General features: G+C 71.6%; 37 protein-coding genes and 1 pseudogene. 21 read left to right on the top strand and 17 right to left on the bottom strand.

Features of this window, described 5'->3' with window-relative positions; genetic code table 11:
* A partial coding sequence (locus CCL05_RS28275; RefSeq protein WP_244204442.1) for an ATP-dependent helicase occupies positions 1 to 4381 on the bottom strand: 4381 nt, incomplete at its 3' end.
* 92 nt (positions 4382 to 4473) lie between these two features.
* Here CCL05_RS28275 and CCL05_RS28270 point away from each other — a divergent pair.
* The 3 genes and pseudogenes from CCL05_RS28270 to CCL05_RS28260 all read left to right on the top strand — a co-directional run.
* Positions 4474 to 5442: pseudogene (locus CCL05_RS28270) on the top strand (AraC family transcriptional regulator); the annotation flags it as partial.
* Positions 5328 to 6050: an AzlC family ABC transporter permease gene (locus CCL05_RS28265; protein WP_086563399.1), complete on the top strand. Its 723-nt coding sequence runs from the start codon at positions 5328 to 5330 to the stop codon at positions 6048 to 6050. The pseudogene CCL05_RS28270 and the gene CCL05_RS28265, both read left to right, overlap by 115 nt.
* Positions 6047 to 6355, top strand: coding sequence for an AzlD domain-containing protein (locus CCL05_RS28260; RefSeq protein ID WP_086563391.1), 309 nt, complete (start codon positions 6047 to 6049; stop codon positions 6353 to 6355). The genes CCL05_RS28265 and CCL05_RS28260 overlap by 4 nt, the downstream gene beginning before the upstream one ends.
* On the opposite strand, the gene CCL05_RS28255 is transcribed toward CCL05_RS28260, so the two are convergent.
* Entirely contained in the window at positions 6356 to 7300 is a 945-nt protein-coding gene (locus CCL05_RS28255; RefSeq protein WP_086563390.1) for a hypothetical protein, read from the bottom strand.
* An 80-nt stretch (positions 7301 to 7380) separates the two neighbouring features.
* Here CCL05_RS28255 and CCL05_RS28250 point away from each other — a divergent pair, with 80 nt between their 5' ends.
* The 4 genes from CCL05_RS28250 to recX all read left to right on the top strand — a co-directional run bounded on the left by CCL05_RS28250 (position 7381) and on the right by recX (position 11218).
* The gene (locus tag CCL05_RS28250; protein WP_086563389.1) at positions 7381 to 7575 is read left to right on the top strand and encodes a DUF3046 domain-containing protein; all 195 of its coding nucleotides are present in this window, start codon (positions 7381 to 7383) and stop codon (positions 7573 to 7575) included.
* Positions 7576 to 7659: 84 nt separating this feature from the next.
* Complete coding sequence (locus tag CCL05_RS28245; RefSeq protein ID WP_086563387.1) at positions 7660 to 9006, top strand: AI-2E family transporter; 1347 nt, start codon at positions 7660 to 7662, stop codon at positions 9004 to 9006.
* 229 nt (positions 9007 to 9235) lie between these two features.
* Positions 9236 to 10360 (top strand): recombinase RecA, encoded by a 1125-nt coding sequence (gene recA / locus CCL05_RS28240; RefSeq protein ID WP_086563385.1) that lies wholly within the window; start codon positions 9236 to 9238, stop codon positions 10358 to 10360.
* 3 nt (positions 10361 to 10363) lie between these two features.
* Entirely contained in the window at positions 10364 to 11218 is an 855-nt protein-coding gene (gene recX / locus CCL05_RS28235) for a recombination regulator RecX (protein WP_086563383.1), read from the top strand.
* Between the two features lie 44 nt (positions 11219 to 11262).
* On the opposite strand, the gene CCL05_RS28230 is transcribed toward recX, so the two are convergent.
* From CCL05_RS28230 to CCL05_RS28200, 8 genes are all read right to left on the bottom strand, one after another.
* Complete coding sequence (locus CCL05_RS28230) at positions 11263 to 11631, bottom strand: rhodanese-like domain-containing protein (RefSeq protein ID WP_244204443.1); 369 nt, start codon at positions 11629 to 11631, stop codon at positions 11263 to 11265.
* Positions 11632 to 11723: 92 nt separating this feature from the next.
* Positions 11724 to 12311, bottom strand: coding sequence for a cupin domain-containing protein (locus CCL05_RS28225; RefSeq protein WP_086563381.1), 588 nt, complete (start codon positions 12309 to 12311; stop codon positions 11724 to 11726).
* A 100-nt stretch (positions 12312 to 12411) separates the two neighbouring features.
* Entirely contained in the window at positions 12412 to 12483 is a 72-nt protein-coding gene (locus CCL05_RS47310; RefSeq protein ID WP_309544753.1) for a putative leader peptide, read from the bottom strand.
* 109 nt (positions 12484 to 12592) lie between these two features.
* Complete coding sequence (locus CCL05_RS28220) at positions 12593 to 14200, bottom strand: FAD-dependent monooxygenase (protein ID WP_086563379.1); 1608 nt, start codon at positions 14198 to 14200, stop codon at positions 12593 to 12595.
* 176 nt (positions 14201 to 14376) lie between these two features.
* Positions 14377 to 15270 (bottom strand): amino acid ABC transporter permease, encoded by an 894-nt coding sequence (locus CCL05_RS28215; protein WP_086563377.1) that lies wholly within the window; start codon positions 15268 to 15270, stop codon positions 14377 to 14379.
* Complete coding sequence (locus CCL05_RS28210; protein WP_086563375.1) at positions 15267 to 15932, bottom strand: amino acid ABC transporter permease; 666 nt, start codon at positions 15930 to 15932, stop codon at positions 15267 to 15269. The genes CCL05_RS28215 and CCL05_RS28210 overlap by 4 nt, the downstream gene beginning before the upstream one ends.
* An 83-nt stretch (positions 15933 to 16015) precedes the next feature.
* On the bottom strand, positions 16016 to 16855 hold the full coding sequence (locus CCL05_RS28205; protein WP_086563373.1) for a glutamate ABC transporter substrate-binding protein: 840 nt from the start codon (positions 16853 to 16855) through the stop codon (positions 16016 to 16018).
* Between the two features lie 80 nt (positions 16856 to 16935).
* Positions 16936 to 17712, bottom strand: coding sequence for an amino acid ABC transporter ATP-binding protein (locus CCL05_RS28200; RefSeq protein ID WP_010034788.1), 777 nt, complete (start codon positions 17710 to 17712; stop codon positions 16936 to 16938).
* A gap of 291 nt (positions 17713 to 18003) precedes the next feature.
* Between CCL05_RS28200 and CCL05_RS28195 the strand changes: the two genes are divergently transcribed.
* Both CCL05_RS28195 and CCL05_RS28190 read left to right on the top strand, forming a co-directional pair.
* The gene (locus CCL05_RS28195) at positions 18004 to 18690 is read left to right on the top strand and encodes a response regulator transcription factor (RefSeq protein ID WP_086563371.1); all 687 of its coding nucleotides are present in this window, start codon (positions 18004 to 18006) and stop codon (positions 18688 to 18690) included.
* A 9-nt stretch (positions 18691 to 18699) separates the two neighbouring features.
* Entirely contained in the window at positions 18700 to 20103 is a 1404-nt protein-coding gene (locus CCL05_RS28190) for a sensor histidine kinase (RefSeq protein ID WP_086563369.1), read from the top strand.
* 33 nt (positions 20104 to 20136) lie between these two features.
* Here CCL05_RS28190 and CCL05_RS28185 read toward each other — a convergent pair whose 3' ends face one another.
* Positions 20137 to 21138 carry a TAXI family TRAP transporter solute-binding subunit gene (locus CCL05_RS28185; RefSeq protein WP_086563366.1) on the bottom strand — a complete coding sequence of 334 codons (1002 nt, stop codon included), beginning with the start codon at positions 21136 to 21138 and terminating at the stop codon, positions 20137 to 20139.
* Between the two features lie 99 nt (positions 21139 to 21237).
* Between CCL05_RS28185 and CCL05_RS28180 the strand changes: the two genes are divergently transcribed.
* Complete coding sequence (locus CCL05_RS28180) at positions 21238 to 21645, top strand: pyrophosphohydrolase domain-containing protein (protein ID WP_086563364.1); 408 nt, start codon at positions 21238 to 21240, stop codon at positions 21643 to 21645.
* 50 nt (positions 21646 to 21695) lie between these two features.
* Here the strand turns inward: CCL05_RS28180 and CCL05_RS28175 are convergent, their stop codons facing one another.
* Positions 21696 to 22919: a cation:proton antiporter gene (locus tag CCL05_RS28175; protein WP_086563363.1), complete on the bottom strand. Its 1224-nt coding sequence runs from the start codon at positions 22917 to 22919 to the stop codon at positions 21696 to 21698.
* 4 nt (positions 22920 to 22923) lie between these two features.
* Complete coding sequence (locus CCL05_RS28170) at positions 22924 to 23409, bottom strand: cation:proton antiporter regulatory subunit (protein WP_086563361.1); 486 nt, start codon at positions 23407 to 23409, stop codon at positions 22924 to 22926.
* A 101-nt stretch (positions 23410 to 23510) separates the two neighbouring features.
* Between CCL05_RS28170 and CCL05_RS28165 the strand changes: the two genes are divergently transcribed.
* The 4 genes from CCL05_RS28165 to CCL05_RS28150 all read left to right on the top strand — a co-directional run bounded on the left by CCL05_RS28165 (position 23511) and on the right by CCL05_RS28150 (position 27716).
* A complete protein-coding gene (locus CCL05_RS28165) occupies positions 23511 to 24626 on the top strand; it encodes a sensor histidine kinase (protein WP_425275950.1) in 1116 nt (371 codons plus the stop codon).
* Positions 24626 to 25279 carry a response regulator gene (locus CCL05_RS28160; RefSeq protein WP_086563357.1) on the top strand — a complete coding sequence of 218 codons (654 nt, stop codon included), beginning with the start codon at positions 24626 to 24628 and terminating at the stop codon, positions 25277 to 25279. The genes CCL05_RS28165 and CCL05_RS28160 overlap by 1 nt, the downstream gene beginning before the upstream one ends.
* A 64-nt stretch (positions 25280 to 25343) precedes the next feature.
* Positions 25344 to 26867 carry a tRNA (N6-isopentenyl adenosine(37)-C2)-methylthiotransferase MiaB gene (gene miaB / locus CCL05_RS28155; protein WP_086563356.1) on the top strand — a complete coding sequence of 508 codons (1524 nt, stop codon included), beginning with the start codon at positions 25344 to 25346 and terminating at the stop codon, positions 26865 to 26867.
* 135 nt (positions 26868 to 27002) lie between these two features.
* Complete coding sequence (locus CCL05_RS28150; RefSeq protein WP_086563396.1) at positions 27003 to 27716, top strand: class III extradiol dioxygenase subunit B-like domain-containing protein; 714 nt, start codon at positions 27003 to 27005, stop codon at positions 27714 to 27716.
* 156 nt (positions 27717 to 27872) lie between these two features.
* On the opposite strand, the gene CCL05_RS28145 is transcribed toward CCL05_RS28150, so the two are convergent.
* Together CCL05_RS28145 and CCL05_RS28140 are read right to left on the bottom strand one after the other, a co-directional pair.
* Positions 27873 to 28220, bottom strand: coding sequence for an antitoxin (locus tag CCL05_RS28145; RefSeq protein WP_086563354.1), 348 nt, complete (start codon positions 28218 to 28220; stop codon positions 27873 to 27875).
* Between the two features lie 26 nt (positions 28221 to 28246).
* The gene (locus CCL05_RS28140) at positions 28247 to 28522 is read right to left on the bottom strand and encodes a hypothetical protein (protein ID WP_086563353.1); all 276 of its coding nucleotides are present in this window, start codon (positions 28520 to 28522) and stop codon (positions 28247 to 28249) included.
* A 182-nt stretch (positions 28523 to 28704) separates the two neighbouring features.
* On the opposite strand from CCL05_RS28140, the gene miaA reads away from it, so the two are divergent.
* The 6 genes from miaA to hflX all read left to right on the top strand — a co-directional run bounded on the left by miaA (position 28705) and on the right by hflX (position 37300).
* Positions 28705 to 29643 (top strand): tRNA (adenosine(37)-N6)-dimethylallyltransferase MiaA, encoded by a 939-nt coding sequence (miaA, locus tag CCL05_RS28135; protein ID WP_086563352.1) that lies wholly within the window; start codon positions 28705 to 28707, stop codon positions 29641 to 29643.
* Positions 29644 to 29751: 108 nt separating this feature from the next.
* Positions 29752 to 30282, top strand: a complete 531-nt coding sequence (locus CCL05_RS28130; protein ID WP_086563351.1) for a hypothetical protein — start codon at positions 29752 to 29754, stop codon at positions 30280 to 30282.
* 81 nt (positions 30283 to 30363) lie between these two features.
* On the top strand, positions 30364 to 31236 hold the full coding sequence (dapF, locus tag CCL05_RS28125) for a diaminopimelate epimerase (RefSeq protein WP_086563348.1): 873 nt from the start codon (positions 30364 to 30366) through the stop codon (positions 31234 to 31236).
* Positions 31237 to 31536: 300 nt separating this feature from the next.
* The gene (locus CCL05_RS28120) at positions 31537 to 33732 is read left to right on the top strand and encodes a RelA/SpoT family protein (RefSeq protein WP_086563347.1); all 2196 of its coding nucleotides are present in this window, start codon (positions 31537 to 31539) and stop codon (positions 33730 to 33732) included.
* A 421-nt stretch (positions 33733 to 34153) separates the two neighbouring features.
* A complete protein-coding gene (locus CCL05_RS28115; protein WP_086563345.1) occupies positions 34154 to 35650 on the top strand; it encodes a M1 family metallopeptidase in 1497 nt (498 codons plus the stop codon).
* A gap of 156 nt (positions 35651 to 35806) precedes the next feature.
* Positions 35807 to 37300, top strand: a complete 1494-nt coding sequence (hflX, locus tag CCL05_RS28110; RefSeq protein WP_086563344.1) for a GTPase HflX — start codon at positions 35807 to 35809, stop codon at positions 37298 to 37300.
* A 75-nt stretch (positions 37301 to 37375) separates the two neighbouring features.
* On the opposite strand, the gene CCL05_RS28105 is transcribed toward hflX, so the two are convergent.
* Positions 37376 to 38578: a trypsin-like serine peptidase gene (locus CCL05_RS28105; protein ID WP_086563343.1), complete on the bottom strand. Its 1203-nt coding sequence runs from the start codon at positions 38576 to 38578 to the stop codon at positions 37376 to 37378.
* 223 nt (positions 38579 to 38801) lie between these two features.
* The gene (locus tag CCL05_RS28100; RefSeq protein WP_107400523.1) at positions 38802 to 40025 is read right to left on the bottom strand and encodes a trypsin-like serine peptidase; all 1224 of its coding nucleotides are present in this window, start codon (positions 40023 to 40025) and stop codon (positions 38802 to 38804) included.
* Between the two features lie 340 nt (positions 40026 to 40365).
* On the opposite strand from CCL05_RS28100, the gene CCL05_RS28095 reads away from it, so the two are divergent.
* A partial coding sequence (locus CCL05_RS28095; RefSeq protein ID WP_086563341.1) for a diaminobutyrate--2-oxoglutarate transaminase family protein occupies positions 40366 to 41696 on the top strand: 1331 nt, incomplete at its 3' end.

Here is a 41696-nt window from a genome sequence, read left to right as displayed (position 1 = left end):
GGTCGCCCGGGTGGTCGTCGGGCGGGAACGAGTCGTCCTGTCCGGCGAAGTCATGTCCGGCGAAGTCATGGGCGGGGAAGTCATGCGCGGGGAACGGATCGAGGCCGGGGCCGGGAGGCGGGCCGGGCAGGTCCTCGCCGCGGTCGCGGGCGTTGGCCACCGCGCGCAGGCGGTCCACGGCTCCGTCCATCGCGAACTGCGCGGCGCCGAGGCCCTCCACGACGTAGCCGCGGCGGGCCTGGCCGCTCTCCTCGAAGGCGGACAGGACGCGGTACGTCGCAGAGAAGCCGCCCTCGACGCCCTCCGCCGAGACCGCGCCCCTGGTCACCACGCCGTGCCGGTCGAGGAGCGTGCGGGCGAGGGCGTGCGCCCGCACCGTCGGGTCCGGCTCATGGGCCGGGAGCAGGGACCAGCGGCCGGCGACGGTCGGCGGGCCGGACCGGGAAGCTGGGCGGGCGGCGGCCGTCAGGGAGCCGTAGCGGCCGCGCGGGACCGCACGCTTGGCGCGGTGGGCCGTGGAGCCGGCGGTGCGGCCCGAGCCGAGCAGGGAGCGCATGGGGGCGAGCGTGTCGTTGGTCAGGCGTCCGGACCAGGCCAGATCCCAGAGCGCGTCGGCCAGCTGAGGATCGGTGGCGTCGGGGTGGGTGGTGGCCCGGACCTGGTCGGCGATCTGGCGGAAGAACAGGCCGTAGCCGCCGGAGAGGGTGTCCAGGACGGACTGGTGCAGGGCAGTCAGCTCCAGGGGGTGCGGGGGCGGCAGGAGCAGGGGCGCCGCGTCCGCCAGGTAGAGGGAGACCCAGCCGTCCTTGCCGGGGAGGGAACCCGCCCCGGCCCAGAGGACCTCTCCGGCGGCGGTGAGCTCGTCCAGCATGGCCGGGTTGTAGTTCACGACCCTGGAAGGCAGCACCAGCTTCTCCAGGGCGGAGGCGGGCACGGACGCGCCCTGCACCTGCTCGATGGCGCGCACCAGGCCGTCGATGCCGCGCAGGGAGTGCCCCTTGCCGATGTGCTGCCACTGGGGGAGGAACTGGGCGAGCGCGGCCGGCGGCACCGGCTCCAGCTCATGGCGCAGGGCCGCCAGGGAGCGGCGGCGCAGCCGGCGCAGCACGGCCGCGTCGCACCACTCCTGGCCGATCCCGGCCGGGTGGAACTCGCCCTGGACGACCCGGCCCGCCGCGGCCAGCCGCTGGAGGGCGCCCTCGGTGACGGCCACGCCCAGGCCGAAGCGGGCCGCCGCCGTGGTCGAGGTGAACGGGCCGTGGGTGCGGGCGTAACGCGCGAGGAGGTCGCCGAGCGGGTCCTTGACGGGCTCCGTGAAGGCCTCCGGGACACCGACCGGCAGGGCGGTGCCCAGTGCGTCGCGCAGTCGGCCGGCGTCCTCGATCGCCGCCCAGTGGTCACTGCCCGCGATCCGGACCCGGATGGCGCGCCGGGCGCCGGCCAGGTCCTGAGCCCACTGCGGTTCGGCGCCCCGCTCGGCCAGTTCCGCGTCCGTGAGCGGGCCGAGGAGGCGGAGGAGGTCCGCGACGCCCTCGGCGTCCTTGACGCGGCGGTCCTCGGTGAGCCATTGAAGCTCCCGCTCCAGCTCCGTCAGCACCTCCGCGTCGAGCAGCTCGCGCAGCTCCGCCTGGCCCAGCAGCTCGGCCAGCAGCCGTGAGTCCAGCGACAGGGCCGCGGCGCGGCGCTCGGCGAGCGGGGAATCGCCCTCGTACAGGAACTGGGCGACGTAGCCGAAGAGGAGGGAGCGGGCGAAGGGGGACGGCTCGGGGGTGGTGACCTCGACGAGCCGCACCTTGCGGGACTCCAGGTCGCCCATCAGTTCCACGAGCCCGGGGACGTCGAAGACGTCCTGCAGGCACTCGCGGACCGCCTCCAGGACGATCGGGAACGAGCCGAACTCGCTCGCCACCTGGAGCAGCTGGGAGGCGCGCTGGCGTTGCTGCCACAGCGGCGTGCGCTTGCCCGGGTTGCGGCGCGGGAGCAGCAGCGCGCGGGCGGCGCACTCGCGGAAACGGGCCGCGAACAGCGCCGAGCTTCCCACCTGGTCGGTGACGACCTGGTCGACCTCGCCCTTGTCGAAGACGACGTCGGCGGCGCCCACGGGGGCCTGCTCGGCGTCGTACTCCCGGCCCATCTTCACCGGTTCCTGGTCCAGCAGGTCCAGGCCCATCAGATCGGCGTCCGGCAGACGCAGCACGATGCCGTCGTCGGCGTGCATGACCTGCGCGTCCATGCCGTAGCGCTCGGAGAGCTTCGCGCCGAGCGCGAGCGCCCAGGGGGCGTGCACCTGGGCGCCGAAGGGCGAGTGCACGACCACACGCCAGTCCCCGAGCTCGTCGCGGAAGCGCTCCACGACGATCGTCCGGTCGTCCGGGACGTGGCCGCAGGCCTCGCGCTGCTCGTCCAGGTAGGACAGCACGTTGTCCGCCGCCCAGGCGTCCAGGCCGGCGGCGAGGAGGCGCAGCCGGGCGTCGTCCTTGGACAGCGAGCCGACCTCACGCAGGAACGCGCCCAGCGCCCGGCCCAGTTCGAGCGGGCGGCCCAGCTGGTCGCCCTTCCAGAAGGGCAGCCGGCCCGGCACGCCGGGGGCGGGGGAGACCAGGACGCGGTCGCGGGTGATGTCCTCGATGCGCCAGGAGCTCGTGCCGAGCGTGAAGACGTCGCCGACGCGGGACTCGTAGACCATCTCCTCGTCGAGCTCGCCGACCCGGCCGCCGCCCTTCTTGGGGTCGGCGCCGGCGAGGAAGACGCCGAAGAGACCGCGGTCGGGGATCGTGCCCCCGGACGTGACGGCGAGGCGCTGCGCGCCGGGACGGCCCGTGATCTCCCCGGTGACGCGGTCCCACACCACGCGCGGGCGCAGCTCGGCGAACGCGTCGGACGGGTAGCGGCCGGCCAGCATGTCGAGGACCGCCGTGAAGGCCGACTCCGGGAGCGAGGCGAAGGGGGCTGCCCGTCGCACGGCGGCGAGGAGGTCGTCGAACTGCCAGGTGTCCATGGCCGTCATGGCGACGATCTGCTGGGCCAGGACGTCCAGCGGGTTGGCGGGGACCCTGAGGGACTCGATGGCGCCGGTCCGCATGCGCTCGGTGACCACCGCCGCCTGGACCAGGTCGCCGCGGTACTTCGGGAAGACCACGCCGGTGGAGACCGCGCCCACCTGGTGGCCCGCCCGGCCGACGCGTTGCAGGCCGGAGGCCACCGAGGGGGGTGATTCGACCTGGACCACCAGGTCGACCGCGCCCATGTCGATGCCCAGTTCGAGACTGGACGTGGCCACGACCGCCGGGAGGCGGCCCGCCTTGAGGTCCTCCTCGACCAGGGCACGCTGCTCCTTGGACACCGAGCCGTGGTGGGCGCGGGCGATGACCTGGGGCGCGCCCTGGGCGGCTCCCGAACCGCCCATGAGCTCGGCGGGGGAGTGGTGCTCGTCGAGGGTCTCGCCCGTGGCCCGTTCGTACGCGATCTCGTTCAGGCGGTTGCACAGGCGCTCCGCGAGGCGGCGGGAGTTCGCGAAGACGATCGTGGAGCGGTGGGACTGGACGAGGTCGGTGATCCGCTCCTCCACGTGCGGCCAGATCGACGGGCGCTCGGCGCCCTCCGAGCCGTCCGCCACCGGGGAGCCGCCCAGCTCGCCCAGGTCCTCGACCGGGACGACCACGGAGAGGTCGAACTCCTTGCCCGACTCCGGCTGGACGATCTCCACCTTGCGGCGGGGCGAGAGGAAACGGGCCACCTCGTCGACCGGCCGGACCGTCGCGGAGAGGCCGATGCGGCGGGCGGGCTTGGGGAGGAGCTCGTCCAGCCGCTCCAGGGAGAGGGCGAGGTGGGCGCCGCGCTTGGTGCCCGCGACCGCGTGCACCTCGTCGAGGATCACCGTCTCCACGCCGGTCAGCGCGTCGCGCGTGGCCGACGTCAGCATCAGGAACAGCGACTCGGGGGTGGTGATCAGGATGTCCGGCGGGCGGGTGGACAGGGCGCGCCGCTCGGCGGCGGGGGTGTCGCCCGAGCGGATGCCCACCTTCACCTCGGGCTCGGGCAGGCCCATCCGTACGGATTCCTGGCGGATGCCGGTCAGGGGACTGCGGAGGTTGCGCTCGACGTCCACGGCCAGGGCCTTCAGCGGCGAGATGTACAGGACCCGGCAGCGCTTCCTCGGGTCGGCGGGAGGAGGAGTCGAAGCGAGCTGGTCCAGGGCGGCGAGGAAGGCGGCCAGGGTCTTGCCGGAGCCCGTGGGGGCGACGACGAGCACGTCCGAACCCTCGTGGATGGCCTGCCACGCACCGGACTGGGCCGTGGTGGGCGCCGAGAAGGCGCCCGAGAACCAGGCGCGGGTCGCGGGGGAGAAGCCGTCCAGGGGTCCGGGTGCTGTGCTGGGCATGCGTCCATCGTGCACCCCACCACTGACAACGGGAGCCCGCCGCGGTCCGGCCTGCCGTTTCGGGGTGGGCCGGGGGGTCGGACAATGGCCGTATGAGCGAGCGCGCGCGGCACTGGCAGTACGCCGAGCTGCCCGGGGTGGACCTGCTGCGGGCCCGGTACGTGCGGAAGACGTTCGTGCGGCACACGCACGAGAACTTCGTGATCGCCGCCATCGCCGACGGGGTGGAGGTGTTTCACCACGGCGGGGGCGATCAGTACGCGGGGGCCGGGGCTCTCGCGCTGGTGAATCCGGATACTCCGCACACCGGGCGGGCCGGTGTGCCGGAGGGGTGGCGGTACGGGGCCGTGTATCCGCCCGTCGATGTCGTGGCGGAGATCGCGGCCGAGACCACGGCGCTGCGGGGGACACCGGGGTTCGTCAGCCCCGTGGTGGACGACCCGTACGCCGTCGGGCTGGTGCATCAGGTGCTGCGGGCCGCCGACGAGGGCAACGCGCTGGCCGCGGACACGCTGCTGCGGGTCGCCGTGACCAGGTTGCTGCGGCTGAACGGCGGGCCCATGCCACGGCGGGAGGTGCGGACGGCGGGGGCCCGGATCGCGGCACGCGCGCGTGCGGTGCTGGAGGAGCGGATGGCGCGGCCGCCGAGCCTGGAGCGGTTGGCGGCCGACCTCGGGACCAGTCCCTTCGCCTTGCTGCGGGCCTTCCGGGACGCCTACGGGATGCCGCCGCACGCGTGGCTCACGGACGCGCGGATACGGCGGGCGCGGCGGCTGCTGGACCTCGGGACGGCGCCCTCGGAGGTCGCCGTGGCCGTGGGCTTCACCGATCAGCCGCACCTCAACCGGCACTTCAGCCGGATGGTCGGTGTGCCGCCGGGGGCCTATCAGCGGGAGCGCAAGAACGTACAAGACCTGCGGTAGCGGCTCCTCGTAGCGTGCGGGGCGTGGCAGATCGCACAGCTCTCGAAGAGACAGAGACCAGTGGGAAGGCGGACCGTGCCGTCGTGCGGGACGCCCTGGGCGTCGGAGTGGCCGTCGGGCTCTCCGGGTTCGCCTTCGGGGTGACATCGGCCGGCAGTGGACTCACGCTGATGCAGACGTGCGCGCTCAGTCTGCTGGTGTTCACCGGCGCGTCCCAGTTCGCCCTGGTGGGCGCCCTCGCGGCCGGTGGCGGCCCGTTCACGGCGGCGGCCGGGGCCTTTTTCCTGGGCGTACGGAACGCCTTCTACGGCCTGCGTCTGTCACAGATGCTGGCCCTCCCGCGCGCGGTGCGGCCGTTCGCCGCCCAGTGGGTGATCGACGAGACGGCCGCCGTCGCGCTCGCACAGCCCACGCGGCGCGCTGCGCGGATCGGTTTCCTGGTGACGGGGCTGAGCCTGTACGTCCTGTGGAACCTCACCACGCTGCTCGGCGCCCTGGGCGCCGAGGCCATCGGGGACACCGACGCGTGGGGGCTGGACGCGGCAGGACCCGCGGTGTTCCTGGCGCTGCTCGCCCCGATGCTGAAGACCGGCACCGAGCGGGCCGCCGCCGGGCTCGCCGTGCTGCTGGGGCTCGGGCTGCTGCCCGTGCTGCCCGCCGGTGTGCCGGTTCTGCTGGCCGCGCTGGCGGCGCCGGTCGTGCTCTGGGCGGACGGCCGGCGCAGGGGACAGGGGGAGCAGGGGTGAACGTCTGGATCGCGATCGGTGTGACCGTCCTCGGGTGCTACGCCGTCAAGCTGGCCGGGCTGCTGGTGCCCGCGGGGGCGCTCGAGCGGCCCGTCGTGAAGCGGCTCGCCGCGCTGCTGCCCGTCGCCTTGCTGGCGGCCCTCACGGCCCAGCAGACCTTCGCCGACGGACAGGCGCTGGTCCTGGACGCGCGGGCCGCCGGAGTCGGAGCCGCCGCTGTGGCGCTGATGCTGCGGGCGCCGTTCCTGCTCGTCGTCGCAGCGGCTGTGGTGGTGACCGCGGGAGTGCGGGCCATGGGGGCCTGATCAGCCGATGCCGCGGCCGTAGGCGCTGAGGGTGCGCAGGGCCTCGATCGTCACCACCGGGCGGGCCTCCAGGGCGGGGGCCGAGGCCCAGCGGCGCCACCGGACGGGCCAGCCACCGTCCTCCTGTTGCTGGGCCGCGAGGTGGTCCAGCGAGCGGGCCATCTCCTCGTCGGTGAACCACGCGCGCGCGAGGGAGCACGGTGTCCTCGCGTAGTCGTACGGAAAGTGGTGCTCGCCCTGGGCGTAACCAGGAGGTACCGGGTACACGTCCAGATTCTCGGGGTCCAGAGCCGCCAGACGGTGTTCGCGGACCAGGCGGCCCAGACGATCGGCGGCCGCCTCCGCGCGCGTGCGGTCCGGGGCGGAGTCGAGGAAGGCCACGGCGGCCTCGATCTCGTAGGGGTGGGACTTCTCCAGCGACTCGACCGCCTGCCAGCAGAAGTCCGTGGCCCGGAACAGCCAGGCGTGCCACACCTCGTTGCGGTGCAGCAGCCCCACCACCGGCCCGGTGGCCAGGAGGTCGCTGGGCGGGTCCTCCACGACCGGTACGAAGGGCGCCGTCGGGTAGCCGCGCTGGCTGGGGTGGATCGCCGGGAGGGCGCCGTCCGCCGTGGAGACGGAGGTCAGATAGCGGCACATGCGTTCCACTCGCTGGCCGGCGCAGCGTCCCACGGCGTCCAGGACGCGCAGGGCGTGGGCGGTGTGCAGCGGCTGGCTGACCGGGCCGCGCAGGTCGGGCTCCAGCGCGTGGCCGTACCCGCCGTCCTCGTTGCGGTAGGCATCCAGGGCGGTCTCCACCGGGTCGGCGGCGCCGCCCCGGAAGTGGTGGGCGAAGAGGCGCTGCTCGAGCACGCGCGCGGTGAGCCAGACGAAGCGTTCCGCACGCGCCACGGGGGTGTGCGGCGCGGGCGACTGGGGGAGTGAGGGAGCTCCTGTTTCGGCCATGGGTCAGACCGTAGGGCGCAATACGGTGCCGGCAGGCGGTCCCGGCCCAGGCCCACCCGCAGGGGCGGGATACTGGAGTCATGCGGTTGACGGTCTTCTGGCAGCGGATGGCGGAGCACTTCGGTCCGGGATACGCCGACACCTTCGCGCGCGACCATGTGATGGCGGAGCTCGGCGGGCGCACCGTCCACGGGGCGCTCGACGCCGGCTGGGACGCCAAGGAGGTCTGGCAGGTGGTGTGTGCGGTGATGGACGTCCCGAGGGAGAAGCGTTGACCCGTCGTGGAGACCGCTGACTGACGGCCCACGAAGATCGCACGCGGGCAGACGGCTGTCGGTGGCGTGGGCGAGACTTGGTGCGTGGCACCCACTGACGAGACCGGGCAGGCAGCTCAGCAGTCCTCCCCGTTCGGCACGACACCGCCCGCGTCGCCCCCGCCCCCGGCCGGGGACACCGGGCCGAACGGCCGCATGCCGCGCTGGCTGCCGCGCGCCCTGGTGCTCGCACTCGCCCTCGTCGCCGTGTTCCAGCTGGGCAGCTGGGCCTTCCACCAGCTCACCGGGCTGCTGGTCAACATCCTCATCGCGTTCTTCCTGGCGCTCGCCATCGAGCCGGCGGTGAGCTGGATGGCCTCGCGCGGTATGCGCAGGGGACTGGCCACGTTCATCGTCTTCATCGGCGTGATGATCGGGGTGGCGGGCTTCGTCACGCTGCTCGGCTCCATCCTCGCGGACCAGATCATCAAGATGATCGAGGGCTTCCCGGGCTACCTCGACTCCGTCATCCACTGGGTCAACACGCACTTCAAAACCGATCTGAAGCGCGTGGACATCCAGGAGGGCCTGCTGCGCTCCGACTGGCTGCGCACCTACGTGCAGAACAGCGCCACGGGTGTCCTGGACGTGTCCGCCCAGGTCATCGGAGGTCTCTTCCAGCTGCTGACGATCGCGCTGTTCTCGTTCTACTTCGCCGCGGACGGCCCGCGACTGCGCCGCACGATCTGCTCCCTCCTGCCGCCCGCCCGGCAGGCCGAGGTGCTGCGCGCCTGGGAGATCGCCGTGAACAAGACCGGCGGCTACATCTACTCGCGCGGCCTGATGGCACTGATCTCCGGCATAGCGCACTTCGTCCTCCTGCAGGCCCTGGACGTGCCCTACGCGCCCGTGCTCGCCGTGTGGGTGGGCCTGGTGTCGCAGTTCATCCCCACCATCGGCACGTATCTCGCGGGCGCGCTGCCCATGCTGATCGCGTTCACGGTCAACCCCTGGTACGCGCTGTGGGTGCTGATCTTCGTGGTGATCTACCAGCAGTTCGAGAACTACGTGCTCCAGCCGAAGCTGACGTCCAAGACCGTCGACATCCACCCCGCGGTCGCCTTCGGCTCGGTCATCGCGGGCACCGCGCTCCTGGGCGCCGTCGGCGCGCTGATCGCCATCCCCGCCATCGCCACGCTCCAGGCCTTCCTGGGGGCCTACGTGAAGCGGTACGCCGTCACGGACGACCCCCGGGTGCATGGCCATCACCGCCGCGGGGAGGGGCCGGGCCTCGTCACGCGCGCGAGGCAGCTGTGGGCACGGCGGGCCGGGGCGGAGCGGCCCGACGCCGGGCAGTCCGACGCCGGGCAGTCCGAGGGCGGACGGTCCGATGGCGGGGGATCCGGGGACGGGCGGTCCGGGGACGAGGGCTCCGGGGAGAGCCCGGCCTGAGTCGCCGCGCCCTGTCACGGAGGTGCCGCATGGTGCGCTTGACACGAAAATCGAACATCCATTCTTATGGAGTCTCCGGCGAAGCTCAACGACGGGCAGTTCGACGTACTTTGGGTGGAGAAGTGCCCGAGTTATCCACAGGCCGGACGTGCGTCGGGGCGCATTGTCAGTGGCAGGCGTTAGCGTCTTTGACGTGAAGCGATCGACTCAAGCAAATCGGGTGGAACCCATGGCAGGAACCGACCGCGAGAAGGCCCTGGATGCCGCTCTCGCACAGATTGAACGGCAATTCGGCAAGGGCGCGGTCATGCGCATGGGCGACCGGACCAAGGAGCCCATCGAGGTCATCCCGACCGGATCCACCGCCCTCGACGTGGCCCTCGGCGTGGGCGGCCTGCCCCGCGGCCGTGTCGTGGAGATCTACGGACCGGAGTCCTCCGGTAAGACCACCCTGACCCTGCACGCGGTGGCGAACGCGCAGAAGGCCGGCGGCCAGGTCGCCTTCGTCGACGCGGAGCACGCACTCGACCCCGAGTACGCGAAGAAGCTCGGTGTCGACATCGACAACCTCATCCTCTCCCAGCCGGACAACGGCGAGCAGGCCCTGGAGATCGTGGACATGCTGGTCCGCTCCGGCGCCCTCGACCTCATCGTCATCGACTCCGTCGCGGCGCTCGTCCCGCGCGCGGAGATCGAGGGCGAGATGGGCGACAGCCACGTGGGTCTGCAGGCCCGCCTGATGAGCCAGGCCCTGCGGAAGATCACCAGCGCGCTCAACCAGTCCAAGACCACCGCGATCTTCATCAACCAGCTCCGCGAGAAGATCGGCGTGATGTTCGGCTCCCCGGAGACCACGACCGGTGGCCGGGCGCTGAAGTTCTACGCCTCGGTGCGCATCGACATCCGCCGCATCGAAACCCTGAAGGACGGCACGGACGCGGTCGGCAACCGCACCCGCTGCAAGGTCGTCAAGAACAAGGTCGCGCCGCCCTTCAAGCAGGCCGAGTTCGACATCCTCTACGGTCACGGCATCAGCCGCGAGGGCGGTCTGATCGACATGGGCGTGGAGCACGGCTTCGTCCGCAAGGCCGGCGCCTGGTACACGTACGAGGGCGACCAGCTCGGCCAGGGCAAGGAGAACGCGCGCAACTTCCTGAAGGACAATCCCGACCTGGCCAACGAGATCGAGAAGAAGATCAAGGAGAAGCTGGGCGTCGGTGTGCGTCCCGAGGAGCCGGCCGCCGAGCCGGGCACGGACGCGGCGGTCTCCCCGGCACCGGCCGACGCGCCTGCGGTCCCCGCCCCGGCAGCGGCCAAGACCGCCAAGTCCAAGGCCGCCGCAGCCAAGAGCTGACCCGTGACACGACGAACCGACTGGGCGGAGTACGAGTACGCCGCCTCCGGTGCCCCACGGGGGAGGGGCACCGGAGGGGAGACGGGCTCGGCCGTGGACGGGGAGGACGGGCACGGGGACGACCGGCTGTACGGGGATGACGGGCCGTACGGGGAGGCCTCTCCGTACGGCGGCTCATCCGGCAGAGACTCATCGACCGGAGGCGCACGCGAAGGCGGCTCCTCCAGAGACGGCTCGCGCGGCGGTGGATCGCCCGGTGGGCGTGGACGTGGGCGTCGCCGGCGCCGCTCCGACGCGGCGGATGCCGAGGACGGAGGTTCCCCTTCCTCGTCGAGGGCCGAGCAGGGGGAGCCTCCGGGGGACCCGGTCGAGCAGGCTCGGGCGATCTGCCTGCGCCTGCTCACCGGGACCCCGCGAACCCGCAAGCAACTCGCCGACGCCCTGCGCAAGCGGCAGATCCCGGACGATGCCGCCGAGGAGGTGCTGTCGCGGTTCGAAGAGGTCGGCCTCATCAACGACGGCGCATTCGCCGACGCCTGGGTGGAGTCCCGGCACCACGGCCGAGGGCTGGCCCGGCGGGCGCTCGCCCGGGAGCTGCGGACCAAGGGCGTCGACTCCACGCTGATCGACGAGGCCGTCTCCCAGCTCGACTCGGAGCAGGAGGAGGCGACCGCGCGGGAACTCGTCGCGCGCAAGCTCCGCTCCACCCGGGGGCTCGACCGGGACAAGCGTCTGCGCCGCCTCGCCGGCATGCTCGCCCGCAAGGGCTACTCCGAGGGCATGGCCCTGCGTGTGGTCCGGCAGGCACTGGAGGAGGAGGGCGAGGACACGGAGTTTCTCGGGGACGAGGGGGTCTGAGGCAAGGGCGAGACCCCATGGGGTCCGCGCCCAACGCCCCGGGATCACACCACGGGAAGCCCCGCCGCCCGCCAAGCCTGGAACCCGCCGACCAGATCGGTGGCCCGGTGCAGCCCCAGCTGATGCAGGGACTGGACCGCCAGGCTGGAGGCGTACCCCTCGTTGCAGATCACCACGACGCGCAGGGCGTGGCTCGTGGCCTCGGGGAGACGGTGGCTGCCCTGCGGGTCGAGGCGCCACTCCAGCTCGTTGCGCTCGACGACGAGGGCGCCGGAGACCAGGCCGTCCCGTTCGCGCAGGGCCGCGTAGCGGATGTCCACCAGCAGCGCGTCACCGGCCAGCGCGGCCTCGTACGCCTCCTGCGGTTCGATCCGCTCGTAGCCCGCCCGTACGCGCTCCAGCAACTCGTCGATGCCGACGGGACGCTGGACGCCCCCACTGCCACCTGTGTCCCCACTGCCGCCGCTGCTGCCGCGCCCGTCGCTCACCTGCTCGTGCGTCGCGCTCACTGCCAGTCCTCCGGTCGTTCCACCTGCTCGAGCCGCAGGATCGACCCGCTGCGGCTGAAGCGGCGGATCTGCGGCAGGGGCGGGTAGTAGGCGTGGACGGAGATCGCGTGCCGGTCGGGAGACTCGTTGAGCACCTCGTGGACGTGGTGGCGGCCGAAGGCGCGGCCCTGTCCGGACGGCAGCCGGCGTTCGCGGTCGACATCGTCGGCGAGTTCCAGGGTCTTCCAGCCGTCGGTGGGCAGCCGCGCGGCGAGCGAGTTCTCCTTGAGCTCGCCCGACGCGGTCAGGAAGGCGCCGACGGAGTCGGCATGGTCGTGCCAGCCGGTGCCCGTGCCGGGCGGCCAGCCGATCAGCCAGGCCTCGCTGCCGCCGGGCCCGTCCAGCCGCACCCAGGTGCGGCCTTCCGGGTCGAGCGGCAGGGAGGCGATCAGCTCGGTGTCGGCGGCCGTACGCCGCACGAAGTCGAAGAGGTCGGCCTGAGTGGGCGCCGAAACGGCGGAGGAGACAGACGAGGATCCGGGAGCGGATCCGGGGGCCGATCCAGGAGAGGAGACAGCGGGGGATGCGGAAGGAGATACAGACACGGGTGCCGTCCTGAAGGTCCTGATGAGGGTTCGCGAATCAGGCGCGTCGGCCGCGGCAGAACAGAGCGCGGCGTGCGCCCGGAGGAAGGGGGAGGCGAAGTCAGCAGGACGGGCGACACACGCAGCCCGCATAGCGGACGAGGTCCATATGGACCCTCCGCCACAGGCGCACACAAGTGTCAGTCACGCACCGGAGTACACCATGACGGCCCGGACCGGTCAACTCGCTGTCACCATGCGGACGCACCGTGACAGCGAACACATCACCCTCGGTGTCGACGTCAGCGAGAACCGACCGACGCGCTGGCCTCGGCCTGCGCCTTCGCCGGTCCGCCCACCGCGGCCTCCGCCGCCGCGTACAGGTCGTCCGGGCGCACTCCGCTCAGTGCGGTGACGAGATGGCCGTCGGGGCGCACCAGGAGCACCGTGTGCGCGGCAGCACCCGGATAGCTCTCGGCGACGAGCAGTTCGGCGGGGTGCGGCAGTGCCGTGACCGCGGCCGCGAGGCGGGGCATGATGCCGGCGCTGACCCAGTGCTTGCGCTCCCACACGCCCGTGCCCGGCGCGATGAGCACCACGAGCAGTGCACCGCGGCCGAGCCGGTCCCGCAGCGGTACGAAGGTGCCGTCCTCCGCGGTGACCCGCACGTCGGTGACCGGCGCTCCGAGCGGCGTGTCGACGGGAGTCTCGCCCTCGAGGCGTGGGGGCGCGAGGGGCGAGTCGGCGTACGTCCCCGGCGCGCCGAGCTGGCCGTGCCCCAAGTGACCCTCCGTGAGGAGCGCGTCGTGGCCCCGGGACGAGCCGGGGACGTAGGAGCGCAGGCCTCCGCCGCCGCGCAGCAGTGGCAGTGCCTGGTCGGCGGCGCGCAGGCGGGCGGCGACGACCGCTCGGCGCTCGGTCTGGTAGCTGTCGAGGAGCGCGTCGTGCGGCCCGTGGTGCCAGGCCACGGCCAGCTTCCAGGCGAGGTTGTCGGCGTCCCTGAGGCCCTCGTCGAGCCCGTGCGTGCCCAGCGCGCCGAGCAGGTGGGCCGCGTCCCCGGCGAGGAAGACGCGGTCGGCGCGCCAGCGTCGGGCCAGGCGGTGATGGACCGTGTGGACACCGGTGTCCAGCAGTTCGTACGGCGGGGCCGTGCCGCCCGCCCAGCCGGCCAGGGTCTCCCGGATGCGGGTCAGCAGCAGTTCGGGGGTGACCAGGTCCTTGCCGGGCGGCAGGAGCCAGTCCAGACGCCAGACGCCGTCCGGCAGCGGGCGCGCGGTGACCTCGCCGGCCGAGGGGCCCGACATGCGCCACGGCGGCATGCGGTGCAGCAACGCCTCGTCGTGCCAGGGCAGTTCCGTACGCAGCGCGGCAACGGCGTGACGCTCCACCGCCGTACGGCCCGGGAAGCGGATGTCCTGGAGTTTGCGCACGGTCGAGCGGGGCCCGTCGCAGCCGACCAGGTAACTGCCGCGCCACCAGGTGCCTTTGGGGCCGCGGGTGTGGGCCGTGACGCCCGAGGACTCCTGTTCGATGCCGTCGAGCCGGCTCTCCACCGCGATCTTGACGAGCCGTTCGCCGGACAGGGCCGCGCGCAGGGCGCCGGTCAGCACGTGCTGGGCGATGTGCAGGGGGACGGGATCAGCGCCGTCGAAAACGATCTCGCGCATCACCTGCTTGCGCCGCATCGACCGCCATCCGGCCCAGTGGGCGCCGGCCCGGGACAGGGGCACACCGGTCAGCCGTTCCACGAGGGCGACGGTGTCCTCGCGCAGGACGACGGTGCGCGCCGCACGGGGTTCGTCCTTGCCCGGCCCCTCGTCGAGGACGACGCACGGCACCTCCTGACGCGCCAGCGCCAGGGCGAGCGTGAGCCCGACGGGCCCCGCTCCGACGATGATCACCGGGTCCACGGCGCGGCGCCCCCTGCCCGTGGTGTTGTCCTGAGAGACACAGGTGAACAGGAAGTTGGAGCAGGGTGCACGATCACAGAACGTATGCAACCCATTGCCGGTGCTTGCGTCAAGTGACCAGGGGCAGTGGCGATCATGCCACTGCCCCTGAGTGTGTCACGTGAGGTGAATGCGTGTCAGACGGTGCCTCCGGGGCCGGTGCCGGTCGTACCGGCGACCTCCGCGTCGTTCACGCCCACGACCGCGCCCGTGGACTTCTTGGCCCTGCGCAGCCGGCGCTCCAGCCAGCCGGCGAACGAGGTGAGGGCGAAGTTGAGCGCGATGAAGATGAGGGCCACGACGGTGAAGCTGGCGATGATGTTCGCGCCGTAGTACCCGCTCATGGTGTTCGCCGAGGAGAGCAGTTCGGAGTAGGTGAGGACGGCGCCGCCGAGCGCGGTGTCCTTCACGATGACGACGAGCTGGCTCACGATGGCCGGCAGCATCGCGGTGACGGCCTGGGGCAGCAGGATCAGGCGCATCAGCTGGCCCTTGCGCAGGCCGATCGCCATCGCCGCTTCCGACTGGCCCTTGGGCAGGGACAGGATGCCCGCCCGGACGATCTCCGCGAGGACGGAGGCGTTGTAGAGCACCAGGCCGGTGACGACCGCGTAGAGCGGACGGTCGTCGGAGCTGACGTTGGTGTACTCGGCGAACAGAGCGAGGCCGAAGATCATCAGCACCAGCACGGGGATGGAGCGGAAGAACTCCACCACGATCGCGGCGGGCGCCCTGACCCATGCGTGGTCCGACAGACGGGCGATGCCGAGGACCGCGCCCAGCGGCATCGCGATGATCACCGCCAGGGCGGCGGCTTTCAGGGTGTTCTGCAGACCCGGCCAGATGTACGTGGACCAGGCCTCGGTGTGGAAGAACGGCTCCCACAGAGCCCACTCCAGCTGGCCCTTGTCCTTGAGGGTCCCGAACACCCACCACAGCAGAGCGGCGAGTGCGACCAGGAAGACCACCGTGAGGATGACGTTGCGCCGCTTGGCGCGAGGCCCCTGGGCGTCGTACAGAACGGAGCTCATCGCTTCACCGCCACCTTCTTGCCCACCCAGCCGAGGAACAGGCCGGTCGGCAGTGTCAGGACCACGAAACCGAACGCGATGATCGCGGAGATCAGCAGCAGCTGAGCCTCGTTCTCGATCATCTCCTTCATCAGTACTGCCGCTTCGGCGACACCGATGGCGGCGGCCACCGTCGTGTTCTTGATGAGGGCGATCAGTACGTTGGCCAGCGGTACCACGGATGAACGGAACGCCTGGGGCAACACGATCAGACCCAGCACCTGGTTGAAACTGAGACCGATCGCGCGAGCCGCCTCCGCCTGCCCGACCGGCACCGTGTTGATGCCGGAGCGCAGCGCCTCGCATACGAAGGACGAGGTGTAGAGGATCAGGCCCAGGACGGCGAGCCGGAAGTTGATCGTCTCGACGTCGTTCGCGCCGAGGGAGACTCCCAACGTCTGGTTCAGACCCAGCGACGTGAACAGGATGATCACGGTCAGCGGGATGTTCCGCACGATGTTCACGTAGGCGGTCCCGAAACCGCGCATCAGCGGCACCGGGCCGACGCGCATGGCGGCCAGCAGGGTGCCCCAGATCAGGGAGCCGACGGCGGAGAGCACAGCGAGCTGCACTGTCGTCCAGAAGGCTCCCAGCAGGTCGTAATCCTCAAGAAAGTCGAACACGATCTCCCGTGCTTCCGCGTGTAGGGATGCCCACGCCGGTGCGCCACCCCTTCCGGTGGGCGGCGCACCGGCCAGGCGCTGCCTCAGCTCTTGATGTCGCCGATCTTCGGCGCGGGCTCGTTCTTGTAGTTGGCCGGGCCGAGGTTCTTGTCCACGGCCTTCTGCCACGAACCGTCGGCGACCATCTCCTCAAGAGCCTTGTTGATCTTGTTCTTGAGGTCGCTGCCCTTCTTGACGCCGATGCCGTAGTTCTCGTTGGTCAGCTTGAAGCCGCCGAGCTTGAACTTGCCCTTGAACTGCGACTGAGCGGCGTAACCGGCGAGGATCGAGTCGTCCGTGGTCAGCGCGTCGACGGCACCGTTCTGCAGCCCGGGCAGGCAGGCGGAGTACGTCGGGTACGGCTGCAGCTGCGCCTTGGGAGCCAGCTTCTCCTTGACGTTCTGCGCCGAGGTCGAGCCGGTGACCGAGCACAGCTTGGCGTTGTTGAGGTCCTTCGGCGACTTGATCTTGTTGTCGTCCGCACGAACCAGAACATCCTGGTGCGCCAGCAGGTACGGCCCGGCGAAGTCGACCTTCTGCTGACGCTCCGGGGTGATCGAGTAGGTCGCGGCGATGAAGTCGACGTCACCGCGCTGGAGCAGGGTCTCGCGGTCGGCGCTCTTCGCTTCCTTCCACTCGATCTGGTCCGCCTTGTAACCGAGCTTCTTCGCGACGTAGGTGGCGACATCGACGTCGAAGCCGGCGTAGCCCTGCGGCGTCTTCTGGCCGAGGCCCGGCTGGTCGAACTTGATGCCGACGGTGATCGTCTTGCCGCCACCGGAGCTGGAGCCGCCGCCCGTGCTGTTGTCGCCGCCGCACGCGGTGGCGGTCAGGGCGAGGGCGAAGACGGTGGCCGAGGCGGCGGTGACCTTGCGGAGCTTCATGGTGAACATCCTTTGACTTGAGAAGAGATGCGGGCCGTCAAGGGCGGTGACGCGGGTCGCGTCGAGCGGGACGCGCGCTGTCAGTGGTGCAGGATCTTCGACAGGAAGTCCTTGGCACGGTCACTGCGCGGGTTGCTGAAGAACTGGTCGGGCGCAGCCTCCTCGACGATTCGGCCGTCCGCCATGAACACCACGCGGTTTGCGGCCGATCGTGCGAAACCCATCTCGTGGGTGACGACGATCATGGTCATGCCGTCCCGGGCGAGCTGCTGCATGACCTCCAGCACCTCGTTGATCATCTCGGGGTCGAGCGCGGAGGTCGGCTCGTCGAAGAGCATGACCTTCGGCTCCATGGCCAGCGCCCGCGCGATCGCGACGCGCTGCTGCTGGCCGCCGGAGAGCTGTGCCGGGTACTTCTCGGCCTGCGCGGCGACGCCGACCCGGTCGAGCAGGGCGCGGGCCCGCTCCTCGGCCGCGCTCTTGTCCTTCTTGCGGACCTTGATCTGGCCGAGCATCACGTTCTCGAGCACGGTCTTGTGCGCGAAGAGGTTGAAGGACTGGAAGACCATCCCGACGTCGGCCCGCAGCCGTGCCAGCTCCCTGCCCTCGGCGGGCAGCGGCTTGCCGTCGATCGTGATCGAGCCGGAGTCGATCGTCTCCAGGCGGTTGATGGTGCGGCACAGGGTGGACTTGCCGGACCCGGAGGGCCCGATGACCACGACGACTTCACCGCGGGCGATCGTCAGGTCGATGTCCTGGAGTACGTGCAACGCGCCGAAGTGCTTGTTGACGCTCTTCAGGACGACCAGTTCTCCGGTCGCGGCCACATCTTCCTTGGCCACCGATACTTCGGTCATCGCTCTCAGGCTCCGTCCTCCTCGGTTTCGGAGGACAGTAGTAACCCTCTACGACCTGCGTCATTACATCTGAGGGGAATCTGAGCATCACGATCCGATAGCAATCGGACACGTGTCGTAGCACTTGTGAGCAGCGCTCATATCGGCCGGGTAACGGAAGCTCTCCGCAACCGGAACCCTCTTGACGCCGTCCTCATCCATCAGCGTGACTGCACAAGGTGCACGCGCGCGCGTGCACGCGCTTTTTGTACACAGACAGATCGTACGGCCAGTGAACCGAAGGGGGCGCGGGTGAGACTGCTGCTCGTCGAGGACGACAACCACGTCGCCGCCGCCCTGTCGGCGGTCCTGGCGCGGCACGGGTTCGACGTCACGCACGCGCGCAGCGGCGAGGAAGCCCTTCAGGCGCTGGTCCCCGAGGTCGACGGATTTGGTGTCGTGCTGCTCGACCTCGGCCTGCCCGACCAGGACGGATACGAGGTCTGCGGCAAGATCCGCAAGCGCACCAGCACACCGGTGATCATGGTCACCGCGCGCTCCGACGTGCGCTCCCGCATCCACGGCCTCAACCTCGGCGCCGACGACTACGTGGTGAAGCCGTACGACACCGGGGAACTGCTCGCCCGCATCCACGCGGTCAGCCGGCGCACCTCGCACGAGGACACCTCCAGCGGTGTCGAGACGGAACTGCGCCTCGGGCCGGTGCACATCGAGCTGCCCACCCGCCGGGTCAGCGTGGAGGGAGCCGTGATCCAGCTGACCCGCAAGGAGTTCGACCTCCTGGCCCTGCTCGCGCAGCGGCCCGGGGTGGTCTTCCGCCGGGAGCAGATCATCAGCGAGGTGTGGCAGACCAGCTGGGAGGGGACCGGACGCACCCTGGAGGTGCATGTGGCGTCCCTGCGCGCCAAGCTGCGGATGCCGGCGCTCATCGAGACCGTACGCGGAGTCGGCTACCGGCTCGTCGCGCCTGCCGGTTAGCGGGGCCGGGTGCGCACTCGTCTGCTCCCGCTGCTGATCGTCCTGATGGCGGCCGTGCTGCTCGCGCTCGGCGTCCCGCTCGCCGTCAGCCTGGCCGGCGCCCAGCAGCAGAAGGTCGTCGTCGACCGCATCGACGACACGGCACGCTTCGCGGCTCTCGCCCAGTTCGTCACGGACTCGCCCACCGGAACCGTCGGCGCGTTCGAGAACGAGCGCCTGGCCACGCTCAGCCGCGAACTCGACAGCTACTACAAGGTCTACGGCATCCGGGCCGGTGTCTTCTACCGCAGCGGCAGTGCCATGGCCCACGCGCCCGCCGGGTGGTCCCTGCCCAAGGAGGGTGAGGTACGCGACGCGTTCGACGAGGCGCTGCTCAGCCGCCGTAGCCACGACCCGCGGCAGGTGTGGCCCTGGCAGCGCCGCAACCTGGTGGTCGCCTCGCCGGTCATCCGGGACGGCGACGTCGTCGCGGTCGTCGTCACCGACTCGCCCACCGGGCAGCTGCGCTCGCGCACCCTGCACGGCTGGCTGGTCATCGGCGCGGGCGAGTTCGCCGCGATGCTGCTGGCCGTCGGTGCCGCCCTGCGGCTGACCGGCTGGGTGCTCAGGCCCGTGCGGGTGCTGGACGCCACCACCCACGACATCGCCACGGGGCGGCTGAAGTCCCGGGTCGCCGCCGCCGGAGGTCCGCCGGAACTCAGGCGCCTGGCCCGGTCGTTCAACGAGATGGCGGACAACGTGGAGGACGTGCTGGAGCAGCAGCGCGCCTTCGTCGCCGATGCCTCGCACCAGCTGCGCAACCCCCTCGCGGCGCTGCTGCTGCGTATCGAGCTGCTCTCCTTCGAGCTGCCCGAGGGCAACCAGGAGATCGCCTCGGTCCAGTCCGAGGGCAAGCGCCTCGCGCAGGTCCTGGACGATCTGCTCGACCTGGCGCTGGCCGAGCACACCGACGCCGATCTGAAGATCACCGACATCGGCGAGCTCGCCGCCGAACGGGTCGCGGCCTGGTCCCCGACCGCCGAGGCCAAGGGCGTACACCTGGTGAGCGACTGCCCGCCGACGACCGCGTGGGCCGATCCGGTGGCGCTGTCCAGCGCGCTGGACGGGATCATCGACAACGCGCTGAAGTTCACGCCCGAGGGCCGGACGGTCGAGGTGACCGTCGCGCGTGAGGGAGACACCTCCACGGTGGTCGTCACCGACGAGGGGCCGGGCCTCACGGATGAGGAACTGGCTCGCGTCGGCGACCGCTTCTGGCGCAGCAGCCGCCACCAGAACATCAAGGGCTCGGGCCTTGGACTGTCCATCTCGCGGGCGCTGCTCGCGGCGGGCGGCGGTTCGATCGCGTACGACCATCACGAGCCGCACGGGCTGAAGGTGACGGTGACGGTGCCGAGGGTCGGACCGGCGTAGCGGAGCCGGAGCCCGAGGCGAGGCCGAAGAGGGCTATGGCTTGACGGACCGGTAGTAGCGCCGGGCCCCGTCGTGCAGCTTGAGAGGGTCGGTGTAGATCGCCGTGCGGACGTCGACCAGCTGGGCGGAGTGGACCGTCGCTCCGATGCCGTCCCTGCTGTCGATCACCGTACGGGTCAGCCACTCGGTGAGCCGGGGGTCCATGTCGTTGCGCGTGACCAGCAGGTTGGACACCGCCAGGGTGGGGACCGGGTCGCCGCGCTGGATGGTGGGGTAGGCCGATTCCGGCATCTTGGTGGCGCGGTAGTAGCGCGTGGCACCGCCCTGGTCGTGCAGCTTGGCCACGAGGCCGGCGTCGATCGGCACGAAGCGGAAGGCCGACGCCGACTTCTTGGCCAGCCGGCTGAGCCCGTCGGTGGGCAGGCCGCCCGACCAGAAGAACGCGTCGAGGCCGTGTCCCAGCCGTTTGGGTCCGGTGTCGATGCCGTCCGACGACGGCTTGATGTCCTTCTCCGGGTCGATCCCGGCCGCTTTGAGCACGCCGTTCGCGATCAGCCGCACGCCGGAGTCCGGCAGCCCTATGGCCACGCGCTTGCCCCGTAGATCCGCGACGGAGCGGATGTCCGAGTCCGGCGGTACGACGAGCTGGGCGTAGTCGTCGTACAGGCGCGCGACCCCGCGCAGGCGGTCGGCGCCCGTGCCGTGGTCGAGCTTGTACGTGGCGACCGCGTCGGCCGCGGCGATCGCGAAGTCCGCCTGGCCCGTCGCCACGTCCGCGACGTTCTCCTGCGAACCGGCGCTGGTCAGCAACCGCACCTTCAGATCGGGCATGTCCTTGTCGATCGCTTTGCGCAGGAGATCGCCGTACTCGTAGTACACCCCCGCGCGCGTACCCGTGCTGAACCGGATCGTCCCGCCCGGAGGCTCCTCGGCCCAGGGGCGCAGCCACCACAGCAGCAGCCCGAGGACCACGAGGGCGGCGGCGCCGCCCTGAAGGGCCCGGCGCCTGCCGAGAGGGGGGAACGTCGTGGGCATGCGCGAGATCCTGCCAGCCGTGGTGCCCCGCTGACCAGGGGCGGGCTCACACGATGGGGGCGAGGGGGAGTGTCAGTGGCGGCCACTACAGTCGGCCCCATGAGCTCCTCGCCCGCTGACCTGGTCCGTGAATTCCACCTCGCCTTCGGCCTGGACGCCCGCAGTACCCCGACGGAGGTGCCCCCGGAACTCGCCGCCCACCGCGGTGAACTCCTCGCGGAGGAGGCCGCGGAGGTCGCCGAGGTGTCGGTGACGGGCCCGCTCGACCGGCTCGCCCACGAACTCGCCGACGTCGTCTACGTGGCGTACGGCACCGCCCTCGTCCACGGCATCGACCTCGACGCGGTACTGGCCGAGATCCACCGTTCCAACATGACCAAGATCGGCCCCGACGGCTCCGTCTCCCGCCGCGAGGACGGCAAGGTGCTCAAGGGGGAGCACTACGAGGCACCGGATGTGCCGGGGGTGCTGCGCAGGCAGGGATGGGAACCGGCCGCGGGGGCCTGAGCCGCCGCCCGGGCCTGCGGCGGCTCCGCTGTCCCCTGCGGCGCCGCCCCTCAGTCGGCCACCTGCGCGTCCGCCTCCTTGGTCCGCTTCGTCGTCTCCGCCGCATCCCGGCGTGGCTCGCGGCGCCGGGTCCACCAGGTCGCCACGGGCTCCGTGTAGCGCGCGGTGAGCGGGCCGAGGACGACCAGGATGAGGACGTAGGCCGTGGCCAGGGGGCCGAGGGACGGTTCGATGCCCGCCGAGACGGCCAGCCCGGCGATGACGATGGAGAACTCGCCACGCGCCACCAAAGCACCGCCCGCCCGCCAGCGGCCCTTGACGGAGATCCCGGCCCGCCGCGCCGCCCAGTAGCCGGTGGCGATCTTCGTCAGGGCGGTGACGACGGCGAGGCCCAGGGCGGGCAGCAGAACGGGCGGGATGCTGGACGGGTCGGTGTGCAGGCCGAAGAAGACGAAGAACACCGCCGCGAACAGGTCACGCAGGGGGCTCAGGAGCGTGTGCGCACCCTCCGCCACCTCTCCCGACAGCGCGATGCCCACCAGGAAGGCCCCCACCGCCGCCGACACCTGCAGCTGCTGTGCCACACCCGCTACCAGGATCGTCAGACCCAGCACGACCAGCAGCAGCTTCTCCGGGTCGTCGCTGGAGACGAAGCGGGAGATCACCCTGCCGTAGCGCAGGGCCAGGAAGAGGACGAGGCCCGCCGCGCCCAGCGCGATCGCCAGGGTCAGGCTGCCGGCCAGCAGCCCGGCTCCCGCCACCAGCGCCGTGACGATGGGCAGATACACCGCCATCGCGAGATCCTCCAGCACGAGCACGCTGAGGATCACCGGCGTCTCCCGGTTGCCGACCCGCCCCAGATCGCCGAGCACCTTCGCGATCACGCCGGACGACGAGATCCAGGTGACACCGGCCAGGACGACGGCGGCCACCGGCCCCCAGCCGAGCAGCAGCGCCACCGCCGCCCCCGGCAGCGCGTTGAACGCGCAGTCGACCAGGCCGGACGGGTAGTGGGTCTTGAGGTTGGAGACCAGATCGCTCGCCGTGTACTCCAGGCCCAGCATCAACAGCAGCAGGATGACGCCGATCTCGGCGCCGGTGGCGATGAACTCCTCGCTCGCGCCCAGCGGCAGCAGACCGCCCTCGCCGAAGGCCAGACCGGCCAGCAGGTACAGCGGTATCGGCGAGAGCCGGAAACGGGCGGCGAACCGGCCGAGCAGGCCGAGGCCGAGGATGATGGAACCGAACTCGATCAGCAGAACCGCAGAGTGCACCGGCTCACTCCCGACCGAGTATCGTCGCGGCGGCGTCGACGCCCTCGCGGGTGCCGACGACGATCAGCGTGTCACCGCCCGCCAGCCGGAAGTCCGGCGCGGGTGAGGGGATGGCCTCGGCCCGCCGCAGCACCGCCACGACCGACGCGCCCGTCTCCGTACGCATCCGCGTGTCGCCCAGCACCCGCCCGTTCCAGCGCGAGGTCGCGGCCACCTCGATCCGCTCGGCGACCAGCCCCAGGTCCGTGGTGTACAGCAGACTCGGGCTGTGGTGGGACGGCTTCAGCGCGTCGATCAGCGACCCCGCCTCCGAACCGGTCAGCCGCAGCGACTGCGCGCAGGAGTCCGGATCGTCGGTCCGGTACACGTTCACCGTGCGCGTGCCGTCGCGGTGCGCCACCACCGACAGATGGCGGTGTTCCCGGGTCTCGAGGTCGTACTGGACCCCGATGCCCGGCAGCGGCGTCGCCCTCAGGCGCGGAGCTGACACGTTTCTTCTCCTTGTTCGTCTGGCTCTTGTCGGTCTGTGCACGGTGTCGTTCAACGGACGGGTCAACTCCGCATGCTGTCATCCAGCCGTACGGTGACGACATGGGTGTCGTGACGGATATACGCAGCGGCCGGTCGCCGGAGAGGGTGGAGGGGGCGGTGTCGTACGCGAAGGCCAGGGCATGTGCGGACGCCGGGGCAGATGCGAAGGCCGGGCCATGTGCGAAAGCCGGGCTCTGCGCGAGAGCCGGAAGGAGCGGGTCCAGGAACGTGTCGTTGTTCTGGCGGATCTTCTCGCTCAACGCGGCGGGCCTGGTCGTGGCCACCGCGTTGCTGCTCGGCCCGGTCACCGTGTCGACCCCTGTCCTGGCGGGCGAGGCGCTCGTCCTGCTCGGAGGCTTGGCCCTGCTGCTCGCCGGCAACGCGCTCGTGCTGCGCTTCGGCCTCGGACCCCTGCAACGGCTGGACCGGGCCATGGCCACCGTGGACCTGCTGCGTCCGGGCTCCCGCCCGGTGGTCGCCGGCCCCGCGGAGACGGCCGGGCTGATCACGACGTACAACGCGATGCTCGACCGGCTGGAGGCCGAGCGGGCCGCGGGCGCCGCCCGGGCGCTGTCCGCACAGGAGAGCGAACGGCACCGGATCGCCCGGGAGCTCCACGACGAGGTCGGGCAGACCCTGACCGCCGTCCTCCTCCAGCTCAAGCGCGTCGCGGACCGGGCGCCCGGGGACCTGCGCGAGGAGGTCGGCCAGGCACAGGAGGCGACCCGGGCCGGCCTGGACGAGATCCGGCGTATCGCCCGTCGGCTGCGCCCCGGTGTCCTGGAGGAACTCGGCCTGGCCAGCGCCCTGCGTTCGCTCGCCGCCGAGTTCACCACCCATGGGCTGACCGTGCGCCACCACGTCACCGGCGACCTCCCCGCACTGACCCCGGAATCGGAACTGGTCGTCTACCGAGTGGCCCAGGAAGGCCTGACCAACACCGCCCGGCACGCCGGCGCCGACCGTGCCGAACTCCGCCTCCGGCCGGTCCCCGGCGGCGTCGAACTCCTCGTACGCGACAACGGCACCGGCCTCGGCGACGCCCCCGAGGGCGCCGGAATCACCGGCATGCGCGAACGCGCTCTCCTGATCGGCGCCGGCCTCACCCTCGAACCGGCCCCGGGCGGGGGCACCGACGTGCGGCTGCTCCTGCCGGTGGCGGAAGGAGCGCGCTGATGCCCACCCCGATCCGTGTCCTGCTCGCCGACGACCACACCCTCGTACGCCGGGGCGTGCGCCTCATCCTGGACGGCGAGCCCGACCTGACGGTCGTCGCCGAGGCCGGGGACGGGGCCGAGGCCGTCGCCAAAGCCCGGGAAACCGCCGTCGACCTGGCCGTCCTGGACGTCGCCATGCCCCGCATGACCGGCCTCCAGGCGGCCCGCGAACTCTCCCGTCGGCTGCCCGGCCTGCACATCCTGATCCTGACGATGTACGACAACGAGGAGTACTTCTTCGAGGCGCTCAGGGCCGGAGCCAGCGGCTACGTCCTGAAGTCCGTCGCCGACCGCGACCTGGTCGAGGCCTGCCGGGCGGCTGTGCGCGACGAGCCGTTCATCTACCCGGGTGCCGAGCGGGCCCTCGTCCGCTCCTACCTGGAGCGGCTGCACCGGGGCGACGGCCTGCCGGAACGGGCCATCACCGAACGCGAGGAGGAGATCCTCAAGCTGGTCGCCGAGGGCCACACCTCCAAGGAGATCGGCGAACTCCTCTTCATCAGCGCCAAGACGGTCGAACGCCACCGCGCCAACCTCCTGCAGAAGCTCGGCATGCGCGACCGTCTGGAGCTGACCAGGTACGCGATCCGCGCCGGACTCATAGAGGCGTGAGCCCGGGCCGGGGGTTGTCCACAGGCGACCGAGCCACTTCCGGCGACCGCCTACCCTTGTCCCCATGAGCAGCATCGACCGGAGCCAGTCAGTGGGCGGCACGCGCACATACGAGGTACGCACCTACGGGTGCCAGATGAACGTCCACGACTCCGAGCGATTGGCCGGTCTGCTGGAGGACGCGGGCTACGTCCGCGCCCCCGAGGGCGCCGACGCTGCCGACGTTGTCGTCTTCAACACCTGCGCCGTGCGGGAGAACGCCGACAACAAGCTGTACGGCAACCTCGGCCACCTCGCGCCGAAGAAGGCCGCCCGCCCGGGCATGCAGATCGCGGTCGGCGGCTGCCTCGCGCAGAAGGACCGCGACACCATCGTGAAGAAGGCGCCCTGGGTGGACGTCGTCTTCGGCACGCACAACATCGGCAAGCTGCCGGTCCTGCTGGAACGCGCGCGCGTGCAGGAGGAGGCGCAGGTCGAGATCGCCGAGTCTCTGGAGGCGTTCCCGTCCACGCTGCCGACGCGCCGCGAGAGCGCGTACGCGGCCTGGGTCTCCATCTCCGTCGGCTGCAACAACACCTGCACCTTCTGCATCGTCCCGGCCCTGCGCGGCAAGGAGAAGGACCGCCGCCCCGGCGACATCCTCGCCGAGATCGAGACCTTGGTCGCGGAGGGTGTCTCCGAGATCACACTGCTCGGGCAGAACGTGAACGCGTACGGCTCCGACATCGGCGACCGCGAGGCCTTCAGCAAGCTGCTGCGCGCCTGCGGGAAGATCGAGGGGCTGGAGCGCGTCCGCTTCACCTCCCCGCACCCGCGCGACTTCACCGACGACGTCATCGCCGCCATGGCCGAGACGCCGAACGTCATGCCCCAGCTGCACATGCCGCTCCAGTCCGGTTCGGACACGGTCCTGAAGGCCATGCGCCGCTCCTACCGCCAGGAGCGCTACCTGGGGATCATCGAGAAGGTCCGCGCCGCCATCCCGCACGCGGCGATCAGCACCGACATCATCGTGGGCTTCCCCGGCGAGACCGACGAGGACTTCGAGCAGACGCTGCACGTGGTGCGCGAGGCCCGTTTCGCCCAGGCCTTCACCTTCCAGTACTCCAAGCGCCCGGGCACCCCGGCCGCCGAGATGGACGGCCAGATCCCCAAGAAGGTCGTCCAGGAGCGCTACGAGCGCCTGGTCGCCCTCCAGGAGGAGATCTCCTGGGAGGAGAACAAGAAGCAGGTCGGCCGCACGCTGGAGCTGATGGTCGCCGAGGGCGAGGGCCGCAAGGACGACAGCACCCACCGCCTGTCCGGCCGGGCTCCCGACAACCGCCTCGTCCACTTCACCAAGCCGGACCAGGAGGTACGCCCCGGCGACGTGGTCACGGTAGAGATCACGTACGCCGCTCCGCACCACCTCCTCGCCGAGGGCCCCGTGCTGGACGTGCGCCGCACGCGCGCGGGCGACGCCTGGGAGAAGCGCACCGCCGAGAAGGCGGGCAAGCCGGCCCAGCCGGCCGGCGTGCTCCTGGGCCTGCCGAAGATCGGCGTACCCGAGCCGCTCCCGGTGGCGACGAGCGGCTGCGGCTGCGACTGAGCCGGGCTGCGGCCCGCTGGGGCCGGGCCTGACGGGGGACTGGGCCGGCTGCGACGGGACCTGGCTGCAGCTGGGCCTGCTGCGGCCGGACCTCACTGGGCAGGGCCCGTGTTCTGCTGGGTTACCCTGCCGATCATGCTTGTCGCCGCCGCTGTCTGCCCCTGCCCGCCCCTACTGGTACCCGACGTCGCAGCGGGCGCCGCTCCGGAGTTGGACGCCGCACGGGCCGCCTGTACGGACGCGCTGGGCGTGCTCGCCGCCGCCCGGCCCGGCCGGCTCGTGGTCGTCGGGCCGGTGGACAGTGCCGGGCCCGAGAGCTACCCGGAGGGCACGCGCGGCTCGTTCCGGGGCTTCGGAGCCGATCTCGACGTACGGCTGGGACGGGACGAGGGCACGCCCGCGGACCAACGGCTGCCGTACTCGCTGGCGGTGGCCGCATGGCTGCTGGAGCGGACCGGGTGGTCCGACGCACCGGTCGAGGGACTCGGCGTGGGTGACCGGCTCGAACCCGAGCGGTGTGGCCGGATCGGACGGGACCTCGCCTCACGGGCCGAGCGGGTCGCGCTGTTGGTGATGGGTGACGCCAGCGCGTGCCGGACGCTCAAGGCCCCGGGGTACCTGGACGAACGGGCGGCGCCCTTCGACGCGGAGGCCGCGCGCGCACTCGGCACGGCGGACGTGGCCGCGCTCGCGGCCCTGGACACGGGGCTGGCGCGCGAACTGAAGGTCTCCGGCCGGGCCCCCTGGCAGGTCCTGGCGGGCGCGGCCGAGGACGCGGACCTCGGCGGATCACTGCTGTACGAGGACGCGCCGTACGGGGTGGGATACCTCGTGGCCACCTGGTCCTAGCCCGGCGGCCGGACGGCCACCGCAGCGGAACGCAGAACGCAGAACGCAGATCACGGAAACGTCGGACGGCCGGGAGCCCTCGTGCTCCGCGGCCGTCCGCCGATGTGCCCTTCGATGTGCCGAGGTGTGATCAGGACCTGGTGCGTCGATGTGCGCTCAGGAGGTGGGCGGTGGTGCGTCCGGCGGCGGGGTGCCTCCGGCGTCCCGCAGCGGTGCCGTACGGCCCGTGTCCGGTGGCATGGTGCCGGCCGGGCCCGGCGGCGGCGTCGTGCCGCCGCCGTCCGGCCCGCTGTCGCCCTTGTGCGCGAGTCGGTCCATGGCGCCCTTGGCCTTGCCCGTGCCCGACTGGATCCTGTCGCTGTACTTGCCCTTGGTCCTCTTGTCGACGACCCGGGCGGCCTTGTCGAGGCCGTGATGGATCTTGTCCTCGTGCCGGTGCGCGAGGTCCGAGACCTTGCCCTTGGCCGGGCCCAGTTTGGCCTTCACGTTGTTCAGGAGACCCATGGTTCACCTTCCCTCGCGCGGGGCGGTCACGTGCGGGCGCCCTCGCCGGCCTCGTTGTCGGCCGCCTTGTCGGTGGACTGCTGCTTGGGGATGTCGACGCCTTCGTTCTCGGTGGTCTCGGCCGCCTCGGCCACCGGCTCGGCCGCTTGCGCTGCCCCGTCAGCCCCCTTCGCCGCCGCCTCTGCCCCTGCCGCTTCCTCCGCCTCGGTCCCGGCCGTCGCCTGGTCGGCCTGAGCCCCGGCGGCAGGCGCAGCCTCCTCCGTGGCCTTGGACCTCCGGAGAAGTCGTGCAAAAACGCCCATATCCACTCCATACGTTACTCGTGCGGGCGAAATCCCGCGTCGCCCGGTGCGTCCGTTTGCGCGACCCGGGCCACCGCCTCTGCGATCCGGCGGCAGGAACCTCGCAACGGGCAACGAACCTGAGGCCGTGGCGTCACGTAACTCGTTCGAGAGCTGGGTTCGAGGTTTGCGAGACTGGGTCGGTGAGCAGTGCACCCACCATCCCCCGCGTCATCGCCGTCGTCGGACCAACTGCGGCCGGAAAGTCCGATCTGGGCGTCTTCCTGGCCCAGCGTCTCGGTGGCGAGGTCGTCAACGCCGACTCCATGCAGCTCTACCGAGGGATGGACATCGGCACCGCCAAGCTGACGCCCGAAGAGCGCGGTGGCGTACCCCACCACCTGCTGGACATCTGGGACGTGACGGTCACGGCGTCCGTCGCCGAGTACCAGCGACTGGCCCGCGAGCGGATCGATGCCCTGCTCGCCGAGGGTCGCTGGCCGATCCTGGTGGGCGGCTCCGGACTCTATGTGCGCGGGGCCGTCGACAACCTGGAGTTCCCGGGCACCGACCCCGAGGTCCGCGCCCGCCTGGAGGAGGAACTGACGCTGCGCGGCCCGGGCGCGCTGCACGCCCGGCTGGCCGCCGCCGACCCCCAGGCCGCGCGGGCGATCCTGCCGAGCAACGGCCGCCGGGTCGTCCGGGCCCTGGAGGTGATCGAGATCACCGGCAGGCCCTTCACCGCCAACCTCCCCGGCCACGACTCCGTGTACGACACGATCCAGATCGGCGTCGACGTGGCCCGGCCCGAGCTGGACGAGCGCATCGCGCGCCGGGTCGACCGGATGTGGGAGACCGGCCTGGTGGACGAAGTGCGCGCACTGGAGGCGCAAGGGTTGCGCGAGGGGCGTACCGCCTCGCGCGCGCTCGGCTACCAGCAGGTGCTCGCGGCGCTCGCCGGGGAGTGCACCCTGGAGGACGCGCGGGCCGAGACCGTGCGTGCCACCAAGCGCTTCGCGCGCCGTCAGGATTCATGGTTCAGGCGCGATCCCAGGGTGCACTGGTTGAGTGGGGCTGCGGCCGATCTCACAGAACTTCCGCAGCTCGCGCTGTCTTTGGTCGAACGACCGGTTACAGCCTGATCACGTCATGGCATCGGGACGCCCAGGCCGTCATCCGGGCCTGCGGCGGCGTGCCATCATCGAGCTTCGATCGACCGAGTTGAGTCCTAGTTGGGAGGGCGCGTGGCGATGGAGGCCGGCCCTCGCGACACCGCACAAGGCACCGATCACATCACCGCCGACCGGGATGAACCCGAGCGCCGGGACGAGACGGAGCACGGGGACGGACCGGAGCAGGAGGCGGACCGTCTCAGCTCCGACGGGCCCGACGAGACGCAGGGTGTGACGGACGACGGCCCCGAGCCCGAGGAGATGTTCGCGGGCGAGGTCGAGGTCGAGCTGCGCCCGCAGCGCAGGCTGCGCATCTGGCAGCTCGCGCCCATCGTGAGCCTGGCCGCGCTCGGCTCCCTGATGTTCGCGTTCCCGCTCGCCTTCGACTTCGGCGACAGCGGGGCCGTGATCGCCATGCTCGGGCTGCTGATCTGCTCCTGCGCGGCCGGCTGGGGCATGATGGCCGCCCGCCGCGTGGGCTACACCTTGCCGGGCCTGCCGGCCAAGGGCTCGGGCCGCAGACCGGACTGGCGGGTCGTCCTCGCGTACGCCGTGATGGTGGCGGCGGTGGTCGTGCTGGCGGTCTGGCGCGTGGCGCGGCTCCGCTGAAGCGCAGCACGTGCTGCAGTGCCCCGAGCCCCCTGGCACCTCCTTCGGCTCGACCCGCGGAACGCCCCGTACGATCGAGGAATGAGCACGCGGATCCCCTTCCTCAAGGGTCACGGCACCGAGAACGACTTCGTGATCGTCCCGGACCCCGAGAACGCCATCGACCTGCCCCCCGCCGCCGTCGCCGTCCTCTGCGACCGCCGCGCGGGCATCGGCGGTGACGGACTGCTGCACGTGGTGCGATCCGCGGCGCATCCCGAGGCGAAGGCCATGGCGCCCGAGGCGGAGTGGTTCATGGACTACCGCAACGGCGACGGCTCGATCGCGGAGATGTGCGGCAACGGCGTGCGGGTCTTCGCGCGCTACCTCCAGCGCGCCGGACACGTCGACGAAGGGGACCTCGCCGTCGCCACGCGCGGGGGCGTGAAGACCGTGCACATCGCCAAGGACGGTGACGTCACCGTGGGCATGGGCAAGGCGCTGCTCCCCGAGGGGGACGTCACGGTGAGCGTCGGCGAGCGCAGCTGGCCCGCGCGGAACGTGAACATGGGCAACCCGCACGCGGTCGCCTTCGTGGACGACCTGTCCCACGCCGGTGACCTGCTCTCGCCGCCGCCCTTCAGCCCGGCCGCCGCGTATCCGGACGGGGTGAACGTCGAGTTCGTGGTCGACCGCGGTCCCGGGCACGTCGCGCTGCGCGTGCACGAGCGCGGTGCCGGTGAGACCCGCTCGTGCGGCACGGGCGCGTGCGCTGTCGCCGTGGCCGCCGCCCGCCGCGACGGCGCCGACCCGACGGCCACCGGCACCCCGGCGACCTACACCGTGGACGTGCCCGGCGGAACCCTGGTGATCACCGAGCGGCCCGACGGCGAGATCGAGATGACGGGCCCTGCGGTGATCGTGGCCGAGGGCGAGATCGACGCGGAGTGGCTGGCGACCGCCACGCGCGCGTGAGCGGGCGCGGCCGGCCGTCCGGAAAATGCTGCGCGATGTCGGCCGCACGACCCGGAACAGTCATGAAGAACCGGCCATTTGGCGGGAACAAAACCTTCAGGGCCACGACCTACCGGGGTGCAAACTTCACATTCATCCCTCGAATGGGTGATCAGTTTCACGCTCGGCGAGAGGCGGTCAGCCACGCGTGGTGGGCTCGGTAGCATCAAGCACCGGCCCGGACGGGGGACCGAAGCCACCCCCTGAGCCGTGTCCGCCCTGGGGCACCCCGTCCGCCGGTCCACGCAGCCGGAGGTGCCCATGAGTGCGGAGGCCACGAATTCCGTGACCCCAGGCCCGATGCCGGGCGCGGTGTCAGGGCCGGTGACGCCGACAGCCCCGCGCAGAAAGTCCCGCCCCCGGATCGATCTGCGCCGCCTCGGCCGTGCCGCGCTGCTCGGCCCCGCCGCCCGCGACCGGTTGCCCGACGCCATCAGCCACGTCGTCGACGCGCACCGCGCCCATCACCCCGACGCGGACCTCGAACCCCTGCGCCGCGCCTACGTCCTGGCCGAGTCCTCGCACCGCGGCCAGATGCGCAAGAGCGGCGAGCCGTACATCACGCACCCGCTCGCCGTGACCCTGATCCTCGCCGAACTCGGCGCCGAGACGACGACGTTGACCGCGTCCCTGCTCCACGACACCGTCGAGGACACGGACGTGACGCTCGACCAGGTCGGCGAGCAGTTCGGCGAGGAGGTCCGCTACCTCGTCGACGGCGTCACCAAACTGGAGAAGGTCGACTACGGCGCCGCCGCCGAGCCCGAGACCTTCCGCAAGATGCTCGTCGCCACCGGCAACGACGTCCGGGTCATGTCGATCAAACTCGCCGACCGGCTGCACAACATGCGCACCCTCGGCGTCATGCGCCCCGAGAAGCAGGAGCGCATCGCGAAGGTGACACGTGACGTGCTCATCCCGCTCGCCGAACGGCTCGGCGTCCAGGCGCTCAAGACCGAACTGGAAGACCTCGTCTTCGCGATCCTGCGCCCCGAGGAGTACGCGCACACCAGGGAGTTGATCGTCCGCAACGCCGCCCGCGCGGACGACCCGCTCGCCGAGGTCGCCGACGAGGTGCGCAAGGTGCTGCGCGAGGCGGACATCCCGGCCGAAGTCCTCATCCGGCCCCGCCACTTCGTCTCCGTGCACCGGGTCTCCCGCAAACGCGGACGGCTCCGCGGCTCCGACTTCGGCCGCCTGCTGGTGCTGGTCAACGAGGACGCCGACTGCTATGGCGTCCTCGGCGAACTCCACACCTGCCTGACGCCGGTCGTCTCGGAGTTCAAGGACTTCATCGCCGTACCGAAGTTCAACCTGTACCAGTCGCTGCACACGGCCGTCGCCCGCGAGGACGGCCAGGTCGTCGAGGTCCTCATCCGCACGCACCAGATGCACAAGGTCGCCGAGGCCGGCGTCGTCGCGCTCGGCAACCCGTACGCGCCGGCCCCCGACGACCCGGCCGACGGCGAGCGCGTCGACCCCACCCGCCCCGGCTGGCTCTCCCGGCTCCTCGACTGGCAGGAGGCGGCACCCGACCCGGACCACTTCTGGTCGACCCTGCGCGAGGACCTCGCCCAGGACCGCGAGATCACGGTCTTCCGGCCCGACGGCGGCACGATCGGCCTGCCCGAGGGGGCGACCTGTGTGGACGCGGCGTACGCGCAGTACGGCGAGGACGCGCACGCGTGCATCGGCGCCCGCGTCAACGGCCGTCTGGCGACGCTGAGCACCGTGCTGAAGGACGGCGACACCGTCCAGCTCCTGATGGGCCAGGACCCGGCGTCCGAGCCCTCCCGGGAGTGGCTGGAGCACGCGCACACGCCCGCGGCCCGGATCGCCATCCAGCGGTGGCTGGCCGCCCACCCGGCGCAGGCCGAGGCTCAGCGGACCGAGGCCCGGGAGGACCGGCAGGCCGAGGAGCGGGCGGCGGCTGTCCGGCCCGCGACCGCCGACGCGTCCGATCCGGCCGGGCCGGCCCCCGGGCAGGCGGCCCTGCGCCCTGCCACCGGCAACGTCCTCACCGACCGGCCCGGCGCGAGCGTCCGGCTCGCAGGGTGCTGTACGCCCGTACGGCCCGACGAGATCACCGGCTTCGCCGTACGCGGGGGAGCGGTCACCGTGCACCGCTTCGAGTGCGCCGCTGTGGAGCGTATGAAGGACGCGGGGCGCGCGGAGGTCGGCGTGCGCTGGGGTGAGGCCGCGGAGTGCCGGGTCACGCTGGTCGCCGAATCGTTCGTCCGTCCCCATCTGCTCGCGGACCTCACGGAGGCCATGGCCCTCGAAGGCGCCGAGATCGTCTCCGCGACGGTCGAACCCCCGACCCAGCAGCAGGTCCGCCACACGTACACGGTGCAGCTCCCGGACGCGGCCCACCTGCCCGCCCTCATGCGCGCGATGCGCAACGTGGCCGGGGTCTACGACGTCACCAGGGCCCAACCACAGCCGCAGGGCGGCTGAGCCACCCGGGCGCCGGCCATCGGGTACGGGGCGGTGGCGACACCTGGGCTTGGGACACCGGGTAGGGGTCGGCAGCCCGCTGGGGTGCCGCCATCGGGTACGGGGCGGCGGCCACACCTGGGCGTGGGACACCGGGTAGGGGGCGGCAGCCCGTCTGGGCGTCGGCCGTTGGGCACGGGTCGGCAGCCCGCCGGACGTCGGTCACCGGGTACGGGTCGGCAGCCCGCCCGGGCGTCGGCCCCGCATACGGGGCGGCTGAGCCCGCCACGGCGCCGGCCACCCGAAGCGGGGCGGCATCCGGATCAGGTCCCGGTCCAAGCCCGACGCGGGGTGGCACCCGGCGCAGGCCCCGGTCCCCGGTTCGGGTGGGCCGGACGCGCGTCGTCCGCGTCGCGCACGCCCGCGCTGATAGCCGTGAGGCATGCGCCTCACCCCCCACCACACCCGCCCCCGTACCCGTTCCTCTCGTCGGCGGACGTCCGCGGCGCTGCTCGCCTCCGCCGTCTCCGTCTGCCTCGTCGCCGCGAGCGCCCCCGCCGTCCCCCTCGGCGTCGGCGACCGCCTCTTCCCGTACCTGGGCAACCCGGGCTACGACGTCGCGTCGTACGACCTCTCCTTCACGTATCCCGGCAGCAACAGCGAGCCGCTGCGGGCCGTGACCACCATCGACGCCTGGACCACCGCCGACCTGGACCGCGTCAACCTGGACTTCGCCCACGGCACCGTCCGCTCGGTCGAGGTCGACGGCGAGCCCGCCACCTTCAGCACCGCCGGTGAGGACCTGGTGATCACGCCCGAGGACTCCGTGCCGGACGGCAGCTGGATGCGGATCACCGTGCGGCACACCAGTGACCCCGAGCCCGCCGAGGGCCGCGAGGGCGGCTGGGTGCGCACCGCGGACGGCCTGGCCATGGCCAACCAGGCCGACGCCGCGCACCTGGTGTTCCCGTGCAACGACCACCCCTCCGACAAGGCGATGTTCACCATCCGGGTCACCGCACCCGACGGTCACACGGCCGTCGCCAACGGCCTGCCCGCCGGGGTGGACAGGTCCGGCGGATCGACCACCTGGACGTACCGCACCCACCACCCCATGGCCACCGAGCTCGCCCAGGTCTCCATCGGCCGCTCCACCGTGCTGCACCGCACCGGCCCCCACGGGCTCCCCGTACGGGACGTCGTCCCGGCCAAGCACCGCAAGGCCCTCGAACCCTGGCTGAAGAAGACCCCGGGGCAGATCGCCTGGATGGAGAGCAGGGTCGGCCGCTACCCCTTCGAGACGTACGGCCTGCTCATGGCCGACGTCTCCACCGGCTTCGAACTGGAGACCCAGACGCTCTCCCTCTTCGAGCGGGAGCTGTTCACCGAGTCCGTCCACCCCGCCTGGTACGTCGAGTCGATCATGGTCCACGAGCTGGCCCACCAGTGGTTCGGCAACAGCGTCGGCCCCCGCACCTGGTCCGACCTGTGGCTGAACGAGGGACACGCCACCTGGTACGAGGCGCTGTACGCCGAGGAGCAGGCCGGCAAGCCGATGCGGGACCGCATGAAGGCCGCGTACGGCGCCTCCGACCGCTGGCGCGCGGCCGGCGGACCACCCGCCGCCCCGCAGGCCCCCGAGCCGGGCAGCAAGACCAGCATCTTCCGGCCCAACGTCTACGACGGCGCCGCGCTCGTGCTGTACGCCCTGCGCGAGGAGATCGGCCGCCCGGCCTTCGAACGCCTGGAACGCGCCTGGGCCGGCCGGTACCGGGACGACACCGTCACGACGGAGGACTTCGTCCGGCTCGCCGCCGAGATCTCCGGGCGCGACCTGGACGGCTTCTTCCAGGGCTGGCTGTACGGGGAGAAGACCCCGCCGATGCCGGGGCACCCGGACTGGAAGCCGGCCCGGCCCGCGAAGGCGGCCGCTCGATAACACGGTGACGAGACGCCCGTGCCGTGGGACTATCTTCAGGTCGGCGCGGCACGGAGCGCCGGGAATCTCCCGGCATGCTCGCGCGTTATGCCTGGTTGACGGAAAGCTCGCAGCGCTCCGTCGCCGTAAACGGTTTCCCAGCTACGTAAGGATCCAATGACCTCCTCTTCTTCCCCTTCCCAGGACACCCAGCGCTTCGCGCACAGCCACCCCGAGGGTCTTCGGGCCGATGCCCTGATGGAAGAGGACGTCGCCTGGAGCCACGAGATCGACGGAGAGCGGGACGGCGACCAGTTCGACCGCTCCGACCGCGCGGCCCTGCGCCGTGTGGTGGGCCTCTCCACCGAGCTCGAGGACGTCACCGAGGTCGAGTACCGGCAGCTCCGTCTGGAGCGGGTCGTGCTCGTCGGCGTCTGGACCACGGGAACCGCGCAGGACGCGGAGAACTCCCTCGCGGAGCTCGCCGCCCTCGCGGAAACGGCCGGTGCGCTGGTGCTCGACGGTGTGATCCAGCGCCGCGACAAGCCCGACGCGGCCACCTACATCGGCTCCGGCAAGGCCGAGGAGCTGCGCGACATCGTCCTCGAGTCGGGCGCGGACACCGTCATCTGCGACGGTGAGCTCAGCCCGGGCCAGCTGATCCACCTCGAGGACGTCGTCAAGGTCAAGGTCATCGACCGGACCGCCCTGATCCTGGACATCTTCGCCCAGCACGCCAAGTCCCGAGAGGGCAAGGCGCAGGTCGCGCTCGCGCAGATGCAGTACATGCTGCCGAGGCTGCGCGGCTGGGGCCAGTCGCTGTCCCGGCAGATGGGCGGCGGCAAGGGCGGCGGCCTCGCCACCCGTGGTCCCGGTGAGACCAAGATCGAGACGGACCGGCGGCGGATCCGCGAGAAGATGGCGAAGATGCGCCGGGAGATCGCGGACATGAAGACCGGCCGCGAGATCAAGCGCCAGGAGCGCAAGCGCCACAAGGTGCCCTCGGTCGCCATCGCGGGCTACACCAACGCCGGCAAGTCCTCGCTGCTCAACCGCCTCACGGGCGCGGGCGTGCTGGTCGAGAACGCCCTGTTCGCGACCCTCGACCCGACCGTGCGCCGGGCCGAGACCCCGAGCGGCCGGCTGTACACGCTGGCCGACACGGTCGGGTTCGTCCGCCATCTGCCCCACCACCTGGTCGAGGCGTTCCGCTCCACGATGGAGGAGGTCGGCGAGTCCGACCTGATCCTGCACGTGGTGGACGGTTCGCACCCGAACCCGGAAGAGCAGCTGGCCGCCGTGCGTGAGGTGATCAGGGACGTCGGTGCCACGGACGTGCCCGAGATCGTGGTGATCAACAAGGCCGACGCGGCCGACCCGCTGACGCTCCAGCGGCTGCTGCGCGTCGAGAAGCGGTCCATGGCCGTCTCGGCCCGCACCGGCCAGGGCATCGACCAGCTGCTCGCGCTCATCGACAACGAGCTGCCGCGCCCGTCGGTCGAGATCGAGGTGCTCGTGCCGTACACGCACGGCAAGCTGGTCGCCCGTGCCTACGACGAGGGCGAGATCCTTTCCAAGGAGCACACTCCGGAGGGAACCCTGCTCAAGGTGCGGGTGCACGAGGAACTGGCGGCGGAGCTCGCGCCGTACGTCCCGGCGCCGGCGCTCTGACGGCTCAGGCTCCGCCCTGATGTGAGAAGGCCCGCCCCCCCTGTCCGCAGGGAGCGGGCCTCCAGCATGCCCCGGTCAGCGACCGCCGTACGTCTTGCTCATGTTCTGGTAGAGCGCCTCGGCGTCGCGGCCCAGCTGCGGACCGGCCAGCCAGGAGTTGTCGGCCGGGCCGATCGAGGTGTTGGAGACCAGGACGGACTTGCCGTTCAGCACCCGGAACCAGCCGCCGCCGGACGAACCGCCGGTCATGGAGCAGCCGATGCGGTACATCGTCGGTAGGCTCGGGCTGAGCGAGAACCGGCCCGGGACGTCGACGCACCTGAACATCTTCTGCCCGTCGTAGGGCGGCGCCGCCGGGTATCCCCAGGCGCCCATCTTGGCGGCCTCGGCCGCGGACGGCGCGGAGAAGTCCACGTCCAGCGCGGCACCGACCGTCTCCTCCAGGGACTTGGCACCCCGCTCGGGCTTCACGTGCAGCACGGAGTAGTCGTACGCCGCTCCGTCACCGCCCGTCTCCGAACCGCCCTGGATCCACTGGTTCGAGGTCGAGGCCCAGTCCGCCCACCAGTTGCCGTACGGCGCCACCTCGGTCGGGTTCGCGTTGCTCAGCTCCGCCTCGGACTTGCCGAGGTCGTTGTAGGCCGGCACGAACACGAGGTTGCGGTACCAGCCGCCCTTACCGCCGGCGTGCACGCAGTGGCCCGCCGTCCACACCAGGTTGGACTTGCCCGGGTGGTTGACGTCCTTGATCACTGTGCCGGAGCAGACGGCCGGGCCCTCAGGGGAGTCGAAGAAGACCTTGCCGACCGGGGCGGCGTTCCGGTGGTACGGCGTCTTCTCGGCCTGCGCCCGGACTGGCGCCGGATCCGGGTCGCTGACACCCCGGCCGGCCGACGCGTCCTTCGTCGTGACCCTCTTGTCGGCCTCCTTCGCGGACTGCATCCGCTCCGGCTTCCAGAGGCCCTCGATCACCGGGTTGACGAAGTCCTTGGCCTCACTGAGCCACTTGTCCTTGTCCCAGTCCTTCCAGCCGCCGTCCTTCCACCGGTCGATGTCGATGCCGTGCTCCTTGAGCTTGCCCGCGAGGTCGGCAGGGACCGTGACCTTGCCGGCGCCGTCCGCGGCCTGCGAGGTGGTGGCGTCGGGCTTGTCGCTCGCCGAGTCCGCCGAACCCTCACAGGCGGTCACGGTGAGCGCCAGGGCGGCGACGAGCCCGGTGGCGGCGAGGACGGTGCGCCGCCCGCGCTTCGGTGCCGCGGGCGTACGTGTGGAACGCATGGTGCGATGACCCCCGTTGGTGCGTAACAGTGTGTGGTGCTGCGTGTGCATGCCATAGGCGTGGGCGCCGGTGCCCCGGCGCGAAAACCCACTATGCCCGGGGAGTTGAGGGTGAACCGGGGTGGGGTGGTGAAGGTTTCCGTGAGTCCACGGGCCGGTGCACCAGATGCGTTGCCCACGTACCAGGCGTGCCACCCCACCGCCGACGGTGATCGGCCGGCCGTCAGCGGCCCGCGAACTTCCCGCTGACCGACTCGTACACGCCCTTGGCCACCTCGCCCAGGCGCGGACCGGCCAGCCAGCCCGACGTCACCGGGCCGATCGAGGTGTTGGACACCAGCGCGGGCTTGCCGTCCGCGCCCGTCGCGACCCAGCCTCCGCCGGACGAACCGCCGGTCATCGTGCAGCCGATGCGGTACATCGTCGGATCCGACGCGGTGACCGACAGCCGGCCCGGCCGGTCCTGGCACCGGTACAGCTTCTGCCCGTCGTACGGCGGCGCGGCCGGGTAGCCGATCGCCGTGACGCTCTTCACCTTCGGTACGGCGGGAGCCTTGAAGTCGACCGGCAGCGCCGAACCGACCGTCTCCTCCAGCGACTTGCCGCCGCTGCCCTTCTCCGGCGTCACATGGATGACCGCGAAGTCGTAGGGCGCGCCGTCCCCGCCCGTCGAGCCGCCCTGCTCGATCCACTGGTCCGAGGTCTGGGCCCAGTCACCCCACCAGACGCCGTAGGGGGCGACGTCATGCCTCGTGGCGTTCTCCAGTTCCGCGACCGGCTTGCCGTCGTCGTTGTACGACGGCACGAACGCGATGTTGCGGTACCAGCCGCCCTTCTTGCCCGCGTGCACGCAGTGGCCCGCCGTCCACACGAGGTTGGACTTGCCCGGGTGGGCCGGGTCCTTCACGACCGTCGCCGAGCAGACGGCCGAGCCCTTGGGGGAGTCGAAGAACACCTTCCCGGCCGTGGGTGCGTTGGCGTGGTACGACGGCGGCACGGCCTGCGCCTCGACAGGCTGCGGCGTGGGATCGGTCACGCCCTGGTCTCCGGAGAGGTCGCTGTCGTCGACGCCCTGGTCGGGCTCCTCCGCGTCCCGCATGCGGTCCGGGTCCCAGAGACCCTCGATGATCGGGTTGATGTACTCGTTGGCCTCGCGCAGCCAGTCGTCCCGGTCCCAGTTCTTCCAGGCGCCGTTCTTCCACTTGTCGATGTCGATCCCGTGCTCACGGAGCCGGTCCCTGATGTCGTCGGGGATTTTCAGCTTGCCGTCGTCGGAGGAGCCGGCCGACGCCGAGGCCTCACCGCCCGCCGCGGCGTCGCCCGACTCGCAGGCGGTGGCGGTCAGCGCGAGCGCCGAGGCGAGGGCCACCGCGGCCAGCACGGGGGAGTTCCTGCGGCGCGCCCTCCCGCCTCGGCTGGCTATGGACGACGGCCGTGTGGATCGCATGATGTGACTCCCCCTGCTGTGTAACGAACATGGACGAACCGGTGCCAAGGCGCTGGTTTCCGCCACTTCATGGGGAGTTCAGGCCGAGCTCACGGCGTCCGGGAACGGCACCACACACTATGCGGTGGCTGTGGGGGCGGTCCGACGGAACCGCAACAGTTCCGTCACGGAAAGGATCTTGAGGCAACCCGTAACCAGGTGAGCGGACCGGGGTTGGTAGCGGTGGGGGGCCTGCTGTCTGTGTGCGGTCCTCTGTGCCCGTGCCCAGTGGGAGGTCAGGGAAGTCGTGGCGGAATCCACCCATGGGGGATGTGCGTCCGAGGAGGCCACTGTGGGGCGTATGCCGGTGAGGGCCCTCCCTGTTGCTGTCGACGGCACGGCACCGGGGGCGCGCGCCGCGCACGAAGGGATTCTGCGACGCCAGTCCGCGCGCGAGTCCGCGGCCCGCACCTACGCCCGCGCCCTGCCGATCGTGCCGGTGCGGGCCCGGGGACTGACCATCGAGGGCGCGGACGGCCGCCGCTACCTGGACTGCCTCTCCGGCGCCGGCGCGCTCGCCCTCGGGCACAACCACCCGGTCGTCCTGGAGGCCATCCGCAAGGTCCTCGACTCCGGCGCGCCGCTGAACGCCCTCGACCTGGCCACCCCCGTCAAGGACGCCTTCATCACCGAGCTGTTCCGCACCCTGCCGCCGGGGCTCGCCGACCGGGCCCGTGTGCTGTTCTGCGGACCGGCCGGCAGCGACGCCGTGGAGACCGCGTGCGCACTGGTGCGCGCGGCGACCGGCCGGACCGGCCTCATCACGTTCACCGGCGCCTCCCATGGAAGGACGGCCGCGGCTTGCGACGCGTCCGCCGCCGCCCACGACGTACGGGTCACCCGTCTGCCCTACCCGCAGGACTACCGCTGCCCCTTCGGCGTCGGGGGCGAGCGCGGGGCCGACCTCGCCGCCCGCTGGACCGAGTCCGTCCTCGACGACCCCGGGTCGGGCGCTTCGCTGCCCGCCGGGATGATCGTCGAGCCCGTCCAGGGCGAGGGCGGGGTGATCCCCGCACCGGACGCCTGGCTGCGGCGCCTGCGGCAGCTCACGGCCGACCGGTCCGTCCCCTTGATCGCCGACGAGATCCAGACGGGCGTCGGGCGGACCGGCGCCTTCTGGGCCGTGGAGCACAGCGGAGTCACCCCCGATGTGATGGTCCTCTCCAAGGCCATCGGAGGCAGCCTGCCGCTGGCCGTCGTGGTCCACCGGGACGACCTCGACGTCCCGGAAACCGGCGCCCCCACCGGCACCTTCCCCGGCAACCAACTCGCCATGGCCGCGGGCACGGCGACTCTCACCCACGTCCGGGAAAACCACCTCGCCGAACGCGCGGCGACTCTCGGGGCACGCATGCTGAGTCAACTCCAAGGGCTGGCCGGGGACTTTCCCTGCGTGGGGGATGTGCGGGGCCGGGGGCTGATGATCGGGGTGGAGTTCGTGGCCCCGGAGAGCGCGACCGAGGAAGCCGGGCAGACAGTCGGGGCTGTGGGAAAGCCTCTTCCCGCCGCACCCGAACTGGCGGCCGCCGTCCAGCGGGAGTGCCTGCGGCGCGGCCTCATCGTCGGACTCGGCGGCCGGCACGCCAGCGTCGTCCGGTTGCTGCCGCCCCTGACGATCACCGACGAACAGGC

The organism is Streptomyces africanus, from assembly GCF_002150735.1.
Classification (GTDB): Bacteria; Actinomycetota; Actinomycetes; order Streptomycetales; family Streptomycetaceae; genus Streptomyces; species Streptomyces africanus.
This window is presented reverse-complemented; position numbering and strand designations above follow the sequence as displayed.

Excerpts from the sequence above, each read along its gene's own strand:
- CCL05_RS28255 (WP_086563390.1), bottom strand. The coding sequence starts at position 7,300 with ATGGCCGAAACAGGAGCTCCCTCACTCCCCCAGTCGCCCGCGCCGCAC.
- CCL05_RS28250 (WP_086563389.1), top strand. The coding sequence starts at position 7,381 with ATGCGGTTGACGGTCTTCTGGCAGCGGATGGCGGAGCACTTCGGTCCG.
- recA (WP_086563385.1), top strand. The coding sequence starts at position 9,236 with ATGGCAGGAACCGACCGCGAGAAGGCCCTGGATGCCGCTCTCGCACAG.
- CCL05_RS28215 (WP_086563377.1), bottom strand. The coding sequence starts at position 15,270 with ATGAGCTCCGTTCTGTACGACGCCCAGGGGCCTCGCGCCAAGCGGCGC.
- CCL05_RS28205 (WP_086563373.1), bottom strand. The coding sequence starts at position 16,855 with ATGAAGCTCCGCAAGGTCACCGCCGCCTCGGCCACCGTCTTCGCCCTC.
- CCL05_RS28200 (WP_010034788.1), bottom strand. The coding sequence starts at position 17,712 with ATGACCGAAGTATCGGTGGCCAAGGAAGATGTGGCCGCGACCGGAGAA.
- CCL05_RS28185 (WP_086563366.1), bottom strand. The coding sequence starts at position 21,138 with ATGCCCACGACGTTCCCCCCTCTCGGCAGGCGCCGGGCCCTTCAGGGC.
- CCL05_RS28180 (WP_086563364.1), top strand. The coding sequence starts at position 21,238 with ATGAGCTCCTCGCCCGCTGACCTGGTCCGTGAATTCCACCTCGCCTTC.
- CCL05_RS28165 (WP_425275950.1), top strand. The coding sequence starts at position 23,511 with ATGGGTGTCGTGACGGATATACGCAGCGGCCGGTCGCCGGAGAGGGTG.
- CCL05_RS28160 (WP_086563357.1), top strand. The coding sequence starts at position 24,626 with ATGCCCACCCCGATCCGTGTCCTGCTCGCCGACGACCACACCCTCGTA.
- miaB (WP_086563356.1), top strand. The coding sequence starts at position 25,344 with ATGAGCAGCATCGACCGGAGCCAGTCAGTGGGCGGCACGCGCACATAC.
- CCL05_RS28150 (WP_086563396.1), top strand. The coding sequence starts at position 27,003 with ATGCTTGTCGCCGCCGCTGTCTGCCCCTGCCCGCCCCTACTGGTACCC.
- CCL05_RS28145 (WP_086563354.1), bottom strand. The coding sequence starts at position 28,220 with ATGGGTCTCCTGAACAACGTGAAGGCCAAACTGGGCCCGGCCAAGGGC.
- CCL05_RS28140 (WP_086563353.1), bottom strand. The coding sequence starts at position 28,522 with ATGGGCGTTTTTGCACGACTTCTCCGGAGGTCCAAGGCCACGGAGGAG.
- CCL05_RS28130 (WP_086563351.1), top strand. The coding sequence starts at position 29,752 with ATGGAGGCCGGCCCTCGCGACACCGCACAAGGCACCGATCACATCACC.
- dapF (WP_086563348.1), top strand. The coding sequence starts at position 30,364 with ATGAGCACGCGGATCCCCTTCCTCAAGGGTCACGGCACCGAGAACGAC.
- CCL05_RS28120 (WP_086563347.1), top strand. The coding sequence starts at position 31,537 with ATGAGTGCGGAGGCCACGAATTCCGTGACCCCAGGCCCGATGCCGGGC.
- CCL05_RS28115 (WP_086563345.1), top strand. The coding sequence starts at position 34,154 with ATGCGCCTCACCCCCCACCACACCCGCCCCCGTACCCGTTCCTCTCGT.
- hflX (WP_086563344.1), top strand. The coding sequence starts at position 35,807 with ATGACCTCCTCTTCTTCCCCTTCCCAGGACACCCAGCGCTTCGCGCAC.
- CCL05_RS28105 (WP_086563343.1), bottom strand. The coding sequence starts at position 38,578 with ATGCGTTCCACACGTACGCCCGCGGCACCGAAGCGCGGGCGGCGCACC.
- CCL05_RS28100 (WP_107400523.1), bottom strand. The coding sequence starts at position 40,025 with ATGCGATCCACACGGCCGTCGTCCATAGCCAGCCGAGGCGGGAGGGCG.